Annotated in this window: 49 protein-coding genes and 4 pseudogenes (2 of these 53 only partly in view); 36 read left to right on the top strand and 17 right to left on the bottom strand. The window is 71.7% G+C overall.

Translation table 11 applies throughout. The annotated features are described in order from the left end of the window. From ABZY45_RS18155 to ABZY45_RS18140, 4 genes are all read left to right on the top strand, one after another. Window positions 1-174: the 3' end of an aspartate aminotransferase family protein gene (locus ABZY45_RS18155; RefSeq protein WP_356741046.1), read on the top strand. Its footprint begins 1,110 nt before the window's first position; the window shows 174 of its 1,284 coding nt (coding positions 1,111-1,284); its start codon lies off the left edge, out of view; it ends in the stop codon at window positions 172-174. 335 nt (window positions 175-509) lie between these two features. Then, window positions 510-1,910 (top strand): dihydropyrimidinase, encoded by a 1,401-nt coding sequence (gene hydA / locus ABZY45_RS18150; protein ID WP_356741044.1) that lies wholly within the window; start codon window positions 510-512, stop codon window positions 1,908-1,910. A 208-nt stretch (window positions 1,911-2,118) separates the two neighbouring features. Further along, window positions 2,119-3,120 (top strand): TIGR03842 family LLM class F420-dependent oxidoreductase, encoded by a 1,002-nt coding sequence (locus tag ABZY45_RS18145; RefSeq protein WP_356741042.1) that lies wholly within the window; start codon window positions 2,119-2,121, stop codon window positions 3,118-3,120. Between the two features lie 171 nt (window positions 3,121-3,291). Further along, on the top strand, window positions 3,292-4,845 hold the full coding sequence (locus ABZY45_RS18140) for an NCS1 family nucleobase:cation symporter-1 (protein WP_356741040.1): 1,554 nt from the start codon (window positions 3,292-3,294) through the stop codon (window positions 4,843-4,845). On the opposite strand, the gene ABZY45_RS18135 is transcribed toward ABZY45_RS18140, so the two are convergent. Beyond that, a complete protein-coding gene (locus tag ABZY45_RS18135) occupies window positions 4,808-5,569 on the bottom strand; it encodes a hypothetical protein (RefSeq protein WP_356741038.1) in 762 nt (253 codons plus the stop codon). The two genes, ABZY45_RS18140 and ABZY45_RS18135, sit on opposite strands and share 38 nt — an antisense overlap. Before the next feature lie 246 nt (window positions 5,570-5,815). Next, complete coding sequence (locus ABZY45_RS18130; protein ID WP_356741036.1) at window positions 5,816-6,832, bottom strand: helix-turn-helix domain-containing protein; 1,017 nt, start codon at window positions 6,830-6,832, stop codon at window positions 5,816-5,818. Between the two features lie 102 nt (window positions 6,833-6,934). Between ABZY45_RS18130 and ABZY45_RS18125 the strand changes: the two genes are divergently transcribed. From ABZY45_RS18125 to ABZY45_RS18105, 5 genes are all read left to right on the top strand, one after another. Then, the gene (locus ABZY45_RS18125) at window positions 6,935-7,966 is read left to right on the top strand and encodes a saccharopine dehydrogenase NADP-binding domain-containing protein (RefSeq protein ID WP_356741034.1); all 1,032 of its coding nucleotides are present in this window, start codon (window positions 6,935-6,937) and stop codon (window positions 7,964-7,966) included. 265 nt (window positions 7,967-8,231) lie between these two features. Next, window positions 8,232-8,588, top strand: coding sequence for a hypothetical protein (locus ABZY45_RS18120; RefSeq protein ID WP_356741032.1), 357 nt, complete (start codon window positions 8,232-8,234; stop codon window positions 8,586-8,588). A gap of 171 nt (window positions 8,589-8,759) precedes the next feature. Then, window positions 8,760-10,406: an amidase gene (locus ABZY45_RS18115; protein ID WP_356741030.1), complete on the top strand. Its 1,647-nt coding sequence runs from the start codon at window positions 8,760-8,762 to the stop codon at window positions 10,404-10,406. 192 nt (window positions 10,407-10,598) lie between these two features. Continuing rightward, window positions 10,599-12,818, top strand: a complete 2,220-nt coding sequence (locus ABZY45_RS18110) for an NADP-dependent isocitrate dehydrogenase (protein ID WP_356741028.1) — start codon at window positions 10,599-10,601, stop codon at window positions 12,816-12,818. Between the two features lie 482 nt (window positions 12,819-13,300). Then, a complete protein-coding gene (locus ABZY45_RS18105; RefSeq protein WP_356741102.1) occupies window positions 13,301-14,422 on the top strand; it encodes a YncE family protein in 1,122 nt (373 codons plus the stop codon). 127 nt (window positions 14,423-14,549) lie between these two features. Here ABZY45_RS18105 and ABZY45_RS18100 read toward each other — a convergent pair whose 3' ends face one another. Further along, on the bottom strand, window positions 14,550-15,692 hold the full coding sequence (locus tag ABZY45_RS18100) for a spore photoproduct lyase family protein (RefSeq protein WP_356741101.1): 1,143 nt from the start codon (window positions 15,690-15,692) through the stop codon (window positions 14,550-14,552). Window positions 15,693-16,055: 363 nt separating this feature from the next. On the opposite strand from ABZY45_RS18100, the gene ABZY45_RS18095 reads away from it, so the two are divergent. Further along, the gene (locus ABZY45_RS18095) at window positions 16,056-17,693 is read left to right on the top strand and encodes a helix-turn-helix domain-containing protein (RefSeq protein ID WP_356741026.1); all 1,638 of its coding nucleotides are present in this window, start codon (window positions 16,056-16,058) and stop codon (window positions 17,691-17,693) included. Between the two features lie 172 nt (window positions 17,694-17,865). Continuing rightward, complete coding sequence (locus ABZY45_RS18090; protein WP_356741100.1) at window positions 17,866-19,230, top strand: diaminopimelate decarboxylase; 1,365 nt, start codon at window positions 17,866-17,868, stop codon at window positions 19,228-19,230. 196 nt (window positions 19,231-19,426) lie between these two features. Here ABZY45_RS18090 and ABZY45_RS18085 read toward each other — a convergent pair whose 3' ends face one another. Then, entirely contained in the window at window positions 19,427-20,491 is a 1,065-nt protein-coding gene (locus ABZY45_RS18085) for a biotin/lipoate A/B protein ligase family protein (RefSeq protein ID WP_356741024.1), read from the bottom strand. 427 nt (window positions 20,492-20,918) lie between these two features. On the opposite strand from ABZY45_RS18085, the gene ABZY45_RS18080 reads away from it, so the two are divergent. The 7 genes and pseudogenes from ABZY45_RS18080 (at window position 20,919) to ABZY45_RS18050 (ending at window position 29,384) form a co-directional block, all read left to right on the top strand. Then, window positions 20,919-22,502, top strand: a complete 1,584-nt coding sequence (locus ABZY45_RS18080) for an ABC transporter substrate-binding protein (RefSeq protein ID WP_356741022.1) — start codon at window positions 20,919-20,921, stop codon at window positions 22,500-22,502. Further along, window positions 22,499-23,452, top strand: a complete 954-nt coding sequence (locus ABZY45_RS18075) for an ABC transporter permease (protein ID WP_356741021.1) — start codon at window positions 22,499-22,501, stop codon at window positions 23,450-23,452. Before ABZY45_RS18080 ends, ABZY45_RS18075 begins: the two co-directional genes overlap by 4 nt. Window positions 23,453-23,517: 65 nt before the next feature. Beyond that, the gene (locus ABZY45_RS18070) at window positions 23,518-24,339 is read left to right on the top strand and encodes an ABC transporter permease (RefSeq protein ID WP_356741098.1); all 822 of its coding nucleotides are present in this window, start codon (window positions 23,518-23,520) and stop codon (window positions 24,337-24,339) included. Then, a pseudogene (locus ABZY45_RS18065) lies at window positions 24,336-25,349 on the top strand (ABC transporter ATP-binding protein); the annotation flags it as partial. The gene ABZY45_RS18070 and the pseudogene ABZY45_RS18065, both read left to right, overlap by 4 nt. Before the next feature lie 284 nt (window positions 25,350-25,633). Next, a complete protein-coding gene (locus ABZY45_RS18060; protein ID WP_356741097.1) occupies window positions 25,634-26,608 on the top strand; it encodes an oligopeptide/dipeptide ABC transporter ATP-binding protein in 975 nt (324 codons plus the stop codon). 77 nt (window positions 26,609-26,685) lie between these two features. Further along, entirely contained in the window at window positions 26,686-28,491 is a 1,806-nt protein-coding gene (locus ABZY45_RS18055; protein WP_356741019.1) for a gamma-glutamyltransferase, read from the top strand. 44 nt (window positions 28,492-28,535) lie between these two features. Beyond that, complete coding sequence (locus ABZY45_RS18050) at window positions 28,536-29,384, top strand: inositol monophosphatase family protein (RefSeq protein ID WP_356741017.1); 849 nt, start codon at window positions 28,536-28,538, stop codon at window positions 29,382-29,384. Between the two features lie 147 nt (window positions 29,385-29,531). Here the strand turns inward: ABZY45_RS18050 and ABZY45_RS18045 are convergent, their stop codons facing one another. Further along, window positions 29,532-30,368, bottom strand: coding sequence for a nucleotidyltransferase domain-containing protein (locus ABZY45_RS18045; RefSeq protein WP_356741015.1), 837 nt, complete (start codon window positions 30,366-30,368; stop codon window positions 29,532-29,534). An 85-nt stretch (window positions 30,369-30,453) separates the two neighbouring features. Between ABZY45_RS18045 and ABZY45_RS18040 the strand changes: the two genes are divergently transcribed. Next, window positions 30,454-31,869 (top strand): NAD(P)/FAD-dependent oxidoreductase, encoded by a 1,416-nt coding sequence (locus ABZY45_RS18040; protein ID WP_356741013.1) that lies wholly within the window; start codon window positions 30,454-30,456, stop codon window positions 31,867-31,869. A gap of 136 nt (window positions 31,870-32,005) precedes the next feature. On the opposite strand, the gene ABZY45_RS18035 is transcribed toward ABZY45_RS18040, so the two are convergent. Next, on the bottom strand, window positions 32,006-32,269 hold the full coding sequence (locus ABZY45_RS18035; protein ID WP_356741011.1) for a hypothetical protein: 264 nt from the start codon (window positions 32,267-32,269) through the stop codon (window positions 32,006-32,008). Between ABZY45_RS18035 and ABZY45_RS18030 the strand changes: the two are divergent. Continuing rightward, window positions 32,228-32,338 (top strand): annotated as a pseudogene (locus ABZY45_RS18030) (cupin); the annotation flags it as partial. The gene ABZY45_RS18035 and the pseudogene ABZY45_RS18030 sit on opposite strands and share 42 nt — an antisense overlap. A gap of 227 nt (window positions 32,339-32,565) precedes the next feature. Beyond that, complete coding sequence (locus ABZY45_RS18025; protein WP_356741010.1) at window positions 32,566-32,934, top strand: nuclear transport factor 2 family protein; 369 nt, start codon at window positions 32,566-32,568, stop codon at window positions 32,932-32,934. A 9-nt stretch (window positions 32,935-32,943) separates the two neighbouring features. On the opposite strand, the gene ABZY45_RS18020 is transcribed toward ABZY45_RS18025, so the two are convergent. The 3 genes and pseudogenes from ABZY45_RS18020 to ABZY45_RS18010 all read right to left on the bottom strand — a co-directional run bounded on the left by ABZY45_RS18020 (window position 32,944) and on the right by ABZY45_RS18010 (window position 35,251). Beyond that, the gene (locus tag ABZY45_RS18020; RefSeq protein WP_356741096.1) at window positions 32,944-33,762 is read right to left on the bottom strand and encodes a helix-turn-helix transcriptional regulator; all 819 of its coding nucleotides are present in this window, start codon (window positions 33,760-33,762) and stop codon (window positions 32,944-32,946) included. A gap of 143 nt (window positions 33,763-33,905) precedes the next feature. After that, window positions 33,906-34,157 (bottom strand): annotated as a pseudogene (locus ABZY45_RS18015) (transposase); the annotation flags it as partial. A 59-nt stretch (window positions 34,158-34,216) separates the two neighbouring features. After that, window positions 34,217-35,251 (bottom strand): helix-turn-helix transcriptional regulator, encoded by a 1,035-nt coding sequence (locus ABZY45_RS18010; RefSeq protein WP_159027877.1) that lies wholly within the window; start codon window positions 35,249-35,251, stop codon window positions 34,217-34,219. A 96-nt stretch (window positions 35,252-35,347) separates the two neighbouring features. Here ABZY45_RS18010 and ABZY45_RS18005 point away from each other — a divergent pair, with 96 nt between their 5' ends. The 3 genes and pseudogenes from ABZY45_RS18005 to ABZY45_RS17995 all read left to right on the top strand — a co-directional run. Then, window positions 35,348-35,752 carry a hypothetical protein gene (locus ABZY45_RS18005; protein ID WP_056792618.1) on the top strand — a complete coding sequence of 135 codons (405 nt, stop codon included), beginning with the start codon at window positions 35,348-35,350 and terminating at the stop codon, window positions 35,750-35,752. A gap of 53 nt (window positions 35,753-35,805) precedes the next feature. Continuing rightward, a complete protein-coding gene (locus tag ABZY45_RS18000) occupies window positions 35,806-36,579 on the top strand; it encodes a glucose 1-dehydrogenase (RefSeq protein ID WP_055512680.1) in 774 nt (257 codons plus the stop codon). Between the two features lie 6 nt (window positions 36,580-36,585). Further along, a pseudogene (locus ABZY45_RS17995) lies at window positions 36,586-36,711 on the top strand (IS5/IS1182 family transposase); the annotation flags it as partial. A gap of 48 nt (window positions 36,712-36,759) precedes the next feature. On the opposite strand, the gene ABZY45_RS17990 reads toward ABZY45_RS17995, so the two are convergent. The 3 genes from ABZY45_RS17990 to ABZY45_RS17980 form a co-directional block, all read right to left on the bottom strand. Further along, window positions 36,760-37,098, bottom strand: coding sequence for a P-II family nitrogen regulator (locus tag ABZY45_RS17990; RefSeq protein WP_356741008.1), 339 nt, complete (start codon window positions 37,096-37,098; stop codon window positions 36,760-36,762). Then, window positions 37,095-38,417, bottom strand: coding sequence for an ammonium transporter (locus ABZY45_RS17985; protein ID WP_356741007.1), 1,323 nt, complete (start codon window positions 38,415-38,417; stop codon window positions 37,095-37,097). The genes ABZY45_RS17990 and ABZY45_RS17985 overlap by 4 nt, the downstream gene beginning before the upstream one ends. Before the next feature lie 197 nt (window positions 38,418-38,614). Then, window positions 38,615-39,841 carry a right-handed parallel beta-helix repeat-containing protein gene (locus ABZY45_RS17980; RefSeq protein WP_356741005.1) on the bottom strand — a complete coding sequence of 409 codons (1,227 nt, stop codon included), beginning with the start codon at window positions 39,839-39,841 and terminating at the stop codon, window positions 38,615-38,617. A gap of 436 nt (window positions 39,842-40,277) precedes the next feature. On the opposite strand from ABZY45_RS17980, the gene ABZY45_RS17975 reads away from it, so the two are divergent. Together ABZY45_RS17975 and ABZY45_RS17970 are read left to right on the top strand one after the other, a co-directional pair. After that, window positions 40,278-41,750, top strand: coding sequence for an AlkA N-terminal domain-containing protein (locus ABZY45_RS17975; protein WP_356741004.1), 1,473 nt, complete (start codon window positions 40,278-40,280; stop codon window positions 41,748-41,750). Between the two features lie 18 nt (window positions 41,751-41,768). Continuing rightward, window positions 41,769-42,287 carry a methylated-DNA--[protein]-cysteine S-methyltransferase gene (locus ABZY45_RS17970; RefSeq protein ID WP_356741002.1) on the top strand — a complete coding sequence of 173 codons (519 nt, stop codon included), beginning with the start codon at window positions 41,769-41,771 and terminating at the stop codon, window positions 42,285-42,287. Window positions 42,288-42,351: 64 nt separating this feature from the next. Here the strand turns inward: ABZY45_RS17970 and ABZY45_RS17965 are convergent, their stop codons facing one another. Next, entirely contained in the window at window positions 42,352-42,936 is a 585-nt protein-coding gene (locus tag ABZY45_RS17965) for a TMEM165/GDT1 family protein (RefSeq protein ID WP_356741000.1), read from the bottom strand. Between the two features lie 318 nt (window positions 42,937-43,254). On the opposite strand from ABZY45_RS17965, the gene ABZY45_RS17960 reads away from it, so the two are divergent. Continuing rightward, window positions 43,255-43,665 (top strand): (2Fe-2S) ferredoxin domain-containing protein, encoded by a 411-nt coding sequence (locus ABZY45_RS17960; protein WP_356740998.1) that lies wholly within the window; start codon window positions 43,255-43,257, stop codon window positions 43,663-43,665. Further along, on the top strand, window positions 43,662-44,552 hold the full coding sequence (locus ABZY45_RS17955) for a glycoside hydrolase family 16 protein (protein ID WP_356740996.1): 891 nt from the start codon (window positions 43,662-43,664) through the stop codon (window positions 44,550-44,552). Before ABZY45_RS17960 ends, ABZY45_RS17955 begins: the two co-directional genes overlap by 4 nt. A 48-nt stretch (window positions 44,553-44,600) precedes the next feature. Here ABZY45_RS17955 and ABZY45_RS17950 read toward each other — a convergent pair whose 3' ends face one another. Further along, window positions 44,601-45,329, bottom strand: coding sequence for a Sir2 family NAD-dependent protein deacetylase (locus tag ABZY45_RS17950; protein ID WP_356740994.1), 729 nt, complete (start codon window positions 45,327-45,329; stop codon window positions 44,601-44,603). 70 nt (window positions 45,330-45,399) lie between these two features. Between ABZY45_RS17950 and ABZY45_RS17945 the strand changes: the two genes are divergently transcribed. Beyond that, window positions 45,400-45,600: a DUF2191 domain-containing protein gene (locus tag ABZY45_RS17945; RefSeq protein WP_356740992.1), complete on the top strand. Its 201-nt coding sequence runs from the start codon at window positions 45,400-45,402 to the stop codon at window positions 45,598-45,600. 55 nt (window positions 45,601-45,655) lie between these two features. On the opposite strand, the gene ABZY45_RS17940 is transcribed toward ABZY45_RS17945, so the two are convergent. Continuing rightward, on the bottom strand, window positions 45,656-46,150 hold the full coding sequence (locus ABZY45_RS17940; RefSeq protein ID WP_356740990.1) for an NUDIX hydrolase: 495 nt from the start codon (window positions 46,148-46,150) through the stop codon (window positions 45,656-45,658). A 142-nt stretch (window positions 46,151-46,292) separates the two neighbouring features. On the opposite strand from ABZY45_RS17940, the gene ABZY45_RS17935 reads away from it, so the two are divergent. Then, the gene (locus tag ABZY45_RS17935) at window positions 46,293-47,408 is read left to right on the top strand and encodes a glycerate kinase (protein WP_356741095.1); all 1,116 of its coding nucleotides are present in this window, start codon (window positions 46,293-46,295) and stop codon (window positions 47,406-47,408) included. A gap of 39 nt (window positions 47,409-47,447) precedes the next feature. Here the strand turns inward: ABZY45_RS17935 and ABZY45_RS17930 are convergent, their stop codons facing one another. Then, complete coding sequence (locus tag ABZY45_RS17930; protein WP_356740988.1) at window positions 47,448-48,170, bottom strand: helix-turn-helix domain-containing protein; 723 nt, start codon at window positions 48,168-48,170, stop codon at window positions 47,448-47,450. A 216-nt stretch (window positions 48,171-48,386) separates the two neighbouring features. Here ABZY45_RS17930 and ABZY45_RS17925 point away from each other — a divergent pair, with 216 nt between their 5' ends. The 6 genes from ABZY45_RS17925 (at window position 48,387) to ABZY45_RS17900 (ending at window position 54,806) form a co-directional block, all read left to right on the top strand. Next, the gene (locus ABZY45_RS17925; protein ID WP_356740986.1) at window positions 48,387-49,184 is read left to right on the top strand and encodes an ABC transporter ATP-binding protein; all 798 of its coding nucleotides are present in this window, start codon (window positions 48,387-48,389) and stop codon (window positions 49,182-49,184) included. After that, complete coding sequence (locus ABZY45_RS17920; protein ID WP_356740984.1) at window positions 49,172-49,957, top strand: ABC transporter ATP-binding protein; 786 nt, start codon at window positions 49,172-49,174, stop codon at window positions 49,955-49,957. The genes ABZY45_RS17925 and ABZY45_RS17920 overlap by 13 nt, the downstream gene beginning before the upstream one ends. Continuing rightward, complete coding sequence (locus tag ABZY45_RS17915; protein WP_103514469.1) at window positions 49,954-50,844, top strand: branched-chain amino acid ABC transporter permease; 891 nt, start codon at window positions 49,954-49,956, stop codon at window positions 50,842-50,844. Before ABZY45_RS17920 ends, ABZY45_RS17915 begins: the two co-directional genes overlap by 4 nt. Continuing rightward, window positions 50,837-51,967, top strand: a complete 1,131-nt coding sequence (locus tag ABZY45_RS17910; protein WP_356740981.1) for a branched-chain amino acid ABC transporter permease — start codon at window positions 50,837-50,839, stop codon at window positions 51,965-51,967. Before ABZY45_RS17915 ends, ABZY45_RS17910 begins: the two co-directional genes overlap by 8 nt. Then, window positions 51,964-53,217, top strand: coding sequence for an ABC transporter substrate-binding protein (locus tag ABZY45_RS17905; protein ID WP_356740979.1), 1,254 nt, complete (start codon window positions 51,964-51,966; stop codon window positions 53,215-53,217). The genes ABZY45_RS17910 and ABZY45_RS17905 overlap by 4 nt, the downstream gene beginning before the upstream one ends. Window positions 53,218-53,420: 203 nt before the next feature. Further along, on the top strand, window positions 53,421-54,806 hold the full coding sequence (locus ABZY45_RS17900; protein ID WP_356740977.1) for a glycoside hydrolase family 5 protein: 1,386 nt from the start codon (window positions 53,421-53,423) through the stop codon (window positions 54,804-54,806). A 118-nt stretch (window positions 54,807-54,924) separates the two neighbouring features. Here the strand turns inward: ABZY45_RS17900 and ABZY45_RS17895 are convergent, their stop codons facing one another. Continuing rightward, window positions 54,925-56,445, bottom strand: partial view of a GAF domain-containing SpoIIE family protein phosphatase gene (locus ABZY45_RS17895; RefSeq protein WP_356740975.1) — the 3' portion only. The gene runs 615 nt beyond the window's last position; only the last 1,521 of its 2,136 coding nucleotides appear in the window; its start codon lies beyond the right edge, outside the window; the stop codon is at window positions 54,925-54,927.

The following is a 56,445-nucleotide window of genomic DNA, read 5'->3' as shown; positions in this document are numbered from 1 at the left end:
CCGGAGGCTGCGGCGGCCGTCCTGGAAGCAGCCCGCGCGGGCGGGCTGCTCATCGGCAAGGGAGGCGGACACAACACCAGCGTCCTGAGGATCGCGCCGCCCCTCTCGCTGACCGTCGAGGAGGCCGAGGAAGGCGCGGCGATCCTGGGCGAGGCGTTGCGGGCGGCCGGATGACGGATCCGCAGATCCTGCGCAGTTCCCCCGGCCTCCCTCGGGCGAGGGAGCGCGACCCCTCGGCAGGGGGAGGACGGCAGGAGGGCACGTGACGGACGCTGGGGCTCCAGGAAGGAAGGGGAGCCCCGGTGGATAAGAAGGTTCCGGCGCGGCGGCGTCGAGCCGTGCGCCCACGAACGTCCGGCGCGTCGATGCCGCGCCGTGTGTACGAACGCGGACCCCGGCGGCCTCGCGCCGGAGGTGCCGGCCGGACGGACCGCGCGAGCGGGCCGCGGAGGAAGAGCAGCGTCTTCATCGGTGAGCAGCACCGGTATCGCCACAGCGAGGAGGGGTACATGAGCCGCACCGTCATCCACGGCGGCCTCGTCATCACCGCGTCGGACGAGATCCACGCCGACGTGCTCATCGAGGGCGGACGCGTCGCCGCCCTCGCCGCCCACGGCACCGACGCCGCTGGGGGGTGGACCGCCGAGCGGAGGATCGACGCCACCGGGAAGTACGTCATCCCGGGCGGTGTCGACGCCCACACCCACATGGAGATGCCGTTCGGCGGCACCCTCGCGTCGGACACCTTCGAGACGGGGAGCCGGGCCGCCGCCTGGGGCGGCACGACGACCTTCGTCGATTTCGCCATCCAGCCGAGGGGCGGCTCGCTCCGGGAAGGGCTCGACACCTGGCACGCGAAGGCGGACGGGCAGTGCGCCGTCGACTACGCCTTCCACATGATCATGTCCGACGTCAACGAGTCCTCGCTCAGGGAGATGGACAAGCTCGTCTCCCTCGGCATCAGCTCGTTCAAGCTCTTCACCGCCTACCCAGGGGTCTTCCTCTCCGACGACGGCCAGATCCTCAGGGCCATGCAGCGCGCCGCGTCGAACGGCGGGCTGGTCATGACCCACGCGGAGAACGGGCTCGCGATCGACGTTCTGGTGGAGCAGGCGCTCGCCCGGGGCGAAAGGGATCCCCGCTATCACGGCGAGGTGCGAAAGGCCCTCCTCGAGGCGGAGGCGACGCACCGTGTGATCAAGCTCAGCCAGGTGGCCGGCGCCCCCGTCTACGTGGTGCACGTCTCGGCGCGGGAAGCCGTCGCCGAGCTGGCGCGAGCCCGTGACGAGGGGCTGCCCGTCTTCGGTGAGACGTGCCCGCAGTATCTCTTCCTGTCCACGGACAATCTGGCGGAGCCGGATTTCGAGGGCGCGAAGTACGTGTGTTCTACACCTCTGCGTCCGAAGGACCATCAGGAAGCGCTCTGGCGTGGCCTCCGGACGAATGATCTGCAGGTGGTCTCGACCGATCACTGCCCCTTCTGTTTCAAGGGACAGAAGGAGCTGGGGCGCGACGACTTCTCCAAGATCCCCAACGGCATGCCGGGGGTCGAGAACCGCATGGACCTGCTCCACCAGGCCGTGGTCGACGGCCACATCAGCCGGCGCCGCTGGATCGAGATCGCCTGCGCGACACCGGCCAGGATGTTCGGGCTCTATCCGAAGAAGGGGACCATCACCCCCGGCGCGGACGCCGACATCGTGGTCTACGACCCGCACGCCGAGCAGGTCATCTCCGCCGAGACGCACCACATGAACGTCGACTACTCCGCGTACGAGGGAAAGCGTGTGACGGGCCGGGTGGAGACAGTGCTCTCGCGGGGCGTCCCGGTGATCGAGGAGCGCGCCTACGTGGGGCACGCCGGGCACGGTGCCTACGTGCCGAGAGGGATCTGCCAGTACACGAACTGAGCGTCGTGGCCACCGGCTCGGCGCGCCCGGTCGGTCGTTGCGCCGGCGGATCGTTGTGACAGGCGGCCGACCGCCCGGTGGCCGCCTGCCCGGCCCGTCCGGGAGCCCGCCCGCGACTCGTGCTTCCCGGCGTCGTGGGCGGGCCGGAGGTCCGGGCGTCCTCACTACCCGCGCGTCTTGCGCAGTCATTCGAGTAGGAGCAGCTGTCATGGATTTCGGACTCGTCCTCCAGACCGACCCGCCCGCCTCGGCCGTGGTGGGGCTCATGCGCCGGGCGGAACGCAACGGATTCCGCTACGGCTGGACCTTCGACTCGGCCGTGCTGTGGCAGGAGCCCTTCGTCATCTACAGCCGGATCCTGGAGCACACGGACCGGCTGATCGTCGGGCCGATGGTCACCAACCCGGGCACGCGCACCTGGGAGGTCACCGCTTCCACCTTCGCCACGCTCAACGAGATGTACGGCAACCGCACCGTCTGCGGTATCGGACGCGGCGACTCGGCGATGCGGGTGGCCGGGCGCAGACCCAACACCCTGGCCAGACTCGGTGAGGCCATCGAGGTGATCCGCGACCTCGCCGAGGGCCGCGAGGCCACCGTGGACGGCCAGCCGGTCCAGATCCCCTGGGTCAAGAACGGCAGCCTGCCCGTCTGGATGGGAGCGTACGGCCCCAAGGCCCTCGCGCTGGCCGGCCAGAAGGCCGACGGCTTCATCCTCCAGCTGGCCGACCCCTACCTCACGGAGTGGATGGTCAAGGCGGTGCGCGACGCCGCCGCCGAGGCCGGCCGTGACCCGGACGCGGTCACCATCTGCGTGGCCGCGCCCGCGTACGTCGGCGACGACCTGGACCACGCACGCGAGCAGTGCCGCTGGTTCGGCGGCATGGTCGGCAACCACGTGGCCGACCTCGTCTCCCGGTACGGGGAGCACTCCGGCCTCGTGCCCGACGCTCTCACCGAGTACATCGCGGGGCGCTCCGGTTACGACTACAGCCATCACGGCCGCGCCGGAAACCCGGACACGGCCTTCGTCCCCGACGAGATCGTCGACCGGTTCTGCCTGCTGGGTCCGGCCGAGGCCCATATCGAGAAGCTGCGGGTCCTGCGCGACCTGGGTGTCGACCAGTTCGCCGTCTACAACATGCACGACGCACGGGAAGCGACCATCGACGCCTACGGTTCGACGATCATTCCCGCGCTCTCCGACTGACCGCGGCCACGCGCCGGCCGGCCGGCCGTCCGGAAGCGGCTGACAGCTCGCGCAGGCGCCGCACGCACAGCACGTCCCGTAGCACAGCACGCCCCGCACGCCCGCAACCCGTACGCAGCGCTCGCCCCACGCCCCGCACGGCACGTCCCCCGAGCGAAGGGTCAAGCCAGCATGACCGCAACACTCCCGCCCGTCCCACCGTCCGTCCCCGGGGAGCCGATAGTCGACCCGGAGGGCCGTATCGAGCTCGCCCCGGGAACCGTTCCCGCAGATTCGCCCTTCGTCAACGACGACCTGCTGCCGGTTCCGCTGGAGCGGCGCCGATGGACGACGTACAACTTCGCGGCCCTGTGGATCGGGATGGCGCACAACATCCCGTCCTGGCTGCTGGCCTCCGGTCTCGTCGCACTCGGCATGGACTGGAAGCAGGCCGTCTTCACGATCGCGCTGGCCAACCTGATCGTGCTCGCCCCGATGCTGCTGACCGGGCACGCCGGCCCCAAGTACGGCATTCCGTTTCCCGTCCTCGCCCGTGCCTCCTTCGGGCTGCGGGGCGCCAACCTGCCGGCACTGATCCGGGCCGCGGTCGCCTGTGCGTGGTTCGGGATCCAGACGTGGATCGGCGGCGTCGGGATCTTCACGCTGCTGGGCAAGATCTTCGGCGGCTGGGCCCAGGCCGGCGAGATCGGCGGGCAGCCCTGGACCCTGTGGCTCTGCTTCGTCCTCTTCTGGGCACTGGAACTCGCCATCATCTACCGGGGCATGGACACCCTGCGCCGCTTCGAGAACTGGGCGGCACCCTTCGTCCTCGTCGGAGCGGTCGTCCTGCTGGTGTGGGTCGCGGTCAAGGCGGGCGGCTTCGGCCCGCTCCTGGACCAGCCGTCCGCCCTCGGCTGGGGCGCCGACTTCTGGCCGGTCTTCTTCCCGTCGCTGATGGGCATGATCGCCTTCTGGTCCACACTCTCCCTGAACATCCCCGACTTCACCCGCTTCGGCGCCGGTCAGCGCGCGCAGATCCGGGGTCAGTCGCTCGGCCTGCCGACGACGATGACCTTCTTCGCTCTGCTCTCCGTCTTCGTCACCTCAGGCTCACAGGCCGTGTACGGGGAGGCCATCTGGGATCCGGTCCAGCTCGTCGCCAAGACGGACAACGTCTTCGGACTCCTCTTCGGGCTGATCACCGTGCTGATCGCGACCATCTCCGTGAACATCGCGGCGAACGTCGTGTCGCCGGCGTACGACCTGGCCAACCTCGCGCCCCGGATCGTCAACTTCCGTACGGGCGCTCTGATCACCGGCGTGGTCGGTGTCCTGATCATGCCGTGGAAGCTGACCGAGACGCCCGAGCTGTACATCTTCACCTGGCTGGGGCTGGTCGGCGGTCTGCTCGGCACGGTGGCCGGCATCCTGATAGCGGACTACTGGATCATCCGCCGCACCGTGCTCCACCTGCCGGACCTCTATCTGGCGGGAGGCCGCTACTGGTACACCGGCGGGTGGAACTGGCGCGCCGTCGTCGCCTTCGTGGTCGGGGGCGTCCTCGCGGTCGGCGGTTCCCACTCGGCCCCGGGCAAGGGCCCGTTCCCCGCCGACGGCCTGATCCCGCTGCTCGAACCGCTCGCCGATTACGGCTGGGCGGTCGGGCTGGCCTCCTCGCTGGTGCTGTACGCACTGCTGAGCCGGGGAGTCAGGACTGCGACGGAGTCCGGCCGAGCAGGGCGCTGACGTCCACCGTCTCGTCGGCGGGGGGAGTGGCCGTGGGCACCGGCCGGTCGAAGCCGGAGAAGTCCACGGCCGCGTCCGCGCCGTCTCCCGTCACGGTGATGCGCACAGGGAGGTGCTTGCCGCCGGTGTCGACGTAAGCCGTCAGCCGATGGTCGTGCACGGTCCGGGTGACCTGGATCGTGCGTACGCCGTCGACCGTAGTGACCTCGCCCTTGGTGAACGTACCCACGGCCGTGTCCGTGTTGTCCGAGACCAGTTCGCGGTAGGTGTCCAGGTCACAGGCATCCACCACCGGCCGCAGCCTGGAGTCCGAGGCGTCGCCCTTCATGTACCGCCCGTTGAGGACGGCGTCGAAGGCCGAGCCGCCGACAGGGACCTGGTTCTTCCAGAAGTCCGCGTCGGGCTTCAGCCAGACCGCGTCGCCCCGCTTGATGATCTCGACCTTGCCCTGGTCCTTGCCCAGGTCCACATCGCCCGCGCAGTTCCCGGCGCGGTCCAGTGTGAGGTCGACCGTCATCGCCGACCGGTTCTCGCCGAGGTCGCCCTGGGCGCGCAGATGCACGGACCTCACGTCGAGCAGCGCATCGCGCGAGCGGTCGACGATCTGCTCTGCGGGCAGCGACTCGATGTCGTCGTCCGCCCGGGCCGCTGTGCCGCTGGTGACCGCGAGCACGACCACCGCTGCACAAGCGGCTGCGCGGGCGGCGAAGCGCTGGGTTGCCACGGCGCCTCCCTCGGAATCATCCCTGTCGTGGGCCTGCCCGAGTGACGCCGTCGAGCCGGTGGCCCTCCTGACGAGCGTACGCCCGCACCCTGTCGTGTGCGCGGCGCGCGGGGCGTACACAGGGTCAGGTCCGGTCAGATCCCGTGCCCCTCGGCTACGGACGGCGGGGGCGGTGCCGGGCCACTCCGCGCCGTTCCGCCACGAGGTGCGTCACCGGGCAGGCGGTGGAACGGGTGGAGTGCCAGGTCACCGGCGGTGTCCCTGCCGCTCCGGCACGGTCGGGCCGACGGACGCGGGGCCCGCAGCGCCCGGCGGCGCCTCATCGGCCCGTGAGCGGAACGTCCGGCGATAGGCGTCCGGCGGCACCCCCAGGGCGCGGTTGAAGTGGCGGCGCAGCGTCGTCGCCGTACCCATTCCCGTCGAACGCGCGACCGTGTCGATGTCGTCGTCCGTCCTCTCCAGGAGTTCCTGCGCGTGGCGGATGCGCTGGGCCAGCAGCCACTGGAGCGGGGTGGTGCCGGTGGCCGCGCGGAAATGGCGGCTGAGGTGGCGTGAGCTCATGCGCGCCTGGCGGGCGAGGTCCTCCACCGACAGGGGCTGGTCGAGGCGCTCGATGATCCAGGGGAACAGGGCGGTGAGCGGGTGATCGTTCTGGTCGGGGACGGGAGCGGTGACGAACTGGGCCTGGCCACCCGCCCGGTGCGGTGGGACGACCAGCCGACGGGCGACCGTGTTGGCGATCGCCGAGCCGTGGTCGAGACGGACGAGGTGGAGACAGAGGTCGAGGGCGGCGGACTTGCCCGCTGAGGTGAACACGGTGCCGTGGCCCAGGTACAGGACGTCCGGGTCGACCTCGATCGCGGGATGGCGTGCGGCGAGGACATCGGTGTGGGCCCAATGGGTGGTGGCCCGCCTGCCGTCCAGGAGACCCGCGGCGGCGAGGACGAAGGCGCCCGTACACAGGGAGACGATGCGGGCGCCCGCGTCATGAGCGGCCCGCAGCGCGGTGAGGAGGCTCCGTGGCGGAGGTACGTCGACATCGGCCCAGCCTGGAACGATCACCGTGTCGGCATGCCGCAGGTGGTCCAGGCCGTGGTCCGGGGAGAGGCGGAAGTGACCCAGCCGGACGGGGTGCGGGGCACAGACCGCCAGTTCGTACCACGGGACGGTGACGGCGCCGGGGGCGGATCCGAACACCTCGTAGGCCACGGAGAGTTCGTAGTGCAGCATCCCGTCCGTGACGGCCAGCGCGACAGAAGTCATGTCCGGAATTGTATGGGGCGTGTCGTTCCGGACACTCGCGATCCGGTGCACAACACAGCGAGAATGGCTGCCCGTTGACCGGTTCACGAGACGGAGAACGTGATGACTGCACGACAGATGGTCGCGGTGTACGGCGCGTACGGGCACACGGGGCGGTTCGTGGTGACCCAGCTCGTGACCCGCGGCTTCGAGCCGGTACTGGTGGGACGCGACGCCCGCAAGCTGGCGGAACTGGCCCAGGATCACCCAGGTCTCGACACGAGACCGGCCGGGGTGGAGGACCCCGGCGCGCTGGACCGTGCGCTGACGGGGGTCGCGGCCGTCGTCAACTGCGCGGGGCCCTTCGCCCTCACCGCCGCCCCGGTGATCGAGGCCGCTCTGCGAGCCGGCGTCCCGTACCTGGACGTCGCCGCGGAGATCGAGGCCAACGCGGACACGTTCGCGCACTTCGCGGAGCGCGCACGTGAGGCCGGTGCGGTGGTCGTGCCCGCGATGGCCTTCTACGGCGGGCTCGGTGACCTGCTGGTCACCGCCGCGATGGGCGACTGGACGGAGGCCGACGAGGTTCACGTCGCCTACGGGCTGAACAGCTGGCACCCCACGCCGGGTACGCGCCTGGCCGGCAAGGTGTCGGCCGAGCGGCGGGGTGGGCGCCGGGTGCGGTTCACCCGGGGCCGGCTGGAGTACCACGGCGACGAACTGCCCACCCTCAAGTGGCCGTTTCCCGAGCCGATGGGGCTGCGGTCCGTCGTCGGTGAGTTCACGATGGCCGATGTCGTCACCGTCCCCCGTCATCTCGCCGTCCCCGAGGTGCGCACCTACATGACGACGGAGGCGGCCGGCGGCGTGGGCTCGCCGGACACGCCCACGCCGACCGCCGTCGACGCGCACGGGCGATCGGGACAGACGTTCCTCGTCGACGTCGTGGTGCGTCGCGGCGAGGCGGAGCGCGGCATGGTCGCCTCCGGCCAGGACATCTACGCCGTGACCGCGCCTCTCGTGGTCGAGGCGGTGGCCCGCGTCCTCGACGGGCGCGTCCGGTGCGGGGGAGTCGCCTCGGCCGGCGAGATCTTCGACGCGCCCGACTTCCTTCGGTCCCTGGCACCGCACATCACCGTGGCGCCGCGCCGATAGAGGGTGTACCACCACGACCTGTCGCGCGGGGGCCCACTTGTACCCCGATGCGCCGTCCCGTCACGGCCGCGCCGCGGGGAACACCCCTGGTCACGGCGTGCGACGGAGGGATTCACCCCACCTGGCGAGCGCACGCCCGCGCACGCTTGCGGGTGCGGGCGGCCCGGTGTACGGAGGGTGAGGTTCGGCGCTGTTTTCGGCTACGGACCGTGGGGGAGGGCAGCCCTGAAGATCACCGGAACTCGACCGGAATCAAAGGGGAGACATGAAGCAGCTGTTCCAGGGGACCGCCGTCCGCTCACTGGCGCGTGGTGCCGCCGTCGCCGGTCTGACCCTCGCGCTCGGAGCCATGACCACCGGCGCCGTCACCGCGGCCCCCGCCGCCATCCCGCCGGGACTGTCCTGCCACACCGGCAAGCACGCCATCGACGACTACACCGGCTACGCGCTCTGCAAGAACAACGGCTCGTCCACACAGACCTTCTGGGTCCACCTGGTCTGCGGCTGGTCGCCCGATGTCGACGGGGAGCACGTCACGCTGGCTCCGGGCCAGTCCGGGCAGTCGACCGCTCATTGCGCCGGTCTCGGTTCGGGCATCGGCGAGATCCACGTACGGCCGTAGGGCTCGTCGGTCCTAGACCCGTCTCCCGCGATCCGGGGAGACGGGTCCCGACCCGCGTGCGGCGTGCTTGAGTGGGCCTCCCGGTCTCGTTACTCTCCAGTAGACCCGCTCGGGCGACCCTGGGGCGGACCTGGGGGCAGCGCGCTTCGGCGGTGGCGAGAGGCGGTGGCGATGTCCTCGGCGGAGCACGCGGAGCGGACCGGGCCGAGCAGGCCCGAGGACCCGCGCGCACAGTCCGGCCCGCGGTCCCCGGCCAGCCGGGACGTACAGCCTGACCGGCACGCGCAGTCCGGCCGGCACGCGCAGTCCGGCCGGGACGTGCGGGCGGGGCAGACCGTGCAGTCCACCGCACCGGCCGCGTCCGTCCCGCCCGTCGCTCCCGGGCTCGCGGAGTGCGCCCAGCGGCTGGCCGAGGGCGCAACGACCTCGTCGGCACTGGTCGCCGACGCGTTCGCACGCATCGAGGCGAGCCACGGCCCCCTCAACGCCTTCCGTCAACTGCGCACGGAGGCCGCGCTCGCCGAGGCCGCCGACGCCGACCGGCGGCTCGCCGCGGGGGAGAGGCTGCCACTGCTCGGCGTGCCGGTCGCCGTCAAGGACGACACAGACGTGGCCGGTATGCCCACCTACTTCGGCTGCGACGGTGCGCTGCCGCCCGCCGACGCCGACAGCGAGGCCGTGCGCAGGCTGCGAGCGGCCGGGGCCGTGATCGTCGGTAAGACCAACTCCTGCGAGCTGGGGCAATGGGCCTTCACGGAAGGGCCCGCTTTCGGTGTCACCCGCAACCCGTGGAGCACCGCCCACACCCCCGGCGGTTCCTCGGGAGGTTCGGCGGCGGCGGTCGCCGCCGGGCTCGTGCCCGCCGCGCTGGGCTCGGACGGGGCCGGCTCCATCCGTATCCCCGCAGCCTGGACCCACCTCGTCGGCATCAAACCGCAACGAGGCCGGATCTCCGTGCACCCGCAGAGTGACGCCTTCCAAGGGCTCACCGTCAACGGCCCCCTCGCCCGTACCGTCGCCGACGCGGCCCTCCTCCTGGACGCCGCGGCGGGCGCGCACCCCGGGGACCCCCACCGGCCGCCCGCTCTCGACGCGTCCGAGGCGGCCCGCCGCGAGCCCGGCAGGCTGCGCATCGCGCTCTGTCTGACGCCCCCGCTCACCCTCACCCGCAACGCGCCGCACCCCGAGGTCGTGCGTGCCGTCACCGCGCTCGCCGACGTACTCGCCAGGCTCGGTCACCATGTCGAGGAGGCCCGTCCCCGCTTGGGGCTCATCGGCCTCTCCTTCGTCCCCCGGGCCACGGCCGGTATCGCCGAACTCGCCGCGCGGCACCCCGAACCCGGGCTCCTGGACCCGCGCACCCGCAGCGCCCTGCGCACGGGGACGCGTCTCGGCGGCCGGATCGTACGGGCCGCACGCGCGCGGGAGGTGCGCCAGCACGCCAGGATCGGCGCCTTCTTCGACACCTCGCGCGGCGGAAGGGGCCACGGGTACGACGTGCTGCTCACCCCGACCACAGCGGCCCCGCCGCCGCGCGTGGGGGCGTTCGACCACCTCAGCGCCTTTCGAACCGACCTCGCCATGACCTCGGCCTGTCCCTACGCCTGGCCCTGGAACGTCCTCGGATGGCCGGGGGTCAACGTCCCGGCGGGCTTCACGGACGACGGTCTGCCGCTCGGCGCCCAGCTGCTCGGCCCCTCCCGCAGCGAGGCCCGGCTCATCTCCCTCGCCGCGCAGCTGGAGGCCGACCGCCGCTGGTACGAGCACCGGCCGCCGGCCCACGGGGTGTCACAGACCGGCCCGGCCGACGGTCGGTGACCACCCGTGCCCGCCCGGGCGCACCGCGCCCCGCCGGACAGGGGCGATGCGCGCCGCCGGACGGGAGCCATGCGCCCCGCCGGACTGGAGTGAGGCGTTCCGCCGGAATGGGCGCGGGCCACTGTGGAGAGGGGGCCGGTCACGAGATATCTTGATGTCAAGCAATGTTGCAGACGTGGAGCGGAGCACCCGGTGACTGACTCGACCATCATCTATACGCACACCGACGAGGCCCCTGCCCTGGCGACGTACTCGTTCCTGCCTGTCATCGAGGCGTACGCCTCGACCGCGGGTGTCACGGTGGAGCGCCGCGACATCTCCCTGGCTGGGCGGATCATCGCCGGCTTCCCGGAGCGTCTCAAGGCCGACCAGCGTATCGATGACGCGCTCGCCGAGCTCGGTGAGCTGGCCAAGACTCCCGGCGCGAACATCATCAAGCTGCCCAACATCTCGGCCTCGATCCCGCAGCTGAAGGCCGCGATCGCAGAGCTGCAGGAGCAGGGCTACGCGCTTCCGGACTACCCGGACGACCCGCAGACCGACGAGGACAAGGACGTCCGCGCGCGGTACGACAAGGTCAAGGGCAGCGCGGTGAACCCCGTCCTGCGTGAGGGCAACTCCGACCGCCGCGCCCCCGCGTCGGTCAAGAACTACGCCAAGGCCCACCCGCACCGCATGGGCGCCTGGTCCGCCGACTCCAAGACGAACGTCGCCACCATGGGCGTCGACGACTTCCGCTCGACCGAGAAGTCCGTCGTCATCGACGAGGCAGGATCGCTGCGCATCGAGCTCGCGGGCGACGACGGCACCACCACTGTCCTGCGCGAGTCCGTCCCGGTCCTCGCCGGTGAGGTCGTGGACGCGGCCGTCATGCGCGTCGCCGCGCTGCGTGAGTTCTTCACCGCTCAGGTCGCGCGCGCCAAGGCCGAGAACGTCCTGTTCTCCGTGCACCTGAAGGCCACGATGATGAAGGTCTCCGACCCGATCATCTTCGGCCACGTGGTCCGCGCCTTCTTCCCGAACACCTTCGCCAAGTACGGCGACGTGCTCGCCGCGGCCGGCCTGACCCCGAACGACGGTCTCGGCGGCATCCTCAAGGGGCTCGACTCCGTGGAGGCCGGCGCCGAGATCAAGGCGTCCTTCGAGGCCGAGCTCGCCGAGGGCCCCGCCCTGGCGATGGTCGACTCCGACAAGGGCATCACCAACCTGCACGTGCCGAGCGATGTCATCGTCGACGCGTCCATGCCGGCCATGATCCGTACGTCCGGCCACATGTGGGGCCCGGACGGCAACGAGGCCGACACCATCGCCGTCCTCCCGGACAGCAGCTACGCCGGCGTCTACCAGGTCGTCATCGACGACTGCCGCGCCAACGGTGCCTTCGACCCGTCGACCATGGGTTCCGTACCCAACGTCGGTCTGATGGCGCAGAAGGCCGAGGAGTACGGCAGCCACGACAAGACCTTCGAGATCCCCACCACCGGCACGGTGCGGGTCGTCGACGGCAAGGGCGACGTCGTGCTGGAGCAGGCCGTCGGCGCGGGTGACATCTTCCGGATGTGCCAGACCAAGGACCTGCCGATCCAGGACTGGGTCAAGCTCGCCGTCACCCGCGCCCGCGCGACCGGCAACCCGGCCGTGTTCTGGCTCGACGAGGGCCGTGCGCACGACGCCAACCTCATCGCCAAGGTCAAGACCTACCTGGCCGACCACGACACCGAGGGCCTGGACATCTCCATCCGGACCCCGGAGGAGGCGACCGCGTTCTCCCTGGAGCGCATCCGCCGTGGCGAGGACACCATCTCGGTCACCGGCAACGTCCTGCGTGACTACCTCACCGACCTGTTCCCCATCCTCGAGCTGGGCACCAGCGCGAAGATGCTCTCCGTCGTCCCGCTCATGAACGGCGGCGGACTGTTCGAGACGGGTGCGGGCGGCTCCGCGCCCAAGCACGTCCAGCAGCTGGTCAAGGAGGACTACCTCCGCTGGGACAGCCTCGGTGAGTTCCTGGCCCTCGCGGTCAGCTTCGAGCACCTGGCCACCACCACGGACAACGCGCGCGCCAAGGTGCTCGCCGACACCCTGGACAAGGCCACGGGCACGTTCCTCAACGAGGACAAGTCCCCGAGCCGCAAGCTCGGCGGCATCGACAACCGCGGCAGCCACTTCTACCTGGCGCTCTACTGGGCCCAGGAGCTGGCGAAGCAGACCGACGACGCCGCGCTCGCCGAGGCGTTCGGACCGCTCGCGAAGACGCTGTCCGAGCAGGAGCAGACCATCGTCGACGAGCTGATCGCCGTCCAGGGCAAGCCGGTCGACATCGGCGGCTACTACCAGCCCGACCCGGCGAAGGCGGAGGCCGTCATGCGTCCGTCGGCCACCTTCAACAAGGCCATCGCGACCCTCGGCTGATCCCGCCGCGTCCACGGACACGGCACCACGTCTGACGGCCGTCCTGCCGGGCCATGCGCCCGCCAGGACGGCCGTCCGCGTTCCCGGGCCCCTGCCGGCGGACGGCCGGGGCAGGGCCGGGCCGGGAGCCGGGCGGGCCGGCGACGAACCGGTCGAATCACCCGTCGATCAGCCGAACGGATGACCCCCACGTCAGCCGTTGCGCACCCCGGGGGCCGACCGGACGGCCGACGACGGCGGCGCGGTGGATGCAGGAGGCTGGGTGCACCGCGCGGGAAAGCGCTCTTGGCGCAGCTTCTCCGGCGGGGCGGGGCCCGTACCGCCGAAGAACCGGAATCACGATGTACACGGAGGTGCCCGCGATGACGCCCAGGGCCGAAGAGGCGTATCCCTCCGGCGGTGCCGCTGCTCCCCGGCCCCCGTCCACCGGACCTCGCGGGACCGGACGGCCCCGGACCCCGGTGCGCGGACGCCCGCCGGTCCTGACGGCAGCGCTTCTCCTCGTCGCGACGCTCGCCGGATGCGCGGCGGACGGAGAGGTCCGGGCACGCCCTTCCGAGGTGTCCCCTCCGGTGTCCCCTCCCTCCGGCGCTTCGAGCGCCCCACCCACGGGCCGAGGGCCTGCCGGTACGCTCGTGGTCGCCGATTTCGGGGCGGACACGGTCACGTTCCTCGATCCCTCGAAGCCGGACGGCCGTTCGGCCCGGAGCTCGGTGGAGGTCGGCACCGCCCCTTACGGGATCGCGCTCGGCGACGACGGGACCGCGTGGGTGGCGACTGCCGAGGGCGTGGCCGCTGTGGACACCACCACCCGTGAGCGCACCGCGCTGATCCCTTACGAGACCGCCACCGGCCCGGTGACGACCGGTGAATACCGGGGCGGGGGCATGGGCATCACGCTCTCGCCCGACGGTCGGCGTGCCTACGTCGGCGTGAACGTACCGGGAGGCAACGGTGTTCTGGAGGTCGTCGACACCCGGCTCCGCAAGGTGATCGCCACCGTCCCCGTCGGACGCAGACCCTTCGACGTCGACGTCTCGCGCGACGGCCGGCACGTCTACGCGACCGGCCACGACTCCTTCGACGTCACGGTGGTCGACGCGAGCAGCTGGAAGCGGCGTCGCATCGAGGTGGCGCCGTACGGTACGGGGGGCGGGCTCGGGTCCTGGCTCAAGCCGCACTACACGGCCGTACGCCCCTCCGACGGCGCTCTTCTCCTCCCCTTCGAGGGAGAACGCCTCGCGGTGGTCGAACCGGACACCGGGCGGATCCGCATCGAACGCATGACCGCCGATACGCACCAGCACGGAGTCGCCGTGACGCCGGACGGGACCCTCTACGTGGTCGGGACCGGCCCGATCGATCCGGCCGAGGACGAAGGTCCGTCCCTGACCGTCCGGACACCCGGCGGCGATGAACGGGTGATCCCGCTCGACGGGCCCCACGAGGACGTCGCCGTGTCGGCCGACGGCCGGACCGCGTACGTCTCGGGCGGGTTCACCCGGGACGGCTACTGGGACGGCCTCAGCGTCGTCGACGTGAGGTCGGGAGAGGTGACCCGTCTGCCGGTCGGCGAGCGCCCGCTGGGCATCGCGGTGCTGTGAGCAGGGCCGGCTTCGCGCCCGCCCCTGCGGGACGGACCAGCCCGGCGGGGGCACACCCGGGACCTGGACACCGGGGACCGAGCCGGCCCTGACGGGGCGGGATCGAAGCCGGCCCGACAGTCCGGCGTCAGAACGCGTAGCGGATCGGCAGCCACGGCGCGTGTGTGTGCACCAGACGGCGTACGGTCTCGACCGCCTCCGCCTTGACGGCGTTGCGGTAGCGCACGTTCAAGCTGCCGTTCTCCGAGCGTTTGGTCTGCTGGAGCTCGGGGCGCCAGATGGCGTCCTCGGCGCTCGGGTGCCAGGCCATGTTGACCTCATGCAGGTCCCGGTTGTGCGTCAGCATGATCACTTCGGCGGCCGCCTGGTCCTTGACCGAGCGGGGCAGCACGTCGTCCATGGTGCGGAGCAGCTGGGCCCAGGCATCCTCCCAGCCGGGCCTGATGACCACGGGGGAGAAGTTGAAGTGCACCTCGTAGCCGGCCTCGACGAAGTCCGCCGCCGCGTCGATGCGCTGCTGGATCGGGCTCGTGCGGATGTCCAGCAGGCGGGAGTCGTCCTCCGGCATGAGGGAGAACCGCAGACGGGTGCGGCCCTGGGGGTCGAGCCGCAGGAGGTCGGGGTTGACGAACTTGGTCGCGAACGACGCCTTGGCGGTCGGCCAGCGGGTGAAGGCGCGCACCAGATCAGCGGTGTTCTCGCTGATCAGGGCATCGACCGCACAGTCGTTGTTCTCTCCGATGTCGTAGACCCAGGCGCTCGGGTCGCACTGGTTCGGCTCCTTCTTCGGTCCCTGGGCGATCACATGGCGCCGCACCTTGTGGATCAGGGCGTCGATGTTCGTGAAGACGGTGATCGGATTGGCGTAGCCCTTGCGCCGTGGCACGTAGCAGTACGCGCACGCCATGGCGCACCCGTTCGCGGCCCCGGGAGCGATCCAGTCCGCCGACCGGCCGTTGGGCCGTACGGTCAGGGTCTTCTTCTCCCCGAGTACCAGCACCGTGCTCTTGATCCGTACCCAGCGCTCGGCGTTTCCCTTGTTTCCGTGCAGTTCAGGGATGCGCCAGTGGGAGTCCGTGGGGATGACCTCGGCGTCCGGGTACCGCGCGAGGACCTGCCTGCCCCTCGGTGAGCCCGCCGCGGCGGGCTCGGCGTGGATCTCCCGCACGGCCAGCATCCTGCGGGCTTCCTCGGAGTCACGGAAGAGCGGTCCCGCCGGACCGCCGGTGCCCGCAGCGCCGGTGTCCGGTTCGCCGAGGACGTCCTCGATGCCGAACAGACCGTCCTGGGCTGCTTCCGGCTCGTCGGAGGAGCGGGGGATGTTCACGGCTGCTCCAGGATCTGTCGCTCGGGGACCGGTGGCGGGCATGCTCCCCGGCTGTCGGGTCGGGGGTGGCGGGCATGTTCCCCGGCTGTCGGGCCAGGGGTGGCGGGCATGCTCCCAGCTGTCGGGCCGGGCCTCGGGCGCCCACGATCACACAGCTCAGCCCGTAGCCGAACCCGCGGGCACGGGCCCTGTGATCCAGGCTAATCGCTCCTCACGGCGCGCCGACGCAGGATGACCAGGGCACGTTCACGCCGCCCCTCGGCGGCCGCAGGGGGAAGGGCCCGCCACGGCTCGTATCCTCGGGCCATGACGTCAGGCCCCGCCGGGCGCGCCCCGGACCACGTCACGCTCCGCCAGATCCTCGACTACGACGAGGACGGCATCCTGCGCCTCCTGCTCGCCCCCGCCGGGCAGGACGCGGCGGTCCTCGGCGTGATCATCGGCGACGAGGGGGCGGCGAGGCCGCACGGCGGGCGGATCGTCCTGGCGGCGGGCCTCCCGCCCGGTCCGGAGGCCGCGCCCGCCACTGTGCGGGAAGCCGCCCGGCGAGGCGCCGCGGCGGTGGTGCTCCGGGAGTCCGAGGTCGCGCCCGTACCGGAGGACGCCCTGGCCGCGGCCGAGGAGTGCGGAATCGCGCTGCTCGCCCGGGCCGCGTGGGCGGACTGGGGCGACACCATCGCGCTGCTGCGGTCCGCGACCGCCTTCGCCGAGGCCGGCCGCGGCGACCGCACGGCCGACTCGGCCGAGGGCGGGGGCCTCCCGGCTCTCGCCGCGGCCACCGCCCGGTCCTGCCGCGGTTCGATCACCGTCGAGGACACGCAGTTCCGTGTCCTGGCCCACTCCGCGACGGGCCCGGACGCGGACGGGGTCCGCCGCTCCACGATCCTGGGCGGCCGGGTGCCGGACCGCCGCGTGGCCGAGCTGCGCCGCAGCGGACTGCTACGCGCCCTCTGGACCTCCCAGGACGTCATCCACCGGGCCGCCGACGGCGACAGCCCCGAACGTCTCGTCGTCGCCGTCCGCAGCGGCGGCGAGATGCTGGGCTCGCTCTGGGCGGCGGCCGACGGACAGCGGCTCTCACCCGACGCCGCCCAGGTGCTGCGCCGCGCCGCCACGCTCGCCGTCCCCCACCTGCTGCGGCACCGGCTGCGTGAGAGCGGCACCGTGCGGCGCGAGGCGTACGCCCTGCGCGGGCTGCTGCACGGAAACGGCGACCGGCGTGCGCACCTGTGGTCGCTCGGCCTGCCGGCCGACGCGCCTTGCGCCGTCGTCGTCGCCGTCCGGGGCCGCACCGAAGGGCCGCGAGCCGACCGCACCCTGGAGGCGCTCGCGATCCAGGCCACCGCCTCCCGGCCCACGGGCCGTGTCCTGCGCGAAGAGGACCAGGTCGCGGTGCTGCTTCCCGTGGGCGACGACGGCGGACGGCGTGACGCGCCCGCCCTGGCCCGGGAACTCGACGCGCTGGCGGCCGGCATCCCGGATGCCGCGCCCGTGTGGATCGGGGTGGGAGAGACCGTGCGATCGGGGCTGGAGGCGTCGCTGTCGTACGAGAAGGCTCTGCTGGTCGTCCGCGCGCTGCGCGAGCGGGAGGTTCGAGGGCGTGACCCCCGTCCCGTGCGGCATGCCGGGCCGGGTGACGTGGGCCCGACGATCGACGCCCTGCGCATGCTCGACGCGGTGCGCCCGGTCTGGGAGTCCGGCGACGGCCCCGTGCACGAACTGATCCGCGCGGACCTCGCCACCGGCGGTGACCTGGTGCGTACCCTCGCGGCCTATCTGGAGACCGCCGGGGACATCCCGGAGGCGGCACGGCGTCTGGTCCTGCACCCGAACACACTCCGGTACCGGCTGCGGAGGGTCCGTGAGCGGTTCGACCTCGACCTCGACGACCCCGACACCCGGCTGGTCCTGGCCCTGGCCGTACGACTGACCGGGGTGGTTTGAGCGGCTTTCGTACGGTGTTCGTCCGCCCGGCCAAGATTCCGTCGTGCCTTTGTCCCGGGCGACGAAGACGGGCGAGGGGTGCGGGGACCAGCCTTTTCCCATCCCGCCACGCGCCGAGCGCACCCGTGGCACCGCCCCAGCGGAAGGCCCCCTCGTGACATCTGCCGGCGACATCTCCCAGGAACCGGCCGCCCTCCCGGCGGCCTCCGCCCCTGCGCGGCGGGTCTCCGCCGTCCTGCGCCGGGCCGTTGCCACCGGACTCGTCTCGGAGGACCGGCCGGTCGCCGGTTTCCTCGACACCGAAGGCATCAGGGCCTCGGTCGCGAGCCTCGACGCCGCCTTCGCCGAAGCACCCGACGTGCTCCACACCTTCGCCGTCAAGGCCTGCTCCCTGGTCCCCGTGCTGCGGCTGCTCGCCGGACTCGGCATGGGCTGCGAGGTGGCGAGCCCCGGAGAACTGCGCATCGCGCTCGACGCCGGCGTCGCTCCCGGGCGGATCGTGCTCGACTCGCCCGCCAAGACACGCCAGGAGATCAGCGAGGCCCTCGCGCTCGGTGTGGCCGTCAACGCCGACAACCTCGACGAACTGTTCCGCATCGGCGAACTCCGTCCGGCGCACAGCACCTCGGTCGTCGGACTGCGCGTCAACCCGCAGGTCGGCGGAGGTTCCATCGGAGCGATGAGCACCGCGACCTCGACCTCGAAGTTCGGGGTGGCGCTGCGCGATCCGGGGGCGCGCGAGCGCGTCGTGCGTGCCTTCGCCGCACGCCCGTGGCTGACCCGGCTCCACGCCCACGTCGGCTCCCAGGGATGTCCGCTGGAACTCATCGCGGAGGGCGTCGCCGAGACCTACCGGCTGGCGGAGGAGATCAACCGGGCGCAGGGCGCACGACAGGTGACGAGCCTGGACATCGGCGGCGGGCTGCCCGTCAACTTCGACGACGACGAGACCCGCCCGACCTTCGCCGCCTACACACGGGCACTGCGCACGGCCGTCCCGGACCTCTTCGACGGCCGTTATGCGCTCGTCACGGAGTTCGGACGCTCACTGCTCGCCAAGAACGGGTTCATCGCGGCCCGTGTGGAGTACACCAAGGAAGCGGGAGGCCGGCGCATCGCCGTCACCCACGCGGGAGCGCAGACCGCCACGCGCACCGTCCTGATGCCGGAGGCGTGGCCGCTGAGGGTGGGTGTCTTCGACGCCGACGGCAGCCCCCGGACCGGCACACCGCTGAGCCAGGACATCGCCGGACCGTGTTGCTTCGCCGGTGACGTCGTCGCCCACGCACAGGACCTGCCGGAGGTGACGGAGGGCGACCTGGTGGTCCTCCGCGACACCGGCGCCTACTACTTCTCGACGCACTGGGCCTACAACAGCCTGCCCCGGCCCGCCGTCCACGGCTTCACGGTGGAGCGGAGCGGTGACGTGCGGCTGGCCACCGTCCGGACGCACCAGACCCTCGACGAGATCTCGGCGGAGAGCGGTCTCGCCCACGCCGACGCTCTGGTCGCCCCGGCCCCTTCGGCCGAGGCCTGAGAAACACCCTCCTGCCTGAGAAACGCCCTCCTGAGAAACACCGCCCCGAGCAACACCCCCGAGAGTGCCGTCACCGCCGTGCTCGGCCCCGGTCGTCGCGAGAACCCGTTCGGCGCCGGCATCGCGCGCGACGCGGTGGCGGTGGGCCCGGTGGCGGCCGTCCAGGGCGTACCGGCCGGGGAAGGCCCAGGCGCCGCTACGGCACCCGCGCCGTCCACTCCGCGCTGCTGAACTTCGTGGCGGCCAGCTCCTCCGCGCGGGCCAGCTCCTCACCGGTGACGCCGCCGGGGGTGAGCCCGTAGCGGTCGCGGAACGAGTCGACCATGCGCTCGATCACCGTCTCCCGGGGCAGGCCGGTCTGACGGCGCAGCGGATCGACGCGCTTCTTGGCGGACTTCGTGCCCTTGTCCGACATCTTCTCCTTGCCGATGCGGAGCACCTCCAGCATCTTCCCGGCGTCGATGTCGTAGGACATGGTGACGTGGTGGAGGATCGCGCCCGGCCCGCCCTCCGGGCCGACCATGCGCTTCTGCGCTGCTCCCGCGATCTTCCCGACATCCGTCGCGATGTCGTTCAGCGGCTGGTACCACGCCTTGATACCCATGTCCCCGAGCGCGTCGAGGACCCATTCGTCGAGATAGGCGTAGGAGTCGGCGAAGGAGAGCCCTGAGACCAGCGAGGCGGGCACCGACAGGGAGTACGTGATCGTGTTCCCGCTCTCCACGAACATGGCTCCGCCGCCCGAGATGCGGCGTACGACGGTGACGCCGTGGCGTGCGGCGCCCTCGGCGTCGACTTCGTTGCGCAGGGACTGGAAGCTGCCGATGATGACGGCGGGCGCGCCCCATTCCCACACGCGCAGAGTCGGTGGCCTGCGCCCGGCGGCGACCTCCGCCGTGAGCACCTCGTCGAGGGCCATGTGCAGTGCGGGGGACTGGGGACCCTCGTGGATGAACTGCCAGTCGTAGTCGGTCCAGTCGGTGGCCTGCGCGAGGGCGCGCCGGACGGCGACCGCGACGCCCTCGGCGGTGATCCCGTACATCACGGTGCCCTCGGGCAGCGCCGCCTCGATGCGGGAGGCGAGCCCGGTGGCGTCGGTGTCGGCGGGGGCGCCCTCCAACGCCTCGTCGATCGCGGTGATCGCCTCGTCGGGCTCCAGGAAGAAGTCCCCGGCGACGCGCACCTCGCGCAGGACGCCGTCCTGGTTCTCCAGGTCCACCACTACGAGTTTGCCGCCGGGAACCTTGTATTCGCCGTGCATTGCCGGGCCTCCGATGAATGGGATCGCTCTGGTGTCAGCACCCGCGAAGCTCGTTGTCTTCCCGGTGGACGGCCGGGAGAACGCGAGGCGGGACGCCGTCCGCCACGCGTGGCCGCCATCCGGCCGGTCAGCCGCTCCAGCCTGCGGAGGGCCGGAACGCCGAGTTCCGCTCATTGTGTACGACCGCGGGGCCGTGGAGGGGCGCGGCGTGGCTGCCGCGCTGCGGGGGGCGGGCCCTCGAAGGCGGGGGCGCAGCGGGTCGGTGAGGTGCGCGTCCGGCCTCCGTTGTCCGATCGTCATGTAAAACCTGTCCGCTCTGTGAGCGGAGGCCTTGCCTTGTGGACTGTATGCGAAATACGGTCTGCGATATTCCTTGATCACCCTTGGCGGGAGGTAGGCCCTCGTGCGCCGTAAAACGGTTGCCCTGGTGGCGGTTGCGTTGGTGTCCTTCACCTCGGGCTGCACGTCGTTGCAGTCCTCGGCGACCGAGGTCGGAGGCGTACGCAAGACCGACGACCGGTCCGTACGCGACGGCGGGACACTCACCGTCGCTCTCAACTCCGACCCGGACAAACTCGATCCCACGCTCGCGCAGACCCTGGTAGGCCGCACGGTCTTCGCGGGCATGTGCGAGAAGCTCTACGACATCGACGAGGACGGCACCGTCGTGCCGCAGCTCGCCGCGTCGCTCCCGGCCGTCTCGGCCGACGGCCGCACGGTCACCCTCCCGGTGCGTCCCGGGCTGAAGTTCAGCGACGGGACCGCGCTGGACGCCCAGGCGGTCGTCACCTCACTGCTGCGCCACCGGGACCTGCCCGGATCCGCACGCGGTACCGAACTGGCCCCGGTCCGCGAGGCCGAGGCCGTCGGCCCCCTCACGGTCCGCCTGACCCTCGATCACGCCTACGTCCCGCTCACCGGTGTACTCGCCGACCGGGCGGGGATGGTGATGTCACCGGCGGCGCTCGAGAAGTACGGCAAGAACTTCACCAACCACCCCTCCTGTGTGGGCCCCTTCCGCTTCGTCGAACGCGTGGGCGGCGACCGGATCGTCCTCGAGAAGGACCCGAACTACTACGACGCCGACCGGGTCCACCTGGACGGTGTGGTCTACAAGCCCATACCCGACGGCAACGTCAGGCTCGCCAACCTGCGCTCCGGTGACCTCCAGGTCGGCGACCAGATGGGGCCCGTCGACGTACGGAGCGCCCTGACGGAACCGGGACTCCAGCTCTTCAACTCGCCCTCGCTCGGATACCAGGGCATCGGTCTCAACGTCGGCAACGTGAAGGGCCTGGGGCAGAAGCCCGGGAAGATCGACACCCCGATCGCCCGCGACGTCCGCGTCCGTGAGGCCTTCGAGCTCGCCATCGACCGCGACCTGATCAACGAGGTCGTCTTCCAGGGCATGTACGAGCCGGCCTGCGGGCCCATCTCCCCGCAGTCCGCCATCGCACCCGGCGTCAAGCCGGAGGACTGCCCCGGGCGTGACGTCGACCGGGCGAAGAAGCTGCTGAAGGAGGCCGGGGTGAAGACCCCGGTGAAGATCGAGCTGAAGACGTCCACGACCCCTGAGCAGGGGCGGGTCGGCCAGGTGCTCCAGGCCATGGTCAAGGAGGCGGGCTTCGATCTGTCGCTGCGTCCCACCGAGTACGCCACGATGCTCGCGGAGACCGACGCCGGCGACTACGACGTCTTCACCAGCGGTTGGTCCGGCCGGCTCGACCCGGACGGCAACGTCTCGAACTTCCTCAAGACCGCCGGCGCCATGAACGCCTACGGTCTCGGCGATCCCGAGATCGACAAGCTGATCGCGGAGGGCCGCAGCGTCGCGGATCCCGCGCGGCGCACCGAGATCTACGACGCGCTCACCCGCCGCGTCCAGGCCGCCCACGCGCTGATCTACCTCTACCGGCAGAAGAACTACGTCGTCGCGAGCAAGGACGTCGCCGGCATCCAGGTCTACGGCGACGGACTGGTCCGGCTCAAGAATGCGGGGTACACCCGATGACGAAGTACCTGCTGACGCGCCTGCGTCAGTCCCTCATCACGCTCTTCCTCGTCAGCATCGTCGTCTTCGCCGGCATCCGGGCCCTGCCCGGAGATCCGGCGCTCGCGCTGGCCGGTGAGGAACGCAGCCCGGAGGCCCTCGCTGCCATCCGCGCGAGTTACGGCCTCGACGACAACATCGTGGTGCAGTACGGCCGCTTCATCGGACACGCCGTCACCGGCGACCTCGGGAACTCCTCCCGCACCGGCCTCCCCGTCGCCGACGCGATCGGACAGGCGCTGCCCGTCACCCTCGAACTGGCGGCGCTCTCCCTGCTCCTGGCGATCGTGGTCGGCATCGGCGCCGGAGTGGTCGCCGCCGTACGGCGCGGAAGGCCCGAGGAGTGGCTGGCCAACGCCGTCGCGCTCATCGGCCTCTCCATCCCCACCTTCTGGCTCGGCATCGTGCTCGTACTCGGTTTCGCCATCGCGCTGCCGGTGTTCGCGGCCTCCGGCTACGTTCCCTTCGGCACGGACCCCGTCGACAACCTGCGCCGTATGGTGCTGCCCGCGATCGTGCTCGGCTCCGGCCTCGCCGCCGTCGTGATGCGCCAGACGCGGGCGGCGATGCTCGACTCGCTCTCCGCCGACTACGTGCGGACCGCGCGGGCCAAGGGACTGTCCCGGGGCTCCGTCATCGGAGGACACGCCCTGCGCAACTCGCTCGTCACCGTGGTCACCGTGCTCGGTCTCCAGCTCGGACACCTGATATCCGGAGCCGTCGTCACCGAGCAGATCTTCGTCCTGCCCGGCTTCGGCAAGCTCACCATCGATGCCGTCTTCACCCGCGACTACGCGACGCTCCAGGCCGTGGTGCTCTGCACCTCCGCCGCCTACATCCTCATCAACCTGCTGGTCGACGTGGTCTATTCGGTCATCGACCCGCGCATCCGGCTCGGAGGTGCCCGGTGACCACGGCGACCACAGCAGTACCCACCGCTCCCGAGGCGGGCAGCCGCAAGGGCGGGGGCGGCAAACTGCGGGCCCTGCGCAGGAACAGGCTCGCCCTCACGGGCGCGATCATCGCCGCCGTCTTCCTCCTGGCAGCCCTGTTCGCCCCGCTCATCGCCCCGTACGATCCCGCACAGCCGGATTTCCAGAACGTGCTCGCCGAGCCCGGTGCCGCGCACTGGCTGGGTACCGACGACCTGGGCCGCGACCAGCTCTCGCGTATCGTCCACGGGGCCCGCGCGTCCATGCAGGTCGGCCTCCTCGCCGTGGCGCTGGCCTTTCTCGTCGGTGTGCCCCTGGGGCTGCTCGCGGGGTATTACGGACGGTTCGCGGACTCGGCCGTGTCCCGCCTCACCGACACCATGCTGGCCTTCCCCTTCCTGGTGCTGGCCGTCGGGCTCGCGGCGATCCTCGGCCCCTCGCTCACCAACGCCACCATCGCCATCGGGATCTCACAGATCCCCGCCGTCATCCGGATCACCCGGGCGGAGACCCTGCGGCTCAAGCACGTCGACTACGTCGCCGCGGCCGTCGCCAACGGGGGCGGCGACGGCACCGTCCTCTTCCGGCACATCCTGCCCAACGCGACCTCCGCCCTGATCGTCCAGGCGACCGTGGGCATCCCCGCGGCGATCATCGGTGAGGCCCTGCTCAGCTTCCTCGGCCTCGGTGTCCAGCCGCCGGACCCCTCGCTCGGCGTGATGCTCTCCGGAGCCCAGTCCTTCCTGGCGCCCGCACCCTGGCTGGCCGTCTTCCCGGGCCTCGCGATCGTCGCGGCGACGCTGGCCTTCAATCTGCTCGGCGACGGGCTGCGTGACGTCCTGGACCCCCGAGGAGGGACCCGATGACCGAGACCGTTCTCGAACCCGCCCGGAGGGCGGCGGCCGAACCCGTGCTCAGCGTGCGGGACCTGTCGGTCTCGTTCCGCTCCGACACCCGCACCGTGCACGCCGTCGACGGGGTCTCCTACGACCTGGCGCCCGGTGAGGTCCTCGCCGTGGTCGGGGAGTCCGGCTGCGGGAAGTCCGTCACCTCGATGGCCGCCATGGGCCTGCTCCCGCCGACCGCCCGGATCGGCGGCTCGATCAGGCTCTCCGGGCGCGAGCTGGTGGGCGCGACGGAGAAGGAGCTCCGGCACGTCCGCGGCAAGGACATCGCGATGATCTTCCAGGAGCCGATGACCTCGCTGAACCCGGTCCTCACCATCGGCCGGCAGATCGGCGAAGTGCTGCGCAGGCACCAGGGGCTGAGCCGGAAGGAGGCCAAGGCGCGCGCCGTGGAACTCCTCGAACTCGTGGGGATCCCCGCACCCGCCCGCCGCATCGACGAGTACCCGCACCAGCTCTCCGGCGGGATGCGGCAGCGCGTGATGATCGCCATCGCCGTCGCCTGCGACCCCGCCGTCCTCATCGCCGACGAACCGACGACCGCCCTGGACGTCACCGTGCAGGCCGGCATCCTCGAAGTACTCCAGTCCCTGCGTGAGCGCCTGGGCACCGCCATCGTCCTGGTCACCCACGACCTCGGAGTCGTCGCCGACGCGGCCGACCGGGTGCTCGTGATGTACGCCGGCCGTGCCGTCGAGCAGGCCCCGGTGCACGAACTGTTCGCCTCCGGCCGTCACCCGTACACCCGAGGTCTGCTCGGTGCCGTGCTGCGGCCCGGCGGCGAGGGGAAGCGGCGGCTGCCCGAGATCCCGGGGCTCGTCCCCAGCCTGGACAGCCAGCCCGACGCGTGCACCTTCGCGCCGCGCTGTTCGCGCGCGGACGACACCTGTACGAGCAGCCGCCCCGGCTTCCGGGCCATCGACCCACGGGCCGGGGCCGACGCCCCGCACCGGGCCGCCTGCTGGCACCCGTACGACGCCGACGCCACCGGCACGGCCACCGCCGCCGGCACCGGTGGGGCCGAGCCCGCCGGCACCGTTCACGAGAGCCCCGCCGGCCCCGAAAGTCCCAGGCGTCCCAGGAGTCCCGAGGGGCCGGAGGACCTGGGAAGCCCGGCGCATCCAGCACCCCCCGAAGCTTCGGCACACCCCCGTGACGTCGAAGCGCGACCCGACCAGGAGGCCGGAAAGTGACCACCGCGCAGAGCGTCCCCGCAGCGCGCGAAGGCGACGCGGCCGGCACCCCGCACCCCCCGGTGCTGGAGATCAGCGCCCTGGAACGGCACTTCGGTGCGTCCGGTGGCGGCACCGTCCGGGCCGTCGACGGCGTCTCGATCACGATCGCACGTGGCGAGGTCGTCGGCCTCGTCGGTGAGTCGGGCAGCGGCAAGTCGACCGTCGGCCGCTGCGCCGTGCGCCTGGACGAGCCCACCGCCGGCACCGTCCACATCAACGGCACCGACGTCAGCCACCTCTCCCGGCGTGCGCTGCGCCCGCTGCGCAAGGACTTCCACCTGGTCTTCCAGGACCCCTCGTCCTCGCTCGACCCCCGCATGACCGTCGGCCAGATCATCGCCGAACCCATCCGGCTGCACCGTCACGCCCGCGGGGAAGCCGTACGGCAACGGGTCGAGCAGCTCCTCGGGCAGGTCGGGCTGCGCCCCGAGCACGCCGACCGGCACCCGCACGAACTGTCCGGCGGGCAGCGCCAGCGCATCTCGATCGCCCGTGCCCTCTCCTGCGACCCCGACCTGGTCGTCGCCGACGAGCCCACGTCGGCGCTGGACGTCTCGGTCCAGGCCTCCGTCCTCAACCTCCTGGCCGACCTCCAGCGCGACCGGGGCTTCGGCTGCCTCTTCATCACCCACGACCTCGCCGCCGTCGAATTCCTCGCCGACCGGATCGCCGTGATGTACCTCGGCCAGATCGTCGAACAGGCCCCGACCACCGAGCTGTTCGCCGATCCCAAGCACCCGTACACCCAGGCGCTGCTCTCCGCCGCGCCGGTCCCCGACCCCGTCGTCCAGCGCTCCCGTGAGCGCATCGTGCTGCACGGCGAACTGCCCAGCCCTCTCGATCCCCCGTCCGGCTGCCGCTTCCACACCCGGTGCCCGCTCGCCGTCGAACGGTGCCGGACCGAGGTCCCCGCACTGCGCGACATCCCCGGCGCACGCCAGGTCTCCTGCCATCTGGTGACCGACGACGGCACCGCCCCGGACGCCGCCGCCTGACCGCCCCGCCGGAGCCCCGCCTCCCGTACGTACGATCCGCAACAGAACTCAGCACGCCGCAGCAAGGAGCCGTTCCCGTGTTCACGACCCGCCCCACCCTCCAGGGCACCTTCGGCATGGTGTCCTCCACCCACTGGCTCGCCTCGCAGTCCGCGATGGCCGTCCTGGAGGACGGCGGCAACGCCTACGACGCGGCCGTCGCCGCGGGATTCGTCCTGCACGTCGTCGAGCCCCACCTCAACGGCCCGGCCGGCGAGGTACCGATGATCCTCGCGCCCGCGGACGGCGACGTGCGGGTGCTCTGCGGCCAGGGCCCCGCCCCCGCGGGTGCGTCGGCCGCGCACTACCGCTCGCTCGGCCTGGACCTGGTCCCCGGCACGGGACCGCTCGCCGCCGCGGTCCCGGGCGCCTTCGACGCCTGGATGCTGCTGCTGCGCGACCACGGGACGAAGACGCTCGCCCAGGTGCTGCGGTACGCGATCGGATACGCCGAGGACGGCCACGCCCCCGTCGAGCGCGTCGGTGAGACCGTCGAGACCGTCCGCGAGCTCTTCGAGACCGAGTGGCCGACCTCCGCCGAGGTCTACCTCCCGGGAGGAAAGGCCCCCGAGCCCGGCACGCTGTTCCGCAACCCCGCCCTCGCCGCGACCTGGCGCCGCCTGACGGCCGAGGCCGAGGCCGCGGGCGGCGACGACCGCGTCGCGCAGATCGACGCGGCCCGCGACGTCTGGCGCAGCGGCTTCATCGCCGAGGCGCTGGTCCGCCAGGCCGCCGTCCCCACCATGGACACCAGCGGAAGCAGGCACACCGGTACCCTCACCGCCGCCGACCTGGCGGGCTGGTCCGCGACGTACGAGGCGCCCGCCACCTTTGAGTGGAACGGCTGGACGCTCGCCAAGGCGGCCGGCTGGAGCCAGGGGCCCGCCTTCCTCCAGCAGCTCGCCCTGCTCCCCGCCGAGCTTCCCGCGTACGGCTCGGCCGACTACGTCCACCTGCTCATCGAGGGCTGCAAACTGGCGATGGCCGACCGCGAGGCCTGGTACGGCGACGCAGATGACGTGCCCCTGGACACGCTGCTCTCCGGGCCGTACAACGACGGGCGCCGCGCCCTGATCGAGGACACGGCCTCCCTGGAACTGCGCCCCGGCAGCCCCGACGGCCGGACTCCGCTCCTCAGCGCGCACGCCCACGCGGTCGCGGCCGGTGAGGCGGGCTTCGACGCCATGGGCATACCGGCGGCGGGAGCGGGCGAGCCGACCGTGGCCAAGGACGGCGCGACCCGCGGTGACACCTGCCACCTCGACATCGTCGACCGCTGGGGCAACATGGTCGCCGCCACGCCGAGCGGCGGCTGGCTCCAGTCCAACCCGGTCGTGCCCGAACTGGGCTTCCCGCTCGGCACCCGGCTGCAGATGGCCTGGCTCGACGAGGGCCTGCCGAACACGCTGACCCCGGGGCGCCGTCCGCGCACCACGCTCACCCCGTCGCTCGCCCTGCGCGACGGCGTTCCCGTCATGGCCTTCGGCACGCCGGGCGGAGACCAGCAGGACCAGTGGCAGCTGCACTTCTTCCTCGCCGTGGCGCTGCGTGGCCGGGTGCGTGGCGGCCTGGACCTCCAGGGCGCGATCGACGCCCCGAACTGGCACAACGACAGCTTCCCCGGCTCCTTCTTCCCGCGCGGGATGCGCCCCGGCAGCGTCACGGTGGAGGAACGCATGGACCCCGAGGTCGTCGAGGAACTGCGCCGCCGCGGCCACGACGTCACGGTCGGCGACCCGTGGTCCGAGGGCCGCATGTGCGCGGTCGCCAGGGACCCGGAGACCGGCCTGCTGTCCGCCGCCGCCAATCCGCGCGGCATGCAGGGATACGCGGTCGGCCGCTGACGCCTGCCCGCAGCGTCCCCGGCGGACCGTGCTTAGCTGGAGTCATGATCGATGACTTCCTGTACGGAACCGCCGGGGACACCGGGCCGGCCGATGTGGAGGCGGCGGTCCGTGCGGCTGCCGCCGCCGAGATCCTGCCGCGCTACCGGCAGCTGGCCGCGCACGAGATCGTCGAGAAGAGCGGCCCGCACGACCTCGTGACCGCGGCCGACCGGCTCGCCGAGGAGCACCTCGCCGAGTCCCTGACGCGGCTCCTGCCCGGCTCCGTCGTCGTGGGTGAGGAGGCCGTCCACGCCGACCCCACGGTCCTCGACGCGCTCGGCGGCGACGCCCCCGTGTGGATCGTCGACCCGGTCGACGGCACCCGCCAGTTCGTCCACGGCGAACCCGGCTTCTGCACCCTGGTGGCTCTCGCGCTCCAGGGCGAGGTGTACGCATCGTGGACGTACGCACCCGTGCTCGACGAGCTGGCCGTCGCCGTGAAGGGCCGGGGGGCGACGCTCAACGGCAGGCCCGTGCACAGCGGTTCGCCCGCCTCCGGCGCCGTGCTCAAGGTGGCCATGTCCCACCCCGACTACACGTCCGACGCCCAGAAGCGCGCTCTGCTCGGCCTGAACACCGAGGGTATCGACGCCCGCTCCTGCGGATCGGCCGGGCTGGAGTACCTCGCCGTCGCCTGCGGTGCGCAGGACGCGGTCGCCTTCAACTGGGAGTTCGCCTGGGACCACGCGGCGGGGCTGCTCCTGGTCACCGAGGCCGGCGGCACCCAGTCGACGCTCTCCGGCGCCCCGTTCCGTATCACCGGCGGCAACGATCTGCCGTTCACCGCGGCCAGGGACGAGGCGACGGCGGCGCGCATCCTCGACGCGCTGCGGACGGGCCGGCAGGCCTAGCCGGCAGGCCTAGGCGGTCACGCCCGGGGCACCGGGCGGCCCGGGCGAGCCCGCTTCCGGTGCCGCGGCCCCGGCCCGGAGGCAGGGAACGCGCTCGGCGGACTCTCCGTGCGCCGAACGCGGTCTCCGCCGGGCGGCAGCCCCTCCTCAGCAGGATCGGACCCGGGATCCCTCGTCCAGTACCGCCCGTACGTCGCGGACCACACCGGCCGCCGTCTCCACCGCCGTCGCGTCCAGGCCGCGCAGCGCCTTCGACACGCGGTCCGCGAAGTCCGCCGGGGTGTCCGGCAGTGCGGCGGCGGCTGCGAGGGCGCCCTTCTCGTTGAGGCACCAGACGCGGTGGTGGGCGTGCAAGGACTGGGCGAGCACTCCGAAGGCCTTCGACAGGCACAGCGCGACGTGGAGGGTGTCCCCGGACGGGGCCGACTTCCGGGCGGCGGCCACGGAGAAGTCCGCCTCCCACGCCGCCTCGGTCAGCGCCCGGCGCAGCGGTTCGGGATAGACGCGCGTGGCCTCCTGAAGGGCCGTCAGCCTGCCGTCCGGGTCGGCGAGCACCTTGCCGAGCGCGACCTCGCCCACGTAACAGGGGGACCAGAAACCCAGCGGGTGCCCGGCCTGCACCCCCACCTCGTAGCGGCCCTCCCGGCAGTCCGACCAGACGGACTCCACGCGGTCCAGGTCGCGCAGGATCCAGTCGACGGCCACGCCGTCCACCGTCAGCCAGGCGCCCCCGTTCACCCAGGGGCCCCAGCCCCCCGGTCCCGCCACCTCCGCCGGCGTGCCCTGGGACTCCGAGGCCAGAGAGGTCAGGGCGGCAGCATCGGGGGTGCCCCGGTAGTAGACGCCCAGATCCCAGTCGGAATCGGGTCTGTGGGTGCCACGGGCCCGGCTGCCGCCCAGGGCCACGGCCTCGATCCCCGGCAGTCGCACGAGCCGGGCGGCCATGGCGGCGACAGAGGGGGAGGTTGCGTAGGTGTCGTCCATCGGACGGGACGCTACCCGAGGCCCGGTTGTCGGTGCCCCGGAATATCCTGGAGCCCTGGCCGTCGGCTGACAAAGGAGTCCGCAGGTGCCATCGATGCTGGATGCCGTCGTCGTGGGGGCGGGCCCCAACGGGCTGACGGCCGCGGTCGAGCTGGCCCGTCGCGGCTTCGCCGTAGAGGTGTTCGAGGCGGCGGAGACCGTGGGCGGTGGCGCCCGTACGGAGGAGCTGACGCTGCCCGGGTTCCGCCACGACCCGTGCTCCGCCGTGCATCCCCTGGGCACAGGGTCGCCGGCCTTCAACGCGATGCCGCTGGCGCGGTACGGCCTCGAATGGCTCCACGCACCGCTCTCGCTCGCTCACCCCTTCCCCGACGGCTCGGCCGCGGTGCTCACCCGTTCCGTGGGGGAGAGTGCCATGTCGCTGGGTCCCGAGGACGCCGGCGCCTACCGCAGACTCGTCACGCCCTACCTCGGTCACTGGGACACCCTCGCAGAGGACTTCCTGCGTACTCCGTGGGACGGCCTGCCGCGCGACCCGTACCGCTGGGCGCGCTTCGGGCTGGAGGCGGTCCAGCCCGCAGCGCTGCTCTCCCGGCGATTCAGGGGGGAGAAGGCGCGCGGCCTGATCGCGGGCCTCGCCGGGCACGCCATCGCGCCCGGCGGCGGCCTCGCGACCGCCGGGATCGCCCTGCTCTTCGCCCTCGCGGCGCACGAGAACGGCTGGCCCGTCCCGCGCGGCGGGTCGCAGGCGATCTCCGACGCGCTGGCGGCCTTCCTCCGTGAACAGGGCGGCATCATCCGCACGGGTGTCGAGGTCAAGCGTCTGGACGAACTCCCGCCCGCCCGGGCCTACGTCTTCGACACCTCACCGACCGCGCTCGCCCGGATCGCCGGACTGGGCGGGGCCTACGACCACTACCGTTACGGCCCCTCCTGCTTCAAGATCGACTACGCCTTGTCGGACCCCGTACCCTGGACGGCCGAGGAGGCCCGGCGGGCCGGCACGGTCCATGTCGGGCCCACGGCCCGCGAAATCGACGCCGCCCTGCGCGCCGCGGTGCAGGGCCGCGACCCGAGCGTCCCCTTCCTGATCACCGCTCAGCCCAGCCTCGTCGACCCGACCCGCGCACCTGAAGGGCGCCACGTCTTCTGGGTGTACGGGCACGTCCCGGCCGGCTGGGAAGGCGATGCCACCGATGTCATCGAGCGTCAACTGGAGCGGTTCGCACCAGGGTTCCGCGACCTGGTGCTGGCCCGCGCGGTAGCCGGGCCGCCCCGGCTCGCGGTGCGCAACGCCAACTACGTCGACGGCGACATCGCCACCGGGGCGTTCGCGGGCCTCCAGACGGTGATCCGGCCCAAGCTCGCGCGCGTTCCGTACGCCACCGCGCACCCCGCGGTCTTCCTCTGCTCGTCCGCCACCCCGCCCGGCCCCGGCGTCCACGGCATGTCGGGGCACCACGCGGCGAAGGCGGTGTGGCGGCGGCTGAGGGCCGCCTGAGGGCCGTCCGCAGCCGCAGCCTTCGGAAGACCGGCTCGGAACCCCAGGCCCAGGGGCACATGGGGTCGGTTGGCGGGTGGCTCAGCCCGTTGCCGCCAGTACCGCCGTACGCCCGCCCAGCACCCGGGAGAACGTGTCACGCGGCACCGATCGCGGACGGCTGCTCGCGCGCGTCGGAGAGCAGCAGTGAGGCGAGGCTCAGCCCGCCGAGAACCGCGGCGGCGTCCGACTCGACCCGCCGCCAGGCGCCGGACAGGCCCGCGGCGGGGCCGGGACGGTCGAGTCCGTCCAGCGACTCGCCCCGCAGGGTGATCAGTTCGCCGGCGACGGCACGCACGACGTCCAGCCGGGCGATGTCGCCTCCGGCCACCACCACGGGGAGTCCGGGACCGCCATCCATGTGGTCAGCGGACACCCGGAGTTCGTCTTGGTGGACGACTCCGGCGACGAACCGGAGGAGGTGCGGCTGCCGCGTCTGTACGCCCTGGAACAGGACGGCGGCGACGGCGGGCCCACCTCCCCGGGTGACCGGCGCGGCGTACGACAGCGGGGTCCCGGAGATTACCTCAGCGGTAATCGACCCCCCGCGGCGCCTGCGGCAGGCTTCGGTACGCAGGGCAGGGCGGGGCGGCACACGGCCGATGGGCCGCCGTCCCGGCCGGGCCATCAGCGCCGTACCGACGAGAGGACACCGCCGTGACCATCCACCAGGACGCCGTCGAGCGCTACTTCACCGCCTGGAACGCGGCCACCCCCGAGGACCTGGCCAAGGCTGTCGCCTCGGCGTTCACGGAGGACGGCACCTACACCGACCCGCTGGGTGAGGCGAAGGGCCACGACGGGATCGCGGCGGCCATCGCCGGCGCCCACCAGCAGTTCCCGGGATTCGAGTTCCGGCTCACCGGTACGCCGGACGCGCACCACGACCTCGTCCGCTTCACCTGGGACCTGGTCTCCACCGTTGACGGGTCCGCTCCGGCCGCCGGTTTCGACGTGATCACGCTCGCCGAGGACGGCCGCATCAGCTGCGTCGCCGGCTTCCTGGACCGTCTGCCGGGGGCGTGACCGCTCCGCTCAGCCCGCGTCCCGCAGCACGGCGGCCGTCTCCGGGTCGGCGGGAAGGAACGTCTCGACCGCCAGCTCGGAGACGGTCACATCCATCGGGGTGTTGAACGTGGTCGCGGTCGAGATGAACGACAGCACACGCCCGCCCGCCTCGATCCGGAGCGGCAGCGCGTACGGCGGAGGGATCGGGCCGTGCCCGTCCGCGCGTTCGTCCGGAGCGGCGTGCGTGGCGCCGGCCGGCGCCGGATAAGCGGCGACCTCCTCGCACAGGCCGCGCAGCGCGTCCGAGGAACGCAGCGCTGCCTGCCGCTCCATCCGTTCCAGCAGGTGCCCGCGCCACTCTCCGAGGTTCTGGATCCGAGGGGCCAGCCCCTGCGGATGCAGCGTCAGGCGCATGGCGTTCATCGGGGGTTCCAGCAGATGACCGGCGACCCCGTCGAGAAGCAGCCGCACGCCCTTGTTCGCGGTCACCACGTCGTACATGCCGTTCATCACCAGGGCCGGGAACGGTTCGTAGGCGGCCAGCAACTGCTCCAGGCCGGTCCTCAACGTGGTCATCGCCGGCGCGGTCAGCGAGGTCTCGGGATAGGAGGGTGCGTAACCCGCTGCCATGAGCAGCGAGTTGCGGTCGCGCACGGGGACGTCGAGGTGTTCGGCCAGGTGCAGCACCATCGACCGGCTCGGTGTCGACCGGCCCGTTTCGATGAAGCTGATGTGGCGCGCGGAACTGTCGGCCTTCAGCGCCAGCTCGAGCTGGGTGACACCGCGCAGCTTGCGCCAGCCCCGCAGCAGGCTCCCCACGTTCACGTCATCGACCGTCCTGGCCATGGCAGTCGTCATGGCCAGGACGGTATCCGATCCGGACGCGGGCGCCTCACGAAGGCCGGGGGGCCGGTGGGCGCTGCCGCACCCCGCCGTACTAGGGACCGTATTGAGTTCCGATCAATGGGTGGCTCGGGTGAGGTCCTTGACCAGATCATCGAGGCGCGTAGGTGGAGGCCGGCGAGGTAGCTGTCGGGAGACTTGTCGTACCGGGTGGCGATGCCACGCCAGGCCTTCATCTTGTTGATCAGCCGCTCGACGGTGTTCCTCTCCTTGTAGAGCTCGGCGTCGGAGTCGACGGGCCTACCGCCCTGGGAGCCCTTCTTCTTGCGGTTGGCCAGCTGGTCCTTCTTCTCCGGGATGACCGCACGGATGCGGGGTTTGCGCAGGTGGGCCCGGTCGCAGATTGATCACAACTGGATACGGTCCCTAACGAAAAACTCAGTAATCACTCGTCCGGTCACAGGCCCAGGACCGTCGCCACCAGTTCGCTGCGGCTGCGGACACCGGTCTTCGCGAACACACTCTTCAGATGGTCCTGCACGGTCGCCGCGGTGATGTGCAGTTCCACGGCGATGGTCCGCGACGGCAGACCGGCGACTACTCGCGCCAGCACGTCCCGCTCGCGCGGTGTAAGCCCGTACGCGAGCAGCAGTATCTCGGCCACGTCGGCGGCCGGCGCCGGATGTACCGTCACGGCGATGGCCGCCGGGTGCGGGCCACCACTCAGCGGCGAGGCCTGGACGGAGAGCCACCGGCCCGAGCGGCCGCGGATGCGTCCGTACGCCGGCAGCTCAGCGCCTCTTCCCCGTGCGGCCACCTCCAGGATCGCGGACGGCAGTTCCGCCTGCGACGGGCCCAGCTCGTCCCGCCAGAGTTTCGCGGCCAGGTTCTCCGAAAACAGCCGCAAGTCCTGGTCGAGCAGGAGCACTCCGGCCTCGGACGGGCCCGCAGCGGTGTCGTCGGGTGCCCGGTGGGCGGCCCGGCGCAGGGCCGCACCGACCGGGGCGGACAGCCGCCGCAGGACGCCGACGTCGGCCGGGGTGAAGTCGGGCCGCCGGCCGCCGCGGAAGAGGGCGACGACGCCCCAGCAGCGGCCGTCCACCACGAAGCCCGCCCGCAGCTCGTGCCGTGCGTCGATCATCGGCAGCACGGTCCGGTAGCGGTGGCTGGATTCCGGATCACCGCCGGTGGCCGCACCGAGCGTGCCCGCGGACACCTCGGAGCGGGCCAGCGCCGCGAACTTCAGGACGTCGTCCACCAGGTACTCGTTGTGCGCGGCGGCCGCGGCCGCCTCCGGTACGAGCCCGGCGCTGACTTGGTCGGCGGTCAGCAGCGTCATCGGGTCGATCGTGCTGAAGCAGTAGGAGTCGGCCGGGATGAGGCGTGTCAGCCGGTCGGCGATCCGGCGGCGCAGTATTCGGGAGTCGAGGTCGAGACGGCAGATCGCCTCGATGTCGCGCACGGTCTCGCGCCGGACCATCGGGGAACTCACCCTTGCCACGGTATCCCAGAAATGTGGGAGGGCCGCCCGACCTCCAGGCGCCTACCGTGGGTCCGAGAAACCCCAGGTCACCGGAGGTACACCGACATGTCCCCGTCCATGCTCAACGTCGGACTGGATCCAGCGCTGGTGGACGACGCGCCCTCGTCACGGGCGGCGTTCCCTGAAATCGACGCCGAGGCGGTCCGGGCCGGAATGGCCGCCGGCCGGGCTCGGCTCGAGGAGCTCGGCCTCAGTGTCGATGTCTGCCTGCTCGACTACGGCCGCACGGCCGAGGCGGTCTTTCGCGCCGCGTTGACCGCCAAGGACTACGACATCGTGCTGATCGGCGCCGGCGTCCGGCTGGACCCGGAGCTGACCCCGCTGTTGGAGGTGCTGGTCAACACCACCCACGAGCTGGCACCCGGCGCGAAGCTCTGCTTCAACGTCAGCCCGACGACGGCTGTCGAAGCCGTCCAGCGGTGGTGGCCCGAACACAAGCCGCTGGTCTAGGCGCTCCATAGCACTCAAGAGACGATTCGATGAACGGGAGGCGGTCTTCCGCCATGTCTGCAAGAGCACTCGAGGACAAGGTCGCACTGGTCACCGGCGGCAGCCGGGGCATCGGCCGGGCGATCGCGGAGCGGCTCGCCCAGGACGGCGCCGCCGTCGGCGTCACCTACGCCCGCGACGAGACGGCGGCGAGCGAGACCGTCGAAAACATCCGCAAGAACGGAGGACGGGCCTTCGCACTCCAGGCGGGGCTGGGCGAACGCGGCGACGCGGCCCGCCTCTGGGCCGCCTTCGACGCCGCGGGCACGGAGCACGTGCCCGACGGGAAGCTCGACATCATCGTCAACAACGTCGGCATCGGGGATTTCGCATCCCTGGAGTCGTTGACCGAGGACGCCTTCGACAAGGTCTTCGCCGTGAACGTGCGTGCACCGTTCTTCGTCACGCAGCAGGGACTGCCGCGCCTGCGCGACGGGGGCCGGATCATCAACATCTCCAGCTCCGTGGCCCGCCTGGCCACGCCGGGAATGATCGCCTACGGCGCCACCAAGGGAGCCCTGGACAACTTCAGTCTCGCCCTCGCCAAGGAGCTGGGCCCCCGGGGCATCACGGTCAACTCGGTGGCCCCCGGAACCGTCCTCACCGATGCCAGCGCGGCCACCCTGCTGGGCGATCCGCATGCCGAGGCGCAAGCGGCGTCTCTTGCCGCCCTCGGCCGGATCGGGCGGCCGGAAGACATGGCCGACATCGTGGCCTTCCTCGCCTCCGACGACGCACGCTGGGTAACCGGCCAGGTCATCGACGCAACAGGAGGCATGGCCCTCTGACGTGCTAAGGAGAGGAACACCGTCGAGCGGCTGATCAACAAGATGAAGGCCTGGCGTGGCATCGCCACCCGGTACGACAAGTCTCCCGACAGCTACCTCGCCGGCCTCCACCTACGCGCCTCGATGATCTGGTCAAGGACCTCACCCGAGCCACCCATTGATCGGAACTCAATACGGTCCCTAGAGCGCGTCCGGCCCCCGCTCGCCCGTGCGGACCCGGACGGCCGTCTCCACGGGGACCGTCCACACCTTGCCGTCGCCGATCTTGCCGGTCCGGGCCGCGCGGACCAACGCGTCGAGTACCGGCTCCGCGTCGGCGTCCTCGACGAGGACCTCTATCCGGATCTTGGGCACCAGGTCCACCCGGTACTCGGCGCCACGGTAAACCTCGGTGTGGCCGTGCTGGCGGCCGTACCCACTGGCCTCCGCGACCGTCATCCCGTTCACACCGAGCTCCCGCAGCGCGGTCTTCACCTCGTCGAGGCGGTGCGGCTTCACGACGGCGGTGACGAGCTTCATGGGGCGGTACTCCTGTCCTGGGAACGGGCTGTGACGTGGCCGGGGTTCTGCGCGGCGGCGTGACCCAGGCCGCCGTGATCGTAGGCGCTCTCCGCGTGCACCGTCTGGTCCAGTCCGGTGAGCTCCTCCTCCTCGGACGCCCGCACGCCCATCAGCCGGTCGATCGCCTTGCCGATCCCGTAGGTCATCAGGAAGGTGTACGCGGCCACAGCGGCCACCGCGACGGCCTGACGCAGCAACTGGCCCGTGCCACCGCCGTACAGGAGGCCCTCCGCGCCGCCGGTCATCGTGGCCGTCGCGAACAGCCCGATGAGCAGGGTGCCGACCACGCCGCCCACGAAGTGAACGCCGACCACGTCCAGCGAGTCGTCGTAGTCGAACCGGAACTTCCACGCGACGGCGTACGAACAGACGACGCCCGCCGCGAGTCCGACGGCGGCGGCGCCCATGACGCCGACCGTCCCGCAGGCCGGTGTGATCGCCACCAGGCCCGCGACCACGCCGGAGGCCGCGCCGAAGGTGGTGGGATGGCCGTCGCGCTTCTGCTCGACGAAGAGCCAGCCCAGCAGGCCGGTGCATCCCGCGACGAGAGTGTTGAGGACGGAGGCGGCGGCCAGACCGTTGGCGCCGAGCGCCGAGCCGCCGTTGAACCCGAGCCATCCGAACCAGAGCAGGCCCGCGCCGAGCATCACCATCGGAAGGTTGTGCGGTCGCATCGCGTCCTTCTTGAACCCGATGCGCGGCCCGATCACCAGGGCGAGGGCAAGCCCCGACGCTCCGCAGGTGATCTCCACGACGAGGCCGCCCGCGAAGTCCAGGGCACCGAGCGAGTCCACGATCCACCCGCCGGGCCCCCACACCCAGTGGGCCACGGGAACGTATACGAGCAGGGTCCACACCGGTACGAAGACCAGCCACGCCGCGAACTTCATGCGGTCCGCGACGGCTCCGCTGATCAGTGCCGCGGTGAGGATCGCGAAGGTGAGCTGGAACGTGGTGAACAGCAGGGTGGGCACGCTGCCGGTGAGATCGTCGGGGCCGATGCCCACCAGGCCGACGTGGTCGAGGCCGCCGACGAGCCCGGCGAACGCGTCGTCGCCGAACGCCAGCGAATAGCCGGCGAACAGCCACACGACCGTGACGAGCGCGATCGAGACGAAGCTCATCATCAGCATGTTGAGGACGCTCTTCGTGCGGACCATGCCGCCGTAGAACAGTGCCAGTCCCGGAGTCATGAGCAGGACGAGAGCGGTCGCGGCGAGCAGCCAGGCGGTGTCGCCTGTGTCTGGGCCCGCCGAGGCCAGGATCACGGGGGTCAAGAGGGGGTCCTCCTCGGGGCGGCGTGGGGTCCGGGCCCGAAGAGGGTTACCGGCCCTGGTTTCGTGGAGGACGCCGGCGCGTTTCCGGCATGTTTCATTGCGTGAAGGTGACCGAAACCTCACCGGGAACGGATCAGCGGCCTCCGCGCTCCGTCCGCGAAGGGGTACGGAGCGGCGAAGGCCGCCGGGAGGTGTGGTTACGGGGTGACCTTGTCGCCGCCGAAGGTCACGACGAGGGAGCCGTCGCCGGCGAAGGACCAGTCCATCGCGCCGGAGTACGCGGAGCAGGCCGGACCGTTCGAACCGGTCCAGAACTGGTTGGAGCCGTCGGCGTCGCCCACGGTCTTGTCGTTGGACCCGTCGTCACTGCGGCAGGAGACGTTGCCGCGGTACACCGAAGTGCCCTTGTCGAAGGAGAAGTTGCGCTCGGCGTTGTCGATGCTGACGTTGTCCGACACCGTCATGGAGCCGGGGTTGCTGTTGTAGGTGAAGCCGTGTTTGCCGTTGTCGTAGGCGATGTTGCGCCGCACGATGTGATCGACCTTGATGCCGTCCCCGCCCAGCTTGTAGCCGTTGCGGTCGCCGTCGGAGTTCACGGTCCCGTCGGAGAGCGTCCCGTTGTCGTACGCGAGGGAGTCCTCGATGGTCACGGGGCCGATGGGGCCGGTCTCCGACTTGGTGTAGAGGTCCCAGCCGTCGTCGATGTTGTTGTGGGAGACGGTGTAGCGGAAGACGTTCCCGGGGCCCGAGGTGAGCTTCGACGCGAAGCCGTCGGCGTCCTCGCCGTCGGAGTCGGCGTTGTCGTGCGCCTCCGAACTCAGCACGAGGTTGTGCGACGGCCACTCGTCCTCGGGAGTGTCGGAGGCGATCCGTGAGATCTGCAGGCCCGAGTCGTGGTTGAAGCGCGTCACGACGTGTTCGACGACGTTGTTGCTGCCGCCGACGAAGATCCCGTTGTCACCGGCGTGTTCGACGACGATGCCGTCGACGTGCCAGTAGTCGCCGTTGAGGGCGAGGCCGCGGTTCGCCGGGTCCTCGCTCATGGCCGAGAAGTTCAGCACCGGCGTCTCGCCCGGGTAGGCGGCGAGCGTCGTACGGGCACTCGCCGAGCCGTCGTTGCCCGGCGGGACGGTGACCGTCTTGGAGTGTGCGTACGACCCGCCGCGCAGGTAGATCGTCCCGCCGGAGGCGACGCGGCTGATCGCCGAGGCCAGCGTGGTCGGGGCCGATTCCGTACCGGCCGCGCCCTCGGTGCCGTTCGGTGCGACGTACAGGGCGTCGGCGGCTACGGCGACCGGGGCGCCGAGGGCGCTGGTGCGGGCGGGGGCACTGTCGGGGGTGGCCTGCGCCACGGTTCCGGACAGAGCGACGAGTGAGCCTGCCAGCAGGCTGACGCACGCGATGACGGGCTTCTTCTTCTGCATCGTTCGTCTCCAGGTTGGGGGTTCGTCCGACCGGCGGGGGATGAACTCCGGCCCGTGGGGGGCCGGGCTCCGGCCGGATGGGGGTCGAGCGGCGAATCCGGAAACTCCTCGGCGCGACAGCTCCGTGCTGGACGGAACGGCCGGGCAGGGCGGGGGCGCAGGGGGGTGGGCCCTCCAGGTGTGGCCGCAGGACGTGTTCGGGTGTCTGAACAGCTCGCGTGGCCGGCACCGCGCTCACGGGGTAGCAAGCGCTTTCTGGGACCGTAGGCGCGTGTCGTGATCGCGTCAATACATGTGTACGTGATTGCTGTTCACTGACCTGAACGAGTCGGGTCGACTTCATACCGATCGCGCGCGGCGCCGATCGAAGAGCCGCGCGAGGCCCATGTCGGATTTCCGCCAGCCCTCCGCCCCGTCCGTGCCCGATGCTTGGACCATGCACACCGACACCGAGCGCTGCGTGAGAGCCGTACGGTCGAAGGACGCCCGCTTCGACGGATGGTTCTTCACCGCGGTCCTGACCACAGGGATCTACTGCCGGCCGAGCTGCCCGGTCGTGCCGCCGAAGGCCCGGAACATGACCTTCTACCCCAGCGCCGCCGCCTGTCAGCAAGCCGGATTCAGGGCATGCAAGCGGTGCCGCCCCGACACCAGTCCCGGCTCCCCCGAGTGGAACGCCCGCGCCGACTCCGTCGCCCGCGCGATGCGCCTGATCCAGGACGGCGTCGTCGACCGGGAGGGGGTGCCGGGGCTCGCCGCCCGGCTCGGATACTCCGCCCGGCAGGTCGAGCGCCAGCTCCTCGCGGAACTCGGCGCCGGCCCGCTCGCGCTGGCCCGGTCCCAGCGTGCGCAGACCGCCCGCGTGCTCATCGAGACGACCGCGCTCCCGATGGCCGAAGTGGCGTTCGCGGCCGGGTTCTCGTCCGTCCGCACCTTCAACGACACCGTGCGCGAGGTGTTCGCCCTCGCCCCGAACGAACTCCGCAGCCGCGCGGCGCGGGGGAGCCTGGCTCCGGGCGCCCCTGGAGTCATCGCCCTGCGGCTGCCCTACAGGGCGCCGCTCAACCCCAGCAACCTCTTCGGGCACCTCGCCGCCACCGCCGTCCCCGGGGTCGAGGAATGGCGCGACGGCGCCTACCGGCGCACGCTCACCCTCCCGCACGGGCACGGCATCGTGGCACTCTCGCCCCGGCCCGGCCACATCGACTGCCGGCTCTCGCTCACCGACCCCCGCGACCTCACCCAGGCCATCAGCCGCTGCCGCAGGCTCCTGGACCTGGACGCCGACCCGGTCGCCGTGGACGACCAACTGCGCTCGGACCCCCTGTTGGCCCCGCTGGTCGAGGCCGGCCCGGGGCGACGGGTGCCGCGTACGGTCGACGCCGCGGAGTTCGCCGTACGCGCGGTGCTCGGTCAGCAGGTCTCCACGGCGGCGGCCCGCACCCACGCGGCCCGGCTGGTCCGTGCCCACGGGGTGCCGGTGGAGGACCCCGACGGGGGCCTGACCCACCTCTTTCCGGATCCCGAGGCCCTGGCCGGACTCGACCCCGAGGCGCTCGCGCTGCCCCGCAGCCGCCGCACCACACTCACCACGCTGGTGACCGCCCTCGCGGACGGATCCCTGCACCTGGGGGAGGGCACCGACTGGGACGAGGCCCGCACCGGACTGGCGGCACTGCCCGGCTTCGGCCCCTGGACCGTCGAGGTGATCGCGATGCGGGCCCTCGGTGACCCGGACGCCTTCCTCCCGACCGACCTCGGGATCCGCAGGGCGGCCGAGCAGCTCGGTCTCCCCGCGACTCCCGCGGCCCTCACCGCACGCGCGGCCCGGTGGCGCCCCTGGCGCGCGTACGCCGTGCAGTATCTGTGGACCGTCGACGACCACCCCATCAACCATCTCCCCGCCTGAACGCACGAGGACGCACCCATGACCACGACAGTCACGACGAACAGACGGCACACGGTCGTCGACAGCCCGTACGGGGCGCTCACCCTGGTCGCCACCGACGGGGTCTTGTCCGGCCTGTACATGACCGGGCAGAGGCACCGGCCACCCGAGGAGACCTTCGGCGCACCGGACCACCGGCCCTTCGACGAGGCCGTGCACCAGCTCGACGCCTACTTCGCCGGCGAGCTGACGGAGTTCGACCTGCCGATGCGTCTGGCCGGTACCCCGTTCCAGCGGAGCGTCTGGGCCGAGCTCGTGCGAATTCCGTACGGCGAGACCCGCTCCTACGGCGAACTCGCGGAGAGCCTCGGCAAGCCCGGCGCCTCACGGGCGGTGGGCCTCGCCAACGGAAAGAACCCGATCGGGATCATCGTCCCCTGCCACCGCGTCATCGGGGCCTCGGGGGGCCTGACGGGATACGGCGGCGGGCTGGACCGCAAGCAGCGGCTGCTCGCCTTCGAACGGGGCGCGGAGGCCGAGGTGCCGGCCCTGTTCTGAGCAGGGGCGGGGGCGGTCCGCCCCCGCCCCGCGCAGGGTGGCGGTCTGCCCCGGCCCCGCGGGCTCAGCCCGTGAAGATCTCGACCAGGGACCAGATCGCCAGGCCGAGCATGCAGAGGCCGCCGATGCGCTGCACCGTCTTCAGCGGCACCCGCTTGGCGATGAACCGGCCCGCGAGCAGCGCCAGGGCGGACACAGACATGAGGGCGACCGCCGAACCGATGGCCGTGGACCAGGCCCCGTTGCTCGCGGCGAGGTTCGCGGTGGTGATCTGGGTCAGATCGCCCCACTCGCTGATGAACACCGCCATGAAGGCCGTCGAGTAGACCGGCCAGAAGCCGGTGACCGTCTTGATCTCCTCGTCCTCGTCGTCGTCCCCGCCCCCGCTGCGCAGCAGCATGAACGCGCCGAACCCGAAGAGGGCCGCCGACACCAGCTTGACGGTCCAGTCGGGCAGCAGGCCGATCAGGCCGCCCGCCCCGACGGCGATGGCGACGTGCACGACGAACGCGGAGGACGTGCCGAACCACACGTAGAGGGGCCGCATGCGCGTGCCCATGGCCAGCGAGGCGAACATCGTCTTGTCGGGGAGCTCCGCGAGGAAGATCAGCCCGAAAGCGGTGAGGATCGCCAGGGGGTCGAGATGCATTCCGGGTGGCTTTCTGTGTGTGAGCCGGGCCCCGGGGCCTTCCGCGAAGTGCCACTCGGGCTTTTCGGAGGACCACTCGGCCCGGCATGACCGCAGCGCCCGCGGGCGCGGGCGTGTCATACCTGACCGAAGGTCTCGCCCGCCCGTAAGGATCTACGAGCCCGGCCACCGGGAACCCGAAGGTTCCAGTGTGTCGACGACCGGTTTGCGGGGCTACTCCCCTTCGCAGCCGTCAACGATACCCCATCGGACCTGCGGGGGAACGGATCGGTACAGTCCTCGGGTGATCATCCATGCCGTCCCCGGGAGAGCCCTCCTATGAGCCGCCGCCCCCGCAAGACCGCCGGCACGGGGCCGTCCCTGCCCACGGTGAGCGTCTGCCGGGGCTGCTGCTGCGGCACCCCGAAGATCCCGGGGGTGGATCACGCCGGGCAGCTCGCACAGCTGCGCCGGTCCCTCGACGGTGCCGCCACCGTGCGTGCCGTGGAGTGCCTGGACGCCTGCGAGCACGGAAACGTCATCGTCGTACAGCCCTCGGCCGAGGGCCGCCGCGCCGGCGGACGTCCCGTCTGGCTCGGGCTGGTCAACGACCCGCACGCCGTCGCCGACATCGCCGCATGGGCGGGGGAGGGCGGGCCCGGACTCGCGGACGCGCCGGAGATCCTCGACCTCTACGCCTTCAGTCCTTCCCGCCGCATCCGGGCCGGACTGGACGGTGAAGGGGCTTGAGGGACAGGACCCGGGCCGGCAGGAGAGCGAGGGCCCGGCGCACCGGCGTGGCGCTCGTACTGGCCCTCGGCGGCCTGCTGAGCGGATGCGGGCCCGCCCCGGCGCACCCGAGACCACCCTCGGCCGGGGAAGTACCTTTCTGGCAGGCGGAGTTCGACGGAGCGGCAGCCACCCGTCCATCGGAAGAGTCCTGGACGGCCGAGACCGGCAACCGGGACGCCGAGGGGTGGGGCAACAACGAGCTGCAGTACTACACCGAGGATGCGGCCAACTCCGCCCTCGACGGCGCGGGTCATCTCGTGATCTCGGCCCGGCCGGCGCCCGCCGGATCCGAACTGCCCTGCTGGACGCAGGAGTTCTGCAGCTGGACGTCGGCACGGCTGACCACGGAGGGAAAGGTCGCGCTCACTCACGGACGTGTGGAGGTCCGCGCGAGAATCCCCACCGGCACCGGACTGCTGCCGGCGATCTGGATGCTGGGCGACAACGGAGTCGAGTGGCCCGGGCAGGGGGAGATCGACATCTGCGAGGTGGTCGGCGGAGAACCGCGAACGGTCTACGGCACCGCGCACGGGCCGACCTACTTCAACGAGAAGGGGATCGGCGGCTCCGCCACCCTCGCGGCCGACGCCTCGGGAGCGTTCCACACCTACGCCGTCGACAAGCAACCGCGCCGCATCACCTGGTCCGTCGACGGAGAGCCGTACTTCACGCTGACCCCGTCGAAGCTGCCCGCACCGAGCGACTGGGTCTTCGAACAGGACATGCACCTGCTGCTCGACGTCGCCGTCGGGGGCGACTGGCCCGGCCCTCCCGACACCTCGACGCCCTCCCCGGCGACGATGACGGTCGACTACGTCCGGTTCTACGGCAAAGGCCACGCCTGAAGGTCCGCCGGAGACCCCTTCAGATCCGGCCGGACGCCCCAGCAGCGCTCAGGCCCGGTCGGAGGCCAGCCGCTCCAGCAGCGCGGGCAGCGCGGTCCCGATGGGCTCGCGGACGATCTCCTCGGCCAGTTCGTCGTAGGGGGTCGGCTCCGCGTTCACCACGAGGAGCCGGGCCCCGTGCTCCACGGCGATGCCCGCCAGCGAGGCGGCCGGCTGCACCTGGAGCGTCGTACCCACGGCGATGAACACCTGGCTCGCCTTGGTGATCGCCATGGCCTCGCCAAGCACCTGGGGGTCCAGGCGCTCGCCGAACATCACCGTCGCCGACTTCAGGATCCCGCCGCACACCGTGCACGGCGGGTCCGCCTCGCCGGACTCGACACGGGCCAGCGCGTCCGCCATGGCCGACCGGGCGTGGCACCGGGTGCAGGTCACCTCGCGGGCCGTGCCGTGGAGTTCGACGACCTTGCGGGCGGGCAGCCCGGCCAGCTGGTGCAGTCCGTCGACGTTCTGGGTGATCACGCGCACCGGGGTGCCGGACCGCTCCAGGGCGGCCACCGCGCGATGGGCGGCATTCGGCTCGGCGGCCCAGGTGGCGCTGGTGCGGCGCATCTGCCAGGAGCGGCGGCGGATCTCCGGATCGGACATGTAGAAGTCGTAGGTGACGAGCTTCTCCGCCTCCGGGTCCTTCCGCCAGAGGCCCTGCGGCCCGCGGTAGTCGGGGATGCCGGAATCCGTGGAGATGCCGGCGCCGCTGAGGATCGCGACGAGAGTCATGATCCGAGCCTACGGAGGGCCGGTCCCCGCCGCGACGACATTTACGCCGGGCACCCGTAGGGTGCCGCCCATGGCGAAAATCGAAGTCACCCTGGACGCGGAACTCGTCGTCGAGGTCATGGTGCTCGCGGGGGTCGGCAATCCGCAGGACGCCGTCGAACTGGTCGTACGCGACTACATCGCGCGCGGCCACCGCACCGAGGCCCGGGCCGCCGGGCAGGACGACGCGCGGCGGGAGGCCGACGCCAGGCCCCAGGACCCGCAGGGCTGACAGGGCCCCAGGACCCCCAGGGCTGACAGGCCCCGGGACCCGCGGGGCTGATCCGTCACGCCGTGACCGGGAGGCCGTCCTCGAGTTCCGCCGCCCCCGCACCGGAGTCCAGGACCTCCAGCGCCGCGAGGACCCGTGTCGCGAGCCGGTCCCGCAGGTGACCGGTGAGGTCGGCGCGGTCCACCAGCCGCCAGGACAGGAGCTCGGCCTCCTGGAGCCGGATCGCGTCCAAGCGCTCCTGCGGGAGCACGCCGCCGTCGTAGACGTACGCGACGATCGGCGGGCGCCCCTCGCCTCGCGTCCAGTCGACCGCGAGCATCCGGCCCGGCGCGACGTCGAGGCCGATCTCCTCCGCCGTCTCCCGGCGCGCGGCCTGCCGGGGGCTCTCGCCCTCGTCCGACTCGACCGTGCCGCCCGGCAGCGCCCAGCCCTCCCGGTAGTTCGGCTCCACGAGCAGGACCCGGCCACGCTCGTCCCTGAAGAGCGTCGCGGCCGCGGCCAGTACCCGGGGAAGACCTGCGATGTACGTGGCGTAGTCAGCGGTGGTCATGAGGGCAGCGTAAGGGCAGTTCACGGGCGCGCCACGTGGTTTCGGACAGCCATGGGCAGATCAGGGGTGGTGCGGATAGGGTCGGGTCGGCGCGACTGCCTGTTCGAAAGCAAAGGGATGCAAGGTGACGGACGGAGCAGCGATGAAGACCGCCCACGTGCTCGTGGCGGCGGACAAGTTCAAAGGATCGCTCACGGCGGTGCAGGTCGCGGAGCGCGTGACGGCCGGGCTGCGGCGCGTGGTCCCTGGGGTACGGGTCGAGACCCTGCCCGTGGCGGACGGCGGCGACGGCACGGTCGCGGCGGCGGTGGCCGCCGGATTCGAGCGACGCGAGGCCCGGGTGACCGGCCCGCTCGGCACCCCGGTCATGGCCGCGTACGCGGTGCGTGACACCACCGCGGTGGTGGAGATGGCCGAGGCCTCAGGGCTCCAGCACCTGCCGGCCGGAGAGTTCGCCCCGCTCACGGCGACCACCTACGGCTCAGGTGAACTCCTGGCCGCCGCGCTGGACGCGGGGGCAAGGACGATCGTGTTCGGAGTCGGCGGCAGCGCGACGACGGACGGCGGCTCCGGCATGCTCGCCGCACTCGGCGCGCGCTTCCTGGACGGGGACGGCAAGCCCGTCGGCCCCGGCGGCGGCGCGCTCGGGGACCTGGCCGAGGCCGATCTCTCGGGGCTCGATCCCCGGATCGCGGACATCGATCTGATCCTCGCCAGCGACGTGGACAACCCCCTGACCGGCCCGAAGGGCGCCCCAGAGGTCTACGGACGGCAGAAGGGCGCCACCGAGGACGACATCGCGGTCCTCGACGCGGCGCTCGCCCACTACGCGTCCGTACTGGGCCCCGAGCACGCCGAGCTGCCGGGGGCCGGCGCCGCCGGAGGCATCGGCTACGGGGCGCTGGTCGCCCTCGGGGCCCGCTTCCGGCCGGGCATCGAGGTCATGCTCGACGTCCTGGGCTTCGCTCCCGCGCTCGCCCGGGCCACTCTCGTCGTCACCGGTGAGGGCTCGCTCGACGAGCAGACCCTCCACGGCAAGGCCCCGGCGGGGGTCGCCGCCGCGGCCCGCGCGGCGGGCGTGGAGGCGGTCGCCGTCTGCGGACGGCTCGCCCTGCCGCCGGAGGCGCTGGGCAGGGCGGGCATCCGCCGGGCCTATGCCCTGACCGAGCTGGAACCCGACCCCGCCGTCTGCATGGCGCAGGCAGGTCCGCTGCTGGAACGCGCGGCCGAGTCGATCGCCCGCGACTTCCTGTCCTGACGTCCCGTCATGAGGGGGCTGTCCGCAGGGACCTCCCCCTCATGACCGGGCCGTGGTCAGCCTGAAGGCGTCCAGTGCCAGCGTCATCTCGATCATCTCGCGCGGACGTGACAGCGAGCGCGACGTCAGCCGCTCCAGCCGCCGCAGACGGTTGAGCACGGTGTTGCGGTGGCAGTACAGCCGCCCGGCCGCCCGCCCCGCCGACCCCCCGCACTCCAGCCAGGCGTCCAGCGTCCGCACCAGCAGCGCCCGGTCCGCCGCTTCCAGTGCCAGCAGCGGCCCCAGCACGTCCGCGACCAGCAGGGCCGACAGCTCCGGCTGACTCACCACCAGGGCCGCGGGCAGCCTCTCCTCCAGCCGGACGATCCCCGTCGTGCCCGGCGGGCACGTCAGCAGGGCCACCTCGGCCAGCCTGCGCGCCGTACCCAGCCCGGCCAGACCGTCCGCCACCGGACCTGTCCCGCCCGGCCCCGGACACCGCCGCGCCAGCAGCTCGACGAGCTCCGCCGGTTCCCGGTCACCCAGGGCGACGACCACGATCTCGCGGTCACCCCGTCTGCGGCGGACCAGCCGCAGGCCGTCCGCGTCCATCGCCGCGCCGGCCGGCCCGCCTCCGCCCTCCCGCAGCACCGCCACCACGTAACGGCCCTGCTCGTCCAGGCCGAGACAACTCGCCGCGCGTGCCGCGAGACCCGGCTCGCACCGGCCCTCCAGCAGGGCGTCGAGCAGCACCCGGCCCCGCTCGTCACTGCGCCCCCGCATCTTCTCGCTCCGTCCCGCGGCCCAGCCGCTCCTGGCTGGTGAGGATGCCACCGGCCGTACCGGCGACGACGGCGCGTCGCCCGCCTCTGTGCACGCGCACAACCGGGCCGTTCGAACACTGGTCACCCGCAGCGAGTGCGCCCCGGACCGTGGACGCGCGCCGCGCCCGCTGCTGGTCTGTGGCACCACAACGACCAGTCGGAAGGAGGAGGACGCATGGCAACGCTCGAGATCCGCGAACTGTCCGTGGGCTACGGCCCGGTACGGGCACTGCGCGACGTCTCCGTCGACGTGCCGGCCGGCGCGATCACCGCTGTACTCGGTGGCAATGGCGCCGGAAAGACCACGCTGCTGCGGGCCGTATCGCGGACCCTCGGCTTCCACCGTGGGACGGGTACGGGCACCATCAGCTTCGACGGCCGCCCCCTCGACGGGCTCCGCCCCGCTCAGGTGGTGGCGGCGGGAGTCATCCAGGTGCCCGAGGGACGGCAGGTGTTCGCCCGGATGACGGTGGCCGACAATCTGCGGGCAGGCGCGCTCGGAGCACGCGGCGGACGCAGAGCGGCTGCCACAGCTCTCGACCGCGTACACGAACTGTTCCCGGTGCTCGCCCAGCGAGCCCACCAGCGGGCCGGCCTGCTGTCCGGCGGTGAGCAGCAGATGCTGGCGATGGGGCGGGCCCTCATGGCCGCGCCCCGGCTGCTGCTGCTCGACGAGCCCTCCCTCGGCCTCGCCCCGCTGATGGCGGCGAAGATCGCCGAGACGATCCAGGAGATCAACGCGGGCGGCACCTCCGTCATGCTCGTCGAGCAGAACGCGGCCATCGCGCTGCGGCTCGCCTCCACCGCGTACGTCCTGGACGTCGGCGAGGTCGCCCTCCACGGCCCGGCGGACGAGCTGGCAGCCTCGGACGAGGTGCGCCGCCGCTACCTCGGCGTCGTCGACGAGACGGCCGCCGAGGACGCGGCGCAGGCGGAAGGCGCAGCCCGCGGTCTGAGCAGGTGGTCCGCGTGACGACCGCCCCCGCCGCGCTCACCGTGCGCGACGTGACCGTGCGCTTCGCCGGGCTCACCGCGCTCGACGCGGTCTCCTTCACCGTCGAACCGGGCAGCGTGCACGCCGTCATCGGACCCAACGGCGCAGGCAAGTCCACCACCTTCAACGTGCTCTCCGGCGTCTACCGCGCCACTTCGGGCAGCGTGCACCTCGGCTCCACCGAACTCACCGGCCTCGCACCGCACAGGATCGCCGACCTGGGTGTCGCCAGAACCTTCCAGAACCTCGCGCTGCCCCCGCACGCCACCGTCGCCGAAAGTCTGATGCTCGGCAGGCACCGGCTCACCCGGGCCGGGTTCGTCGCCTCCGGGCTGAGGCTGCCCTCCGCGACCCGCGAGGCGCAGCGGCATCTCGAACGGGTCCGCGAGATCGCCGGGTTCATCGGCCTGGAGAAGGAACTCGACTTCCCCGCCGGGGCCCTGCCCTACGGGAAGCAGAAGCTCGTGGAACTCGGCCGCGCGCTGTGCATGGAGCCCGAGGTCCTGCTCCTGGACGAACCCATCGCGGGCATGACCGCCGACGAGCGCCGCCGGACCGCGGCCGTCGTCGCCGGTGTGCGCGACAGCCTCGGCATCTCGATCGTCATGGTCGAACACGACATGGGGGTGGTGATGCGGCTCGCGGACGCCGTGACCGTACTCGACTTCGGACGCAGGATCGCCGGCGGTACACCCGCCGAGGTCCAGAACGACCCGGCCGTGGTCCAGGCCTACTTGGGGGCGCAGGAATGACCACCTTCATCGAACTCCTCCTCGGTGGCCTGTCCATCGGCTCGGTCTACGCGCTGATCGCGCTGGGCTTCGTCGTCATCTTCAAGGCGACCGAGGTCGTCAACTTCGCCCACGCCTCCCTGCTGCTGGCCGGCGGTTACGTCACCGCCGTGCTCCACGACGACATCGGCTTCTGGCCGGCGCTGGGCGTGGGGATCGCCGGCGCGGCGGTCGTCGGTTCGGCGGTCGAGTTCTTCGTGATGCGCCGCTACCGGGGAAGTGATCAGAGCGTCCTCGCCATCGTCACCATCGGCGTCGACATCCTCCTCACCACCGAACTCGTCCGGCGCATGGGAACCGACGTGATGTCGCTCGGCGACCCGTGGGGGGACGACGTCGTCACCATCGGGGGTGTCACCCTCGCCGAGACCCGCATCGCGGCCTTCCTCGTCGCGGGGCTGCTCATCACGGTGTTCCTGCTCGCGTTCCGCTTCACCTCGTGGGGCGTGTCCATGCGGGCCGCGGCGGAGAACCCGCAGACCGCCGCGCTGATGGGCATCCGTCTCGGCCGGGTCTCCCTGTCCGCCTGGGCGGTCGCCGGAGCGCTCGCCGCCGTCGCCGCACTGTTCCTGACGGTGTTCCCGACCCCCGGCCTCGAACGGGCCACCTCGCTCGCCGCGCTCAAGGCGTTCCCCGCCGCGATCCTCGGCGGCCTCGACTCGACGACCGGGGCGCTCGTCGGAGGGCTCCTCGTCGGAGTCACCGAGTCACTCGCCACCGGCTACCAGAGCGACCTCTCCTTCCTCGGACGCGGCATCGGTGACCTCGCCCCGTACCTGGTGATGGTGGTCGTCCTGCTCGTCCGGCCGGCGGGCCTCTTCGGTACGAAGGAGCTGTCCCGTGTCTGAAGCCACCAAGGACGCCGTCGCGCCCGCCCCTGCCGGGGCCGCCACCACCCCCGCCGGGGAGTCCCTCACCGCCCGGCTGCGCCGCCCGGCCCCGTACCTCTGGCTCGCGGGGTCGGTCCTGCTCCTCCTTCTCCCGTTCTACCTCGACCGGTTCTGGCTCCAGGCAGGGCTGTTCGCGATGGCCGCCGCGATCGGGGCGATCGGGCTGAACCTGCTCACCGGCTCCACCGGCCAGCTCTCCATGGGGCACGCCTTCTTCCTCGCCGTGGGCGCGTACGGCTACTGCATCCTGGGCGGGGAGAGCAGCACGGAGAACGGGCACGCCCTCACCGGGCTCGGCCTGCCCACCTGGCTCGCCGCCGTCCTGGCCGTGCTCCTGGCGGGCGCCGTCGGCGGGCTCTTCAGCCCCATCGCGGGGCGGCTGAGCGGCGCCTACCTCGGTATCGCCACGCTGGCGCTGATCTTCATCGGCCAGCACGTCCTGTTCAACGCGGGCTCACTCACCGGCGGCTTCAACGGCCGCCCGGTGCCGCCCCTCTCACTGTTCGGGTTCACCTTCGACGACGCCGAGGTGGTCGTGGCCGCCGTGCCCTTCCAGTCGTCCGAGAAGCTCTGGTACCTGGCACTGGCAGCGCTCCTGGCCAGCGGGCTCTTCGCCCGCGGGGTGCTGCGCGGCAGGCCCGGCCGCGCGCTCAACGCCATCCGGGACCACCGGATCGCCGCCGGGGTGATGGGCGTGCCCGTCGCCCGGTACCGGGCCGGTGTCTTCGTCCTGTCCTCGATGTACGCGGGCCTCGCGGGCGTCCTGCTCGCGCTGGTCTTCCAGCGGACCGTGCCGGAGTACTTCGGCATGATCCTGTCCCTCGAATACCTCGCCATGATCGTCATCGGCGGGCTGGGCAGCGTGGCGGGAGCCGTCATCGGCGCCGCGTTCGTCTCCCTGCTCCCGCAGGTGCTCACCCACTACAGCGACTCCCTGCCCCTGGTGTCCGCCCCTGGTACGGGCGGCATCGCACCGGGCGAGGCGTCCCGCTATCTGTACGGCGCCGCGGTCGTCGCGGTCGTCCTGTTCCTGCCCGGCGGCATTGCGCGTCTGAAGACTCCAGGGGAGAAGAAGAAATGAAGCTACGTGTTGTCGGAGCCGTCGTCGCGGCTCTCACCCTCACCCTCGCGGGATGCAGCGAGAAGGCGAAGTCGTCGGACGACGGCGGCGCGGACAAGAACGGGGTGAAGGCCGGTGAAGGAGTCACCGACTCCAAGATCACCCTCGGTGCCCTCACCGACATGACCGGCGTGTACGCCTCGCTGGGCAAGAGCGTCACCCAGGCCCAGCAGCTCTGGGTCGAGGAGACGAACAAGGCCGGCGGCATCTGCGACCGGCAGATCGAACTGACCGTCCGCGACCACGGATACGACCCGCAGAAGGCGATCGGAGCCTACACGGAACTCGAACCGAAGGTACTGGGCTTCACGCAGTTCATCGGCTCGCCGTTCGTCTCCGCCGTGGAGTCCCGCATCGACGGCCAGGACAAGGGCATCGTCCTTCCCCAGGCATGGTCGGCGAACCTGGTCGGCTCCAAGTACGTGCGCGTCATCGGTGCCACGTACGACGTCGAGACGATCAACCTGATCGACTTCCTGCTGGCCGAGAAGCGCATCGCCAAGGGCGACAAGATCGGTCACGTCTACTTCGAGGGCGACTACGGCGAGAACGCCCTGGCCGGCTCGAAGCACGCGGCGGCGGAAGCCGGCCTCACCGTCGTCGAGCAGAAGATCAAGCCGACCGACAACGACATGACCGCCCAGGTCTCCGCACTCAAGCAGGCCGGCGTGAAGGCGGTCGTCATCAGCGCGGGACCCCGCCAGGCGGCCTCGCTGGTCGGCGTCGCGGCGGCGACCGGCTTCGACGTGCCGGTCGTCGGCAACAACTCGGCCTACGCCCCGCAGCTGCTGGCGACCCAGGCCGGTGCCGCGCTCCAGAAGGACTACTACATCGGCGCCTCCACCCTGCCCATCGGTGACGCCGGTGCGGGCCCGGCCAAGCTGGCCAAGGCGTACACCGCCAAGTACCCGAAGGACGGCCTCGACAACGGCGTCATCGCCGGATACAACGCGGCATCCGTCTTCGGCGAGGCGCTGAAGAAGGCCTGTGACTCGAAGGACCTGACCCGTGAGGGAGTGGACAAGGCCCTGCTCACCATCAAGGACTTCGGCGGTGACTTCGGGATCTCGCACGACTTCACCGACCCGGCGGCGCCCTCCACCCGGCAGACCGTCGTCATGAAGCCCGACGCGAAGGCCCCGGGCGGCCTCAAGGTGGTCCGCCCGGCCGAAGTGGCTCCGGCCGCCGAGTCCTTCACCCTCAAGCCCTGACGATCTCCCTGCGTGCGACGGGTCCGGCCGATCGGCCGGACCCGTCGTCGTGCCGCGGTTCCGCATGTTTCCCGTGCGGCTTCGACAAGTGAAGATTGTCATGCCCATTGACAGCGCATCCGCCTCGCTGGCTTCATGTGAACAACGAATGGGAGCGCTCCCATGATCCTCTGCCTGCCTTACCCCATGAAAGGCGACGACGGATGAAGTCACCGAAGAGAAGGCCGCTGGGCGCTGCGCTCGCCGCCGCGGTCACCGCGACCGCCCTGCTGATGGCGCTCTCCGGGCCGGGCGCCGCGCAGGCGGCGGACGCGCCCGAGGGCGCGGCGGCCGGTCCCGCGACGGCAGGCACGGCGACGGCCGTCGGTGCCGGCACCGACTGGCTGCACACCGAGGGCAACCGGATCGTCGACGCGCGGGGCAACCGGGTCTGGCTGACCGGCGCCAACTGGTTCGGCTTCAACGCCACGGAGCGCGTCTTCCACGGCCTGTGGTCCGCCAACCTGGACACCGTCACCCGGCAGATGGCGGAGCGGGGCATCAACATCATCCGTGTGCCGATCTCCACCCAGCTCCTGCTGGAGTGGAAGGACGGCCGCGCGGCCGCCTCCAGCGCCGTCAACACATGGGCCAACCCCGAACTCGCGGGCAAGACCACGCTGGGCGTCTTCGACGCGTTCCTCGGCGTGGCGGAGAAGTACGGCATCAAGGTGATGCTCGACGTCCACAGCGCTGAGGCCGACAACTCCGGGCACGTGTACCCCGTGTGGTGGAAGGGCGCGATCACCACCGAGCAGTTCTACTCGGCCTGGGAGTGGGTGACCGACCGGTACAAGGCCAACGACACCCTGGTGGCGATGGACGTCAAGAACGAACCCCACGGCAAGCAGTCCGACAGCCCCCGGGCCAAGTGGGACGACTCCACCGACCAGGACAACTTCAAGCACACCTGCGAGACCGCCGGCAAGCGCATCCTCGCGATCAACCCGCACGTCCTCGTCCTGTGCGAGGGCATCGAGATCTACCCCAAGGACGGGACGAACTGGTCCTCCACCTCGGCTGCCGACTACCACGGCATGTGGTGGGGCGGGAACCTGCGCGGGGCCAAGGAGCACCCGGTCGACCTCGGCGCGCAGCAGGACCAACTGGTCTACTCCCCGCACGACTACGGACCGCTGGTGTACCAGCAGCCCTGGTTCCAGGGCACGTGGAACCGCACGACTCTGGAGCGCGACGTCTGGGACCCCAACTGGCTCTATCTGCACAAGGACGGCACCGCGCCGCTGTTCGTGGGGGAGTGGGGTGGCCACCTCGACAACGGACCGAACCAGAAGTGGATGACCGCCCTGCGCGATCTCATGGTGGAGAACGGCATCCACCACACCTTCTGGTGCCTCAACCCCAACTCCGGTGACACCGGTGGACTGCTCGGCTACGACTGGGCGACCTGGGACGAGGCCAAGTACGCCGTGCTCAAGCCCGCCCTGTGGCAGTCGGGAGGGAAGTTCGTCAGCCTCGACCACGAGGTCAGGCTCGGCGGCCCGGCCAGTACCACCGGCATCTCCCTGAGCGATCTCTACGGCGGCTGAGACCCGCCGCCCGCCCGGCGCACCATCCCGATGACCGCCCTGGGGTGCCGATGAAACCCCACCGCCTCGGCACCCCAGGGCTCTCCACCTCCCACGCCCGGCGCGCCGGGCGTGGGAGTCAGCCTTCCTGCCGCAGGGCGTTGATCAGCAGCAGGGCGATGTCGTCGTTCCCGGGCGTGTAGCGCCTCGCGTACCGCACGAGCGTGTCGGCGACGGAGTCCATGTCCTGGTCGAGAGCCAGGGCGAAGTGCTCGGCGAGGTCGGCCGTGGCGTCGTCGAAGTCCACGCCCGGCGCCTCCACCAGCCCGTCCGTGTACATCGCGAGCGTCGCGCCGGGGGGCAGCGGGACGTGCGCCGTCGGGTAGCGGGAGGCGGGGTCGATCCCGAGCAGCAGACCGGGCGGCAGATCGAGCACCTCCGTCTGACCGTCCGGCTGCCTCAGCAGCGGCGCCGGATGTCCCGCGGTGGCCAGGCAGGCGCTGTGCCCCGCGAGGTCCAGCTGGACGTACAGGCAGCTGGTGAACAGCCCCGGGTCCAGGTCGGTGAGCAGACGGTTGGTGCGCGCGAGGACCTCGTCCGGCGGCGCGCCGGCGGAGGCGTGCACGGCGGTGCGGACCTGCCCCATGAGCGCGGCGGCGTTCACGTTGTGGCCCTGTACGTCGCCGATGGCGGCGGCGGCCGTGGTGTCGTCGAGCCGGATCAGGTCGTAGAAGTCTCCGCCGATGCCCATGCCCCGGGTCGACGGGAGGTAGCGGGCGGCGACGTCCAGTCCGGTGATCGAGGGGAGGGTCTGCGGCAGGAGGTGCGCCTGCAGGCTGTGCGCCAGCCGGTTCTTCGTGTCGTACAGGCGTGCGCGGTCCAGCGCCTGCGCCAGCAGCCCCGCGATCGAGGTGAGCAGGGCGCGTTCCTCCGGATCGAAGGGATGAGGGCGGTCGTAGGCGAGGACCAGCGAGCCGACCGGGTGGCCGGAGACGATCAGCGGCAGAAAGGCGCAGGAGCCGACCACGTTGCGCAGTCCCGCACGCGGATAGGCGCGCTCCAGATCGTCGAAGGTCGGGAAGAAGTCCGGAATGCCCGTCGTCAGCACATGCGCGGCCGGCGTGGCCGAGGTCAGCGGGGCCCCGTCGAAACGGTCCATGAGTGTGGGCCGGCTGCCCCGGCGGCCCTCGACGCGCAGCCGCCCGTCCGCCGAGGTCATCACCACGAGGGTCTGGACGCGGAACGCGGGCATCAGCTGGTCGCCCGCCAGCTCGATGACGTCCTGCGTGCCGACGGCCTCGGTGAGCGTCGCCGCGAGATGCATCAGGTGGTAGAGAGCGGTCGCACGGCTGGGCACGGCCGCGGAAGGCGGCAGTGAAGGGGGAGGGGCGTCGACGGGACCGGGTTCGGAGGTGGGCATGATGCGCACGCTGATGCCGGTGGCGTTCGGGAACAGCCGGAACGACAGCCACTGGTCCGGTGGCCTCAGCACGGTGAACGAGGTCTTCTGGCGGCTGATGACGGCTGCCCGGTAGTGGTCCTCGACGGAGGGGTCGTGCAGCCAGGGGAGCGACACCCAGGGCAGGGTGCCGTACACCTCGTCCGCCGGTGCGCCCAGCAGTGCCGCGGCGGCGTCGTTCAGGTAGGTGACCGTCCCGTC

Origin of the sequence: Streptomyces sp. NPDC006516 (assembly GCF_040611875.1) — a bacterium.
Classification (GTDB): Bacteria; Actinomycetota; Actinomycetes; order Streptomycetales; family Streptomycetaceae; genus Streptomyces.
The sequence above is the reverse complement of the archived record's forward strand: the minus strand, read 5'-3'. Positions and strand labels throughout refer to the sequence as shown.

What these genes read in the sequence shown, in the direction of transcription:
- hydA (WP_356741044.1), top strand. Translation starts at nt 510, where the DNA reads ATGAGCCGCACCGTCATCCACGGCGGCCTCGTCATCACCGCGTCGGAC.
- ABZY45_RS18145 (WP_356741042.1), top strand. Translation starts at nt 2,119, where the DNA reads ATGGATTTCGGACTCGTCCTCCAGACCGACCCGCCCGCCTCGGCCGTG.
- ABZY45_RS18140 (WP_356741040.1), top strand. Translation starts at nt 3,292, where the DNA reads ATGACCGCAACACTCCCGCCCGTCCCACCGTCCGTCCCCGGGGAGCCG.
- ABZY45_RS18130 (WP_356741036.1), bottom strand. Translation starts at nt 6,832, where the DNA reads ATGACTTCTGTCGCGCTGGCCGTCACGGACGGGATGCTGCACTACGAA.
- ABZY45_RS18125 (WP_356741034.1), top strand. Translation starts at nt 6,935, where the DNA reads ATGACTGCACGACAGATGGTCGCGGTGTACGGCGCGTACGGGCACACG.
- ABZY45_RS18120 (WP_356741032.1), top strand. Translation starts at nt 8,232, where the DNA reads ATGAAGCAGCTGTTCCAGGGGACCGCCGTCCGCTCACTGGCGCGTGGT.
- ABZY45_RS18115 (WP_356741030.1), top strand. Translation starts at nt 8,760, where the DNA reads ATGTCCTCGGCGGAGCACGCGGAGCGGACCGGGCCGAGCAGGCCCGAG.
- ABZY45_RS18095 (WP_356741026.1), top strand. Translation starts at nt 16,056, where the DNA reads ATGACGTCAGGCCCCGCCGGGCGCGCCCCGGACCACGTCACGCTCCGC.
- ABZY45_RS18085 (WP_356741024.1), bottom strand. Translation starts at nt 20,491, where the DNA reads ATGCACGGCGAATACAAGGTTCCCGGCGGCAAACTCGTAGTGGTGGAC.
- ABZY45_RS18075 (WP_356741021.1), top strand. Translation starts at nt 22,499, where the DNA reads ATGACGAAGTACCTGCTGACGCGCCTGCGTCAGTCCCTCATCACGCTC.
- ABZY45_RS18050 (WP_356741017.1), top strand. Translation starts at nt 28,536, where the DNA reads ATGATCGATGACTTCCTGTACGGAACCGCCGGGGACACCGGGCCGGCC.
- ABZY45_RS18045 (WP_356741015.1), bottom strand. Translation starts at nt 30,368, where the DNA reads ATGGACGACACCTACGCAACCTCCCCCTCTGTCGCCGCCATGGCCGCC.
- ABZY45_RS18035 (WP_356741011.1), bottom strand. Translation starts at nt 32,269, where the DNA reads ATGGATGGCGGTCCCGGACTCCCCGTGGTGGTGGCCGGAGGCGACATC.
- ABZY45_RS18020 (WP_356741096.1), bottom strand. Translation starts at nt 33,762, where the DNA reads ATGGCCAGGACGGTCGATGACGTGAACGTGGGGAGCCTGCTGCGGGGC.
- ABZY45_RS18005 (WP_056792618.1), top strand. Translation starts at nt 35,348, where the DNA reads ATGTCCCCGTCCATGCTCAACGTCGGACTGGATCCAGCGCTGGTGGAC.
- ABZY45_RS18000 (WP_055512680.1), top strand. Translation starts at nt 35,806, where the DNA reads ATGTCTGCAAGAGCACTCGAGGACAAGGTCGCACTGGTCACCGGCGGC.
- ABZY45_RS17990 (WP_356741008.1), bottom strand. Translation starts at nt 37,098, where the DNA reads ATGAAGCTCGTCACCGCCGTCGTGAAGCCGCACCGCCTCGACGAGGTG.
- ABZY45_RS17980 (WP_356741005.1), bottom strand. Translation starts at nt 39,841, where the DNA reads ATGCAGAAGAAGAAGCCCGTCATCGCGTGCGTCAGCCTGCTGGCAGGC.
- ABZY45_RS17975 (WP_356741004.1), top strand. Translation starts at nt 40,278, where the DNA reads ATGCACACCGACACCGAGCGCTGCGTGAGAGCCGTACGGTCGAAGGAC.
- ABZY45_RS17970 (WP_356741002.1), top strand. Translation starts at nt 41,769, where the DNA reads ATGACCACGACAGTCACGACGAACAGACGGCACACGGTCGTCGACAGC.
- ABZY45_RS17965 (WP_356741000.1), bottom strand. Translation starts at nt 42,936, where the DNA reads ATGCATCTCGACCCCCTGGCGATCCTCACCGCTTTCGGGCTGATCTTC.
- ABZY45_RS17960 (WP_356740998.1), top strand. Translation starts at nt 43,255, where the DNA reads ATGAGCCGCCGCCCCCGCAAGACCGCCGGCACGGGGCCGTCCCTGCCC.
- ABZY45_RS17950 (WP_356740994.1), bottom strand. Translation starts at nt 45,329, where the DNA reads ATGACTCTCGTCGCGATCCTCAGCGGCGCCGGCATCTCCACGGATTCC.
- ABZY45_RS17945 (WP_356740992.1), top strand. Translation starts at nt 45,400, where the DNA reads ATGGCGAAAATCGAAGTCACCCTGGACGCGGAACTCGTCGTCGAGGTC.
- ABZY45_RS17940 (WP_356740990.1), bottom strand. Translation starts at nt 46,150, where the DNA reads ATGACCACCGCTGACTACGCCACGTACATCGCAGGTCTTCCCCGGGTA.
- ABZY45_RS17935 (WP_356741095.1), top strand. Translation starts at nt 46,293, where the DNA reads ATGAAGACCGCCCACGTGCTCGTGGCGGCGGACAAGTTCAAAGGATCG.
- ABZY45_RS17930 (WP_356740988.1), bottom strand. Translation starts at nt 48,170, where the DNA reads ATGCGGGGGCGCAGTGACGAGCGGGGCCGGGTGCTGCTCGACGCCCTG.
- ABZY45_RS17925 (WP_356740986.1), top strand. Translation starts at nt 48,387, where the DNA reads ATGGCAACGCTCGAGATCCGCGAACTGTCCGTGGGCTACGGCCCGGTA.
- ABZY45_RS17915 (WP_103514469.1), top strand. Translation starts at nt 49,954, where the DNA reads ATGACCACCTTCATCGAACTCCTCCTCGGTGGCCTGTCCATCGGCTCG.
- ABZY45_RS17905 (WP_356740979.1), top strand. Translation starts at nt 51,964, where the DNA reads ATGAAGCTACGTGTTGTCGGAGCCGTCGTCGCGGCTCTCACCCTCACC.
- ABZY45_RS17900 (WP_356740977.1), top strand. Translation starts at nt 53,421, where the DNA reads ATGAAGTCACCGAAGAGAAGGCCGCTGGGCGCTGCGCTCGCCGCCGCG.